This window comes from Paraflavitalea sp. (genome assembly GCF_059502485.1).
In genome coordinates this window covers 1,960,833-2,018,503 of sequence record NZ_JCACET010000010.1, presented here as the reverse complement: position 1 = coordinate 2,018,503, position 57,671 = coordinate 1,960,833, and the positions used below count along the sequence as shown (strand labels likewise).

At 46.4% G+C, this 57,671-nt stretch carries 44 protein-coding genes and 1 tRNA gene (1 of these 45 only partly in view); 26 read left to right on the top strand and 19 right to left on the bottom strand.

Annotated features, from left to right (window positions below; genetic code table 11):
* The 6 genes from rpoC to AC5JBY_RS25180 form a co-directional block, all read left to right on the top strand.
* On the top strand, positions 1-3,880 hold the 3' portion of the coding sequence (rpoC, locus tag AC5JBY_RS25205; RefSeq protein WP_495907441.1) for a DNA-directed RNA polymerase subunit beta'. It extends 413 nt beyond the left edge of the window; only the last 3,880 of its 4,293 coding nucleotides appear in the window; its start codon lies beyond the left edge, outside the window; it ends in the stop codon at positions 3,878-3,880.
* 245 nt (positions 3,881-4,125) lie between these two features.
* On the top strand, positions 4,126-4,725 hold the full coding sequence (locus tag AC5JBY_RS25200; RefSeq protein WP_495907440.1) for an OmpH/Skp family outer membrane protein: 600 nt from the start codon (positions 4,126-4,128) through the stop codon (positions 4,723-4,725).
* A 205-nt stretch (positions 4,726-4,930) separates the two neighbouring features.
* Positions 4,931-6,364, top strand: coding sequence for an APC family permease (locus tag AC5JBY_RS25195; RefSeq protein WP_495907439.1), 1,434 nt, complete (start codon positions 4,931-4,933; stop codon positions 6,362-6,364).
* A gap of 92 nt (positions 6,365-6,456) precedes the next feature.
* On the top strand, positions 6,457-7,452 hold the full coding sequence (locus AC5JBY_RS25190; RefSeq protein WP_495907438.1) for a bifunctional heptose 7-phosphate kinase/heptose 1-phosphate adenyltransferase: 996 nt from the start codon (positions 6,457-6,459) through the stop codon (positions 7,450-7,452).
* A gap of 48 nt (positions 7,453-7,500) precedes the next feature.
* Positions 7,501-8,382 (top strand): fructosamine kinase family protein, encoded by an 882-nt coding sequence (locus AC5JBY_RS25185; protein WP_495907437.1) that lies wholly within the window; start codon positions 7,501-7,503, stop codon positions 8,380-8,382.
* Positions 8,383-8,480: 98 nt separating this feature from the next.
* Positions 8,481-9,383 (top strand): ribonuclease Z, encoded by a 903-nt coding sequence (locus tag AC5JBY_RS25180; RefSeq protein WP_495907436.1) that lies wholly within the window; start codon positions 8,481-8,483, stop codon positions 9,381-9,383.
* 68 nt (positions 9,384-9,451) lie between these two features.
* Here AC5JBY_RS25180 and dapA read toward each other — a convergent pair whose 3' ends face one another.
* The 4 genes from dapA to AC5JBY_RS25160 all read right to left on the bottom strand — a co-directional run bounded on the left by dapA (position 9,452) and on the right by AC5JBY_RS25160 (position 13,593).
* Positions 9,452-10,333 carry a 4-hydroxy-tetrahydrodipicolinate synthase gene (dapA, locus tag AC5JBY_RS25175; protein WP_495907435.1) on the bottom strand — a complete coding sequence of 294 codons (882 nt, stop codon included), beginning with the start codon at positions 10,331-10,333 and terminating at the stop codon, positions 9,452-9,454.
* Positions 10,334-10,618: 285 nt separating this feature from the next.
* Positions 10,619-11,590, bottom strand: coding sequence for an acetyl-CoA carboxylase carboxyltransferase subunit alpha (locus tag AC5JBY_RS25170; protein ID WP_495907434.1), 972 nt, complete (start codon positions 11,588-11,590; stop codon positions 10,619-10,621).
* Positions 11,591-11,761: 171 nt separating this feature from the next.
* The gene (locus AC5JBY_RS25165; RefSeq protein WP_495907433.1) at positions 11,762-13,225 is read right to left on the bottom strand and encodes a M56 family metallopeptidase; all 1,464 of its coding nucleotides are present in this window, start codon (positions 13,223-13,225) and stop codon (positions 11,762-11,764) included.
* Complete coding sequence (locus AC5JBY_RS25160) at positions 13,222-13,593, bottom strand: BlaI/MecI/CopY family transcriptional regulator (protein WP_495907432.1); 372 nt, start codon at positions 13,591-13,593, stop codon at positions 13,222-13,224. Before AC5JBY_RS25160 ends, AC5JBY_RS25165 begins: the two co-directional genes overlap by 4 nt.
* A 151-nt stretch (positions 13,594-13,744) precedes the next feature.
* Between AC5JBY_RS25160 and AC5JBY_RS25155 the strand changes: the two genes are divergently transcribed.
* Positions 13,745-14,557 (top strand): alpha/beta hydrolase, encoded by an 813-nt coding sequence (locus tag AC5JBY_RS25155; protein WP_495907431.1) that lies wholly within the window; start codon positions 13,745-13,747, stop codon positions 14,555-14,557.
* 122 nt (positions 14,558-14,679) lie between these two features.
* On the opposite strand, the gene AC5JBY_RS25150 is transcribed toward AC5JBY_RS25155, so the two are convergent.
* The gene (locus AC5JBY_RS25150) at positions 14,680-16,635 is read right to left on the bottom strand and encodes a M1 family metallopeptidase (RefSeq protein WP_495907430.1); all 1,956 of its coding nucleotides are present in this window, start codon (positions 16,633-16,635) and stop codon (positions 14,680-14,682) included.
* A 186-nt stretch (positions 16,636-16,821) separates the two neighbouring features.
* Here AC5JBY_RS25150 and AC5JBY_RS25145 point away from each other — a divergent pair, with 186 nt between their 5' ends.
* The gene (locus AC5JBY_RS25145; protein WP_495907429.1) at positions 16,822-17,691 is read left to right on the top strand and encodes an MBL fold metallo-hydrolase; all 870 of its coding nucleotides are present in this window, start codon (positions 16,822-16,824) and stop codon (positions 17,689-17,691) included.
* 72 nt (positions 17,692-17,763) lie between these two features.
* Here AC5JBY_RS25145 and AC5JBY_RS25140 read toward each other — a convergent pair whose 3' ends face one another.
* From AC5JBY_RS25140 to AC5JBY_RS25115, 6 genes are all read right to left on the bottom strand, one after another.
* Entirely contained in the window at positions 17,764-19,044 is a 1,281-nt protein-coding gene (locus AC5JBY_RS25140) for a TCR/Tet family MFS transporter (RefSeq protein WP_495907428.1), read from the bottom strand.
* Positions 19,045-19,187: 143 nt separating this feature from the next.
* Positions 19,188-19,703 (bottom strand): GNAT family N-acetyltransferase, encoded by a 516-nt coding sequence (locus AC5JBY_RS25135; RefSeq protein ID WP_495907427.1) that lies wholly within the window; start codon positions 19,701-19,703, stop codon positions 19,188-19,190.
* Positions 19,693-20,490, bottom strand: coding sequence for a hypothetical protein (locus tag AC5JBY_RS25130; protein ID WP_495907426.1), 798 nt, complete (start codon positions 20,488-20,490; stop codon positions 19,693-19,695). The genes AC5JBY_RS25135 and AC5JBY_RS25130 overlap by 11 nt, the downstream gene beginning before the upstream one ends.
* A 58-nt stretch (positions 20,491-20,548) precedes the next feature.
* Complete coding sequence (locus AC5JBY_RS25125) at positions 20,549-22,513, bottom strand: glycoside hydrolase family 97 protein (RefSeq protein WP_495907425.1); 1,965 nt, start codon at positions 22,511-22,513, stop codon at positions 20,549-20,551.
* Positions 22,514-22,696: 183 nt separating this feature from the next.
* Positions 22,697-23,245: a carboxymuconolactone decarboxylase family protein gene (locus AC5JBY_RS25120; RefSeq protein WP_495907424.1), complete on the bottom strand. Its 549-nt coding sequence runs from the start codon at positions 23,243-23,245 to the stop codon at positions 22,697-22,699.
* Between the two features lie 170 nt (positions 23,246-23,415).
* Positions 23,416-25,815: an SWIM zinc finger family protein gene (locus AC5JBY_RS25115; RefSeq protein ID WP_495907423.1), complete on the bottom strand. Its 2,400-nt coding sequence runs from the start codon at positions 25,813-25,815 to the stop codon at positions 23,416-23,418.
* Between the two features lie 351 nt (positions 25,816-26,166).
* Here AC5JBY_RS25115 and AC5JBY_RS25110 point away from each other — a divergent pair, with 351 nt between their 5' ends.
* The 16 genes from AC5JBY_RS25110 (at position 26,167) to AC5JBY_RS25035 (ending at position 44,312) form a co-directional block, all read left to right on the top strand.
* The gene (locus AC5JBY_RS25110) at positions 26,167-28,557 is read left to right on the top strand and encodes a glycoside hydrolase family 95 protein (protein WP_495907422.1); all 2,391 of its coding nucleotides are present in this window, start codon (positions 26,167-26,169) and stop codon (positions 28,555-28,557) included.
* A 47-nt stretch (positions 28,558-28,604) separates the two neighbouring features.
* Positions 28,605-29,030 (top strand): c-type cytochrome, encoded by a 426-nt coding sequence (locus AC5JBY_RS25105; RefSeq protein ID WP_495907421.1) that lies wholly within the window; start codon positions 28,605-28,607, stop codon positions 29,028-29,030.
* A gap of 19 nt (positions 29,031-29,049) precedes the next feature.
* Positions 29,050-29,781, top strand: a complete 732-nt coding sequence (locus AC5JBY_RS25100; protein ID WP_495907420.1) for a ThuA domain-containing protein — start codon at positions 29,050-29,052, stop codon at positions 29,779-29,781.
* A 27-nt stretch (positions 29,782-29,808) separates the two neighbouring features.
* Positions 29,809-32,067 carry a PVC-type heme-binding CxxCH protein gene (locus tag AC5JBY_RS25095; RefSeq protein WP_495907419.1) on the top strand — a complete coding sequence of 753 codons (2,259 nt, stop codon included), beginning with the start codon at positions 29,809-29,811 and terminating at the stop codon, positions 32,065-32,067.
* 41 nt (positions 32,068-32,108) lie between these two features.
* Positions 32,109-32,531 (top strand): secondary thiamine-phosphate synthase enzyme YjbQ, encoded by a 423-nt coding sequence (locus AC5JBY_RS25090; protein ID WP_495907418.1) that lies wholly within the window; start codon positions 32,109-32,111, stop codon positions 32,529-32,531.
* 204 nt (positions 32,532-32,735) lie between these two features.
* Positions 32,736-32,809 (top strand) — tRNA-Asp (locus AC5JBY_RS25085).
* A 36-nt stretch (positions 32,810-32,845) separates the two neighbouring features.
* Positions 32,846-33,118, top strand: a complete 273-nt coding sequence (locus AC5JBY_RS25080) for a GIY-YIG nuclease family protein (protein ID WP_495907417.1) — start codon at positions 32,846-32,848, stop codon at positions 33,116-33,118.
* A 305-nt stretch (positions 33,119-33,423) separates the two neighbouring features.
* Positions 33,424-34,095, top strand: a complete 672-nt coding sequence (locus AC5JBY_RS25075; protein ID WP_495907416.1) for a DsbA family protein — start codon at positions 33,424-33,426, stop codon at positions 34,093-34,095.
* Between the two features lie 229 nt (positions 34,096-34,324).
* Positions 34,325-35,461, top strand: a complete 1,137-nt coding sequence (locus AC5JBY_RS25070) for an efflux RND transporter periplasmic adaptor subunit (RefSeq protein ID WP_495907415.1) — start codon at positions 34,325-34,327, stop codon at positions 35,459-35,461.
* Between the two features lie 11 nt (positions 35,462-35,472).
* The gene (locus AC5JBY_RS25065) at positions 35,473-40,038 is read left to right on the top strand and encodes an efflux RND transporter permease subunit (RefSeq protein ID WP_495907414.1); all 4,566 of its coding nucleotides are present in this window, start codon (positions 35,473-35,475) and stop codon (positions 40,036-40,038) included.
* 83 nt (positions 40,039-40,121) lie between these two features.
* Positions 40,122-40,487 (top strand): DsrE family protein, encoded by a 366-nt coding sequence (locus AC5JBY_RS25060; protein ID WP_495907413.1) that lies wholly within the window; start codon positions 40,122-40,124, stop codon positions 40,485-40,487.
* A 58-nt stretch (positions 40,488-40,545) separates the two neighbouring features.
* The gene (locus AC5JBY_RS25055; RefSeq protein WP_495907412.1) at positions 40,546-41,463 is read left to right on the top strand and encodes a pyridoxamine 5'-phosphate oxidase family protein; all 918 of its coding nucleotides are present in this window, start codon (positions 40,546-40,548) and stop codon (positions 41,461-41,463) included.
* A gap of 5 nt (positions 41,464-41,468) precedes the next feature.
* Complete coding sequence (locus tag AC5JBY_RS25050; protein WP_495907411.1) at positions 41,469-42,491, top strand: FAD-binding oxidoreductase; 1,023 nt, start codon at positions 41,469-41,471, stop codon at positions 42,489-42,491.
* Between the two features lie 3 nt (positions 42,492-42,494).
* A complete protein-coding gene (locus AC5JBY_RS25045; protein ID WP_495907410.1) occupies positions 42,495-42,962 on the top strand; it encodes a nucleoside deaminase in 468 nt (155 codons plus the stop codon).
* 5 nt (positions 42,963-42,967) lie between these two features.
* Positions 42,968-43,852: a helix-turn-helix domain-containing protein gene (locus AC5JBY_RS25040; RefSeq protein WP_495907409.1), complete on the top strand. Its 885-nt coding sequence runs from the start codon at positions 42,968-42,970 to the stop codon at positions 43,850-43,852.
* 100 nt (positions 43,853-43,952) lie between these two features.
* Positions 43,953-44,312, top strand: a complete 360-nt coding sequence (locus tag AC5JBY_RS25035; RefSeq protein WP_495907408.1) for a hypothetical protein — start codon at positions 43,953-43,955, stop codon at positions 44,310-44,312.
* Between the two features lie 66 nt (positions 44,313-44,378).
* On the opposite strand, the gene AC5JBY_RS25030 is transcribed toward AC5JBY_RS25035, so the two are convergent.
* The 4 genes from AC5JBY_RS25030 to trxA all read right to left on the bottom strand — a co-directional run bounded on the left by AC5JBY_RS25030 (position 44,379) and on the right by trxA (position 47,230).
* Positions 44,379-45,236 (bottom strand): Kelch repeat-containing protein, encoded by an 858-nt coding sequence (locus tag AC5JBY_RS25030; protein ID WP_495907407.1) that lies wholly within the window; start codon positions 45,234-45,236, stop codon positions 44,379-44,381.
* A 263-nt stretch (positions 45,237-45,499) separates the two neighbouring features.
* Positions 45,500-46,327, bottom strand: a complete 828-nt coding sequence (locus AC5JBY_RS25025; RefSeq protein WP_495907406.1) for a helix-turn-helix domain-containing protein — start codon at positions 46,325-46,327, stop codon at positions 45,500-45,502.
* Between the two features lie 30 nt (positions 46,328-46,357).
* A complete protein-coding gene (gene msrA / locus AC5JBY_RS25020) occupies positions 46,358-46,855 on the bottom strand; it encodes a peptide-methionine (S)-S-oxide reductase MsrA (RefSeq protein WP_495907405.1) in 498 nt (165 codons plus the stop codon).
* Positions 46,856-46,915: 60 nt separating this feature from the next.
* Entirely contained in the window at positions 46,916-47,230 is a 315-nt protein-coding gene (gene trxA, locus AC5JBY_RS25015) for a thioredoxin (protein WP_495907404.1), read from the bottom strand.
* A gap of 238 nt (positions 47,231-47,468) precedes the next feature.
* On the opposite strand from trxA, the gene AC5JBY_RS25010 reads away from it, so the two are divergent.
* Together AC5JBY_RS25010 and AC5JBY_RS25005 are read left to right on the top strand one after the other, a co-directional pair.
* Complete coding sequence (locus AC5JBY_RS25010; protein ID WP_495907403.1) at positions 47,469-48,308, top strand: SDR family oxidoreductase; 840 nt, start codon at positions 47,469-47,471, stop codon at positions 48,306-48,308.
* 73 nt (positions 48,309-48,381) lie between these two features.
* Positions 48,382-49,299, top strand: coding sequence for a helix-turn-helix domain-containing protein (locus AC5JBY_RS25005; protein ID WP_495907402.1), 918 nt, complete (start codon positions 48,382-48,384; stop codon positions 49,297-49,299).
* 44 nt (positions 49,300-49,343) lie between these two features.
* On the opposite strand, the gene AC5JBY_RS25000 is transcribed toward AC5JBY_RS25005, so the two are convergent.
* The 4 genes from AC5JBY_RS25000 to AC5JBY_RS24985 form a co-directional block, all read right to left on the bottom strand.
* Positions 49,344-51,026, bottom strand: coding sequence for a DUF3863 domain-containing protein (locus tag AC5JBY_RS25000; protein WP_495907401.1), 1,683 nt, complete (start codon positions 51,024-51,026; stop codon positions 49,344-49,346).
* A gap of 78 nt (positions 51,027-51,104) precedes the next feature.
* A complete protein-coding gene (locus tag AC5JBY_RS24995; protein ID WP_495907400.1) occupies positions 51,105-52,787 on the bottom strand; it encodes a RagB/SusD family nutrient uptake outer membrane protein in 1,683 nt (560 codons plus the stop codon).
* Positions 52,788-52,797: 10 nt separating this feature from the next.
* A complete protein-coding gene (locus tag AC5JBY_RS24990; protein ID WP_495907399.1) occupies positions 52,798-56,181 on the bottom strand; it encodes a SusC/RagA family TonB-linked outer membrane protein in 3,384 nt (1,127 codons plus the stop codon).
* Between the two features lie 267 nt (positions 56,182-56,448).
* The gene (locus AC5JBY_RS24985; RefSeq protein WP_495907398.1) at positions 56,449-57,612 is read right to left on the bottom strand and encodes a FecR family protein; all 1,164 of its coding nucleotides are present in this window, start codon (positions 57,610-57,612) and stop codon (positions 56,449-56,451) included.
* Between the last annotated feature and the right edge of the window lie 59 nt (positions 57,613-57,671).

The following is a 57,671-nucleotide window of genomic DNA, read 5'->3' as shown; positions in this document are numbered from 1 at the left end:
AAGGTTTGTAGTTATCCAGGCTGGTATCCGCGAAGACCGGAACCTGAAGATGGGTGACTTGCTGACTGAAGAAGAATATCTTGAAATTCTGGAAGGTCTGCCTAAGGAGAATCAATATCTGCCTGATGAAGATCCTCAGAAGTTCATTGCCAAGATGGGTGCTGAAGCGGTGCATGACATGTTGCAACGTATCGAGTTGGACAGCTTGTCTTTCTCTCTGCGTAATGCTGCTGCTACTGAAACTTCTCAACAACGTAAGGCTGATGCCTTGAAGCGTTTGAGTGTAGTGGAAGCTTTCCGTGAGGCTAATGGTCGTATCACCAACCGTCCTGAGTGGATGGTAATGCAATATATTCCTGTAATTCCGCCTGAATTACGTCCGCTGGTTCCTCTGGATGGTGGCCGTTTCGCGTCTTCTGACCTGAACGACTTGTACCGTCGCGTGATCATCCGTAACAACCGTCTGAAGAGGTTGTTGGAGATCAAGGCTCCTGAGGTGATCCTGCGTAACGAAAAGCGTATGTTGCAGGAAGCGGTTGACTCTCTGTTTGACAACAGCCGTAAGTCTAACGCCGTGAAAGCGGAAGGTGGCCGTGCGCTGAAGTCTCTGAGTGATGTGTTGAAGGGTAAACAAGGTCGTTTCCGTCAAAACCTGTTGGGTAAACGTGTTGACTACTCTGGTCGTTCTGTAATCGTGGTAGGTCCTGAACTGAAACTGCACGAGTGCGGTCTGCCTAAGGACATGGCTGCTGAGTTGTTCAAGCCGTTTATCATCCGTAAGTTGATTGAAAGGGGTATCGTTAAGACTGTTAAATCTGCCCGTAAGCTGGTAGACCGCAAGGAAGCGGTGGTCTGGGATATCCTTGAAAATATATTGAAGGGTCACCCTGTGATGCTTAACCGTGCCCCTACGCTGCACAGGTTGTCTATCCAGGCTTTCCAACCCAAACTGATCGAGGGTAAAGCGATCCAGTTGCACCCGCTCGTGTGTTCTGCGTTCAACGCCGACTTCGACGGTGACCAGATGGCGGTTCACGTGCCTTTGAGCAATGCTGCTGTTCTGGAAGCCCAGCTGTTGATGCTTTCTTCTCATAACATTCTTAACCCGCAGAATGGTGCTCCGATGACCCTGCCTTCTCAGGACATGGTTCTCGGTCTGTACTATATCACCAAGGGTAGGAAGACAATGGGCGATGTTGTAGTGCGTGGAGAGGGTAAAGCCTTCTACAGTGCTGAGGAAGTGATCATCGCTTATAATGAAGCTCGTATCGACCTGCATGCCAACATCAAAGTAAAAGTTGATGTGCGTGAGAATGATGGTACGATCAGGAGAAAGCTGATTGATACTACTGTAGGTCGTGTACTGTTCAACCAGTTTGTTCCTAAAGAAGTAGGTTATATCAACGCGCTGCTGACGAAGAAGAGCTTGCGTGAGATCATTGGTGACATCATCAAGATCACCAACGTTCCTAAAACTGCCAAGTTCCTCGATGATATCAAGCAGCTTGGTTTCCGTACTGCCTTCCAGGGTGGTCTGTCGTTCAACATCAATGACCTGATCATCCCTTCTATCAAAGAAGAAGTACTGGATAATGCTAAGGGTGAGGTTGACGAGGTTTGGGACAACTATAACATGGGTCTTATCACCAACAACGAGCGTTATAACCAGATCGTTGACATCTGGTCTCGTGTTGATACCCGCATCACTGAAACGCTCATCCGTGAGCTGAGCACTGATAAGCAAGGTTTCAACTCGGTTTATATGATGCTTGACTCCGGTGCCCGTGGTTCCAAACAACAGATCAAGCAGCTTTGCGGTATCAGGGGTCTGATGGCGAAGCCAAGGAAGTCTGGTTCTACCGGCTCTGAGATCATCGAAAACCCGATCCTTTCCAACTTCAAGGGTGGTCTGAACGTATTGGACTACTTCATCTCTACGCACGGTGCGCGTAAAGGTCTGGCGGATACGGCCCTTAAGACGGCTGATGCCGGTTACCTGACCCGTCGTCTCGTAGACGTTGCCCAGGACGTGGTTATTACTGAAGAGGATTGTGGTACACTGCGTGGTATTGCCATCAGTGCACTGAAAGATAATGAAGAGGTTGTAGAGCCACTGTATGACCGTATCATTGGTCGTACGTCTCTGCACAATGTATATAATCCTGAGAATGACAAGCTCGTTATCGAAGCGGGTTCTGTTATCACTGAGGATATCGGTAAAGAAATTGAAGAGGCAGGTATAGAAACTGTTGAGATCCGTTCTGTACTGACTTGCGAAAGTAAGCGTGGTGTGTGTGTGAAGTGTTATGGTAAGAACCTTGCTACCGGTAATATTACGCAGAAGGGTGATGCTGTAGGTATCATCGCTGCGCAGTCGATCGGTGAGCCTGGAACACAGCTTACGCTGCGTACCTTCCACGTGGGTGGTGTGGCTGGTTCTGCTTCTGTAGAATCTTCACTGATCGCCAAGTTCGATGGTACTGTTCAGTTCGATGGTCTGCGTTCTGTATCTGCTGAAAATAATGAAGGTGAAAAGATCCAGGTTGTAATTGGCCGTACTGGTGAGTTGCGTATCATGGATATCAAGAATGACCGTCTGTTGATCACCAACAACGTGCCTTACGGTGCTACGCTGCAGGTGAAGGATGGTCAGAATGTGAAGAAGGGTGATGTGATCTGTACGTGGGATCCGTTCAACAACGTAGTTGTTGCTGAGATCGCCGGTCAGATCAAGTTTGATAACGTAATTGAAGGTATCACTTACCGTGAGGAGGCTGATGAGCAAACTGGTCACCGTGAGAAAGTGGTAATTGAAACCAAGGATAAGAATAAGATCCCGACCCTCGTTGTAGAAGGTAAGGATGTGAAATTGTATAACCTTCCTGTAGGTTCTCATATCATTGTTGATCAGGCTGAAGATGTGAAGGCTGGTCAGGTACTCGTAAAGATCCCTCGTACGCTGCGTATGCAACGTGATATCACGGGTGGTCTGCCACGTGTAACTGAGTTGTTCGAAGCACGTAACCCGGGTAACCCCGCTATCGTGTGTGAGATCGACGGTGTTGTTGCTTTCGGCGCGATCAAACGTGGTAACCGCGAGATCGTAGTAGAAGCGAAGGATGGTGTTGTGAAGAAATACCTGGTACCGTTGACGCGTCAGATCCTGGTTCAGGATGGTGACTTCATCAAAGCTGGTGCTTCGTTGTCTGATGGTCAGGTTTCTCCGAGCGATATCCTTTCGATCAAAGGTCCTTTCGCTGTACAAGAGTACGTTGTGAATGAGATCCAGGAGGTTTACCGCTTACAGGGTGTAAAGATCAACGATAAGCATATCGAGGTAATCGTAAGGCAGATGATGAAGAAGGTTGAAATTGTTGACCCAGGTGATACCCGTTTCCTCGAGGAGGACCTGGAAGACCGCTTCGACTTCAATGAAGAGAATGACTGGATCTTCGATAAGAAGGTGGTTAGTGATCCGGGCGAAAGCACCAAGCTGCGTGCCGGTCAGATTGCCAGCCTGCGTGAGATCCGTGAAGAGAACTCTCTGCTGCGTCGTTCCGATAAGAAACCTGTGGAGTTCCGTGATGCGAATCCGGCTACTTCTCACCCGGTTCTGTTGGGTATCACCAAAGCGTCTCTCGGTACTCAAAGCTGGATCTCAGCGGCTTCGTTCCAGGAAACTACGAAGGTGTTGTCTTCCGCAGCGATCCAGGGTAAGAGTGACGATATGCTCGGTCTGAAGGAGAACGTAATTACAGGTCATCCGATCCCGGCTGGTACTGGCTTACGTGACTTCGAAAACATGGTGGTTGGTAGCAAGGAAGAGTATGAGTTGCTGCAAACTACGCGTGAGGCTATGAGTTTTGATGATGACGAATAAGGCAACAAGGCATCGAGGCAGTAAGGCAACGAGTGTAGTATGATCGCCGAATTGTTTTAGACCTTATAAACAGATAAGTTAAAAGCAGGAAGTGAAAGCTTCCTGCTTTTTTTATTGGCTATAATACTATTGTGTGAATGGAATTTATGTATATCTTGTTGGCCTGATCTGAACTAATTCTGAACTGTTAAAAGTTTTAACAATTTTCTTTTAACGCAAGATTTTATCTTGCAAAAAAGGCGTGAATGAGAAATATCTCTACTATTTTAAGCATTATTGCACTGGCTCTTACCGGTGTACTTTTCTATCTTCATTTTACTCATAAAGAACAGCTGAAGCAGGTATCTGTAGCTGCGGGTAAGAATGGTCAACATAATTTCAAGATCGCTTATTTCGACATCGATTCTTTGCAATCGAGTTATACCAAGTATAAGGATGTGTTGCAAGAGATGAAGGGTAAGGAAAGTTCTGCCAATGCCGAATTGCAGGCTTTGAAAGGTCGTTATCAGAGCAGGATTCAGCAATTGCAGCAAAAAGGCCCAACGATGTCACAGGCCGAAGGTGAAGCGGCACAACGGGAAGTGGCCAAGATGGAGCAGGATTACCGCACGCGGGAGGCTCAACTGCAGGACAATCTGCAGAATCAGCAAATGGACATGACGAAGCAAATGCGTAAAGAGATCGAGGATTATCTTGCTGTGTATAATAAGGATAAAGGGTATGCTTATATCTTTTCTTATGAGCCCGGATTTATTATGTATTACAAGGACTCTGCGTATGATGTGACTGCCGATCTGTTGAGGGGCTTGAATGATCAATATAGCAAGAGTAAGAATAAGAAATAGAGTTGATAGGTTAATAGGTTGACAGGTTGAAAAGGGTAGTGATAGTCAAGAAAGTGAGGAGTATTTAAGAACTGATTAGCATTCGTTAAAATAGGTAAACGCAGCTACGCAATAGCTGCGTTTTTTTGTGCCTTCTGTATTTTTGATTTCCTTATCTTCAAGGTTACTTATTTTATAACACACTTTGACCTTTATTTAAACTGCTATGGCTGAATCAACACCTGCTTTTAAACCCTCTCTGGGCCTCGTAGATGCTACCATGGTGGTGGCTGGCTCCATGATCGGTTCCGGTATTTTTATTGTAAGTTCTGATATCACTCGTCACGTAGGTAGCTCCGGCTGGCTGATCATGGTATGGCTTATAACGGGCTTTATGACCATTACTGCGGCAGTTAGTTATGGTGAGTTGAGTGGTATGTATCCAAAGGCGGGCGGCCAGTATGTATACCTGAAAGAGGCCTTCAATCCGCTGGCCGGATTCCTGTATGGCTGGAGCTTTTTTGCGGTGATCCAAACGGCTACTATTGCTGCCGTGGCTGTGGCTTTCAGTCGTTTTACAGCTTACCTTGTGCCGGAGCTTGGGGAAAGTAATATTGTATTTATGTTGGGCTCGCTAAAGGTGTCGGCTGCTCAGCTACTGGGTATTGCGCTGATCATCTTTCTCACTTATACGAATACAAAGGGGGTCAAGGGTGGCAAGATCATTCAAACCACTTTTACTACGGTAAAGCTGATATCCTTATTTGGATTGATCATATTGGGTTTTCTGCTGGCCAAGCATAGTTTTTGGGATGAGAACTGGCAAACGGGATTGAATGCCATGCAACTGGAAAAGCAGGATGGCGCTTTTGTAAAGGGTGGCCAGTGGTCTCCCATAAGCGGTACGGTGCTGATTGGTGCTATTGCGGCTGCAATGGTGGGATCTATCTTTAGTAGTGATTCCTGGAACAACGTGACTTTCATTGCCGGTGAGATCAAGAATCCGAAGAAGAATATTGGGTTGAGTCTTTTCCTGGGTACGTTGATCGTAACTGTGATTTATGTTACTGCCAATCTCATGTACCTGCATGTGTTGCCCTTGCAGGAGATCGCTTTCCCTGAGGGTGAGCGGGTTGCTGTGGCGGTGTCCAATTCTATTTTCGGGAGTAACGGTTCTATCGTGATCGCGGTGATGATCATGATCTCTACTTTTGGTTGTAATAATGGCCTGATCCTCGCGGGCGCCCGCGTATATTATACGATGGCTAATGATGGTTTGTTCTTCAAGAAAACAGGAACGTTGAACAAGCATGCTGTTCCTGAGTATGCTTTGTGGCTGCAATGTATCGTGGCTTCTATCATGTGCCTTAGCGGTAGTTATGGGGATCTGCTGGATATGATCTCTTTTGTGGTGGTATTGTTCTATGCGCTCACTATTGTTGGTATCGCTGTTTTGCGTAAAAAGCGGCCCGATATCGAACGTCCTTATAAAGCATTCGGTTATCCCGTTTTGCCTGCTATTTATGTTCTCATGGCACTCACTTTCTGCGTGTTCCTGATCATGATGAAGCCTGTGTATGCAGGTGCTGGTTTAGGTATCGTACTGGTGGGTATTCCGCTGTACTATATAGCTGTTTCGAGGAAAAAGGCGGCGGCGTAGACCCTTCCCGGGTCTTGCATCATTATTGCATTGTTTTCGGCAAAATATAATACCTTGCAAACTGCTTAGGTATTATAAAAGAATGTTGCAATATGGCTGTCTTTGATTTCGACAAATTATTTGCTCAGTTCGAAGGTATTAAGGTTGGAGTTATCGGTGACGTGATGCTGGACACGTATTGGTGGGGGCATGTAGACCGCATTTCTCCTGAAGCACCTGTGCCTGTGGTGGCATTGGACAAGAGAGAGCACCGTATTGGCGGGGCAGGCAACGTTGCCCTGAACCTCGTATCGCTGGGTGCGCAGGTAACGGCTTTATCGGTAACCGGACGGGATGATGACAGTGTTTTGCTGAAAGGGCTGTTTGATCAGGCCGGTATCAATACCAATTTCTTATTGTCTTCTGCTTCCCGTATCACTACTAATAAGGTGCGTATCATCAGCCGCAATCAACAGATGATGCGCCTCGACTCGGAAACTACCAGGGATCTTTCTGCGGAGGATGAACTGGCTGTGTTGCAGATGGTGGAAAAGTACATCGTTACTGAAAAGCCGCAGGCCATCGTTCTGGAAGATTATAATAAAGGGGTGCTTACTGAAAAGGTGATCAGAGAAGTGATTGCGTTGTGTAAACAACACAAGGTGATTACCACGGTGGACCCTAAGCGCAAGAACTTCTTTGCTTATGCCGGTGTGGACATTTTCAAGCCTAATATGAAGGAGGTAAAGGATGGCCTGAACCTGCTGGTAGAGGAGGTGAACATGGATACGCTGACTGATATTCATCATCAGTTGCAGGAAAGGCTTCAGCATCATATTTCATTTATTACGCTCTCTGAAAAGGGGGTATTCTATCATAATCACGACGCTTCCCGTATTATTCCTTCTCATTTGCGCAATATTGCCGATGTGTCGGGCGCGGGTGATACGGTTATTGCTGTAGCTTCTCTCGTGTATACTGCTACTAAAAGTATTGACCTGATGGCTGAAGTGGCCAATATTGCCGGCGGTCTTGTATGTGAAGAGGTGGGTACTGTGGCGATCGATAAGGCGAAGTTGCTGGAGGAGTGTAAGTTGTTGTTGAGGTGAAGTTGATAAGTTAATAGGTTGATAGGTTGAAAAGGAAAAGCAACCAGTATGGTTCCTGCGGTTGTTCATCAATATGTGTTGGAGGTGCTTCAGGCTGCGGTGGGAACGGCTATTTCTTCCATTCGCTTTAGTGCCGTAGGCGGCGGTTCCATCAATGATACTTATCAGGTGATTACCAACTCCGGTAATCGTTTTTTTGTCAAGCTCAATTCTGCTGTTGATTATCCTTCTCTGTTTGTGTTTGAGCAGCAGGGGCTGGAAGCTTTGGCGGCTACCAGGCTGATCCGTACGCCCGGCGTGATAGCCACCGGGGTAGCAGGCTCCTACCAGGTGTTGGTATTGGAATGGATAGAGCAGGGGCTCAAGTCAACGGACTTCTGGGAATCGTTTGGCAGGCAGTTGGCGGCTCTGCATGGAACTACGCAGGAGGGGTTTGGCTTTGCTTACAATAATTATATGGGCGCCTTGCCGCAGTATAATGAGCCGATGGCCAATTGGTGTGATTTCTTCATTCAGCGTCGTCTGGAGCCGCAGCTCAAGCTGGCTTTGGACGGACAATTGATGACCTCTCAACAGGTACGACTGTTTGAAGGTTTGTATAAGGTCCTTCCTTCTATTTTCCCTGTCCACGCGCCCGGCTTATTGCATGGCGACTTGTGGAGTGGAAACTTTTTATGTAGTGATGATCAGCAACCTGTTTTAATAGACCCGGCAGTGTATTATGGCCACCCTGCGGTGGATATGGCTATGACCACTTTGTTTGGAGGCTTTGATAGGGCTTTTTATGACAGCTATTTTTATTATGCCCCGCCAGTACCTAATTATCGGGAGCAATGGGAGGTTTGTAATCTCTATCCGCTATTAATTCACCTCAATTTATTTGGAAAAGGTTACCTGCCTGACATTTTACGTACAATTGAACGTTATTGATTTGCGTTATTATATGGTAATCAGTTAATTTAGCGATGTTAAGCAGCTTTAGGGGCTGTGTCGACGTCTTACTGGCAGTTTAAACCTCTTTTTACGGGATGCTCGCGGTTACTATACTGGGAAATAATTCGGCGCTACCGGCTTACGACCGGCATCCGACGTCGCAACTGGTGACGTTGGACGACCATTTATTCCTGGTTGACTGCGGAGAGGGCACCCAGGTCCAGTTGTCGAAGTACCGCATCCGCTGGGGCCGTATCAATCACATCTTCATTTCTCACCTGCATGGCGACCATTATTTCGGGTTGCCGGGTTTCATCAATAGCATGGGTTTGTTGCACCGGGAGCACGAGTTGCACCTGTATGCGCCTGCGCCGCTGCAAGAGATCCTTGATCTTCAATTGAAGGCTGCTTCTACTGTTTTGCCATATCAGCTTCATTTTCATCCGTTGGGTGAGGAAGGGGTATTGGTAAAGACCGACCGGTATAAGGTTTCCTGTTTTGCTACCAAGCACCGTATTCCGTGCTGGGGTTTTCGTTTTGACCAGGTGAAGGCTCCGCGCCGCGTAAATCCTGAGAAGGCCATCCACTATGGTGTGCCTGCTGCTTTTTATGACCGGCTGAAGCAGGGTGACGATTATACCAACAAGGTGGGGGAGCTGATCCGCAATGAATGGGTAACTGAAGCTGCACCCAAGCCACAATCTTATGCTTATAGTGCAGACACGCTGTATGATGAAGAGTTGATCGATAAAGTACGGGGCGTGGATATTTTATATCACGAGACTACTTATCTCAAAGACCTCAATGACAGGGCTGCCAGCCGTTTCCACTCTACTACCGAGCAGGCTGCCTGTATTGCTAAAAAGGCCAACGTTGGCCGTTTGCTGATCGGGCATTTCAGCTCCAAGTATGACAAGCTGGATATCTTCAAGGAAGAGGCCTGTGGCGTGTTTCCGAATACTGATCTTGCTTTGGAGGGGGTTACGTATAAGGTATAATAAAAAGGCGCAAAGCCATTCCACTATGGAATGAAACTTTACGCCGCTTACTAACCCAGTTCCTTTAATTATTTCTTCAAATACGTTTTTACTTGTTTGTATAGTCCTTCGCTCAAAGGTGTCATAGGTAGGCGCAGGTTATTCTCGATCAGTCCCAGTTCCGCCAAAAAAGCTTTCACGCCAGCCGGGTTGTTTTCTGCAAACATCAGGTCATAGGCTTCTATCAACTGATCGTTCAGTTTCTTAGCTCCTTTCAGGTCGGCCTTTAAGCTATTACGTACCATGTCGGTAAATTGTTGGGGGAAAGCGTTGGCCGCTACGCTGATGACACCATCCATGCCGGTGGCTGTTTGTGCAAAGGTCAGGGCATCATCTCCGCTTACTACCAGGAAGTTCTCCGGACGGTCGCGCAGTATCAGGCTGCATTGTGCCATGTCGCCGCTGGCTTCTTTGATACCTGCAATGTTCGGTACTTCATTGGCCAGGCGAAGGGTAGTGGCGGCAGTCATGTTTCTGCCCGTGCGGCCCGGTACATTGTACAATAATATTGGTTTAGGTGAAGCTGCTGCCAGCATTTTATAGTGCTGGAAGATGCCTTCCTGTGATGGCTTGTTGTAATAGGGGCTGGCGCTCAGTACGGCTGTTGCCTTATCGAGCGGGAAGTATTGGAGGTCTTTCAACAATTCGTGTGTGTCATTGCCGCCAATGCCTACTACTACAGGTACACGGCCGTTTACCTTCTCATACGTGTACAGTATGATGTCCTTCTTTTCATCCTTGCTGAGGGTAGGGGTTTCGCCGGTGGTTCCCAGCGTTACGATGTATTCTACGCCTCCCTTGATCACGAAGTCGATGAGTTTGCCTAATGCATCGAAATCGACCTGGGTGTTTGTTTTGAAGGGGGTAACGAGTGCTACGCCTGTGCCTTGTAATGTTTGCCTGAGCGACATTCTATTGTTGGTTTTAAATTGATGGTGTCGTGATTGATATAGCTGCAAAAAAAAACCTTCCCGCTACGGGAAGGCTTCGATATATTTCAGACATACAAATCTGTCTTTAACCTTCCCCGTACGTGGAGTGTTTCTTGACTTGCTTTGTATGCTTCTTTATGTTTTGCATGATGGGTCCAAAAATAATCAGCAATTGTATTCCACCCAAATTTTTATGTAAGAAACTGCCTGCTGATTGTTGTCTACTGTCTTTAAATATGACAGTGCAAGCAGAAAGTAGCATGTTTATACTTCATCATAGAAGCCCATTTTGCTGAATTTCTCGATGCGTTTTTGTATGCGTTGTTCGGGTGTCAACTGGTACAGCTCATTGATCGTGTTGATCAGGTAGGGCTTCAGCAGGTTGGCTGCTTCTGCATAATCCCAGTGGGCTCCACCTACAGGTTCCGGAATGATCTCGTCGATGATGCCAAACTGGTGCATATAATCGGGTGTGAGCTTCAACTGCTCGGCAGCTTTTTCTTTCTGGTCCCAGCTACGCCATAGAATGGAGCTGCAGCTCTCGGGGGAGATCACCGTGTACCAGGTGTTTTCGAGCATGAATACCTTGTCGCCTACACCAATACCGAGGGCTCCACCAGAGGCTCCTTCTCCGATCACCACGCAGATCACCGGTACTTTGAGGCGCATCATTTCATAGATGTTGCGGGCAATGGCTTCGCCTTGTCCTCTTTCTTCAGCTTCCAGGCCGGGGTAGGCGCCGGGTGTATCTATTAAAGTAATGACTGGTTTGTTGAACTTCTCGGCCAGCTTCATCAGGCGCAGGGCCTTTCGATAGCCTTCAGGGTTGGCCATTCCAAAGTTGCGGAGTTGGCGTGCTTTGGTGTTGATCCCTTTTTGCTGTCCGATGATCATGACGGTTTTGCCGTCGATGGAAGCAAAGCCTCCTACCATGGCTTTGTCGTCGCGCACATTGCGGTCGCCAAACAGCTCTACAAAGTCAGTGGTAAGTTTATCGATGTATTTGAGTGTATAGGGGCGGTCCGGGTGGCGGCTCAGTTGTACTTTTTGCCAGGGGGTCAGGTTTTGGGTAATGGCCTTGCGGGTCTCGATCACCCTTTCTTCCAGTTTTTTGATGGGGTCGCTCAGGTCAATCTTGCTCTTCTCTTGCTTCTGCTTCAGCCCTTCAATGTCATCGAACAGTTCTTTAATGGGTTTCTCAAATTCAAGAAATTGGCGGTTTTTGTCTTGCGGCATAGTTCACAAAATATAAAGCTCCAAAATTAAGGGTTGAGGCCTTTTCTTTCTAATGTTTTCTTAATGATGGGATAATGCGCGGGCATAAAAAAGCCCATCCGGAGGAAAAAACGGACGGGCTAAAGGCCGGATTACCGGTTGCGAATTATAAGTTGTTGATAATGAGTTGTTTTATTGTTCTTTTACTGCTTCCCGTACTGGCACTCTTTTCAGCACAAACACCAAGAGCTCGTCATCTTTGTACGTTCTGTCGTAATCTTCGGGGGTGTGCAGATCGATTTGCACATAGTGTTTACCATAATTCACTGCATTTTTAGACAGCTTGCTCACATAGTACAGGGCAAAATCTGCTGGCTTGTAGTTGGCCAGTACATCGTTGCTTACCCGCTTTCCATCTATCCAAACGCCATACATCTTCGGGTCCTGCCAGTTCTGGAGCTGCTGGGCAGTGGGCGACTTGCGGGCTGGCCGCTTGCTGAACATCAGGGCTGGGTAGCCTTTTCTTTGTTCTGTACTCATGGTGCTGTACAGGGCTTTCAGCCTTATTTTGTCTTCTTTGGAGAATTTGTAACTCAGGTGTTTTTGGCCACCGGTAGTGCTTCTGTCAAGAATAGCATTGAACTCTTTCAGCTCTTCGGCAGATATGCCTGGGCCGGAAGGGTACTGTTTCTCAAAAAAGATAGTGCCTATCTCCCGTACGGTATCCTTTGGTTCTTTTATGGGTGTTGTGTTCTCTGTTTTTTTCTTTTCCGGTGCTTTTACCTGTGCATAGGTTCTGCTGCTGAACAGGAATAGGGCTGCGATGAATAAAGGCAGCAAGGCCAGTTGCAGGCAGGCGATCCGCCTGTTGTTGGGGGATTTTGTCATCATGGTCAATCTTTTTTTAGTGATAAAATAATTGAATGGTGAGGTAAGTGGGGTAGCAAATTGTTGTTCTATTTTATCCAGCAATAAATGCTGGTAGCCTGGGATATCATCATGTGTTTTGATCACTGCATCATCGGCCTGCAGCTCATGGTTCAGCTGCATCGATCTTTTATAAAAGACCAGTGAAGGATTGAACCAGCAAACTACCAGCAGTATTTCTATGAACAATACATCCCAGGAATGTTTTTGGCGTACGTGTGATAGCTCATGGGTCAATAAAATGTTACGTGTAGCGGGATTGTCATAATCTTCCTGGCTGATAAAAATGTACGACAGGAATGTGTGTGCAGGTATATCCCGATTGGTGAGTATAAGTTTTGCGCCATTGTAATGTAGGATCTTGTTGCCGGCAATTGCCCTGCGAATGCGATACAGGTTGCGCAGAAAGCGAATTAGCAGCATGGTCGTGATCAACAAGTAAATGGTGATGGCTATCTGCTCCAGCGTGAGGCTGGTTGTTTTCGTTACTGCCGCTTGTGCAGGATCAGGTGCATCAAAAGGAATGTTGAGTGGCAGTAATATTTCTTCCGGAACTATGCCGCCCACCTGTACTTCAAAGGTGATGAATGGGATCATCAATGAAAACAGGATGCTAAACAACAGGTATGCTCTGTTGAAGGCATACATTTTTTCACGTTGCAGTAGCAGCCTGTATACCAGCAGCAACAGGGCTGAGCAAACCGTTAGTTTAATGACGTAGGTGATCATTTCTTCTTTTTTTCGATTTCCTGGTCGATGATCTTTCTCAATTCTTCCAACTCTTTAGCCGTGAGTTTGGTGGATTTGGTAAAGAAGGAGGCAAACTGCAGGGCTGAGTCGTTGAAGTAATTCTTGATCATGCCATTAACATGTTTCGAGAAATAGTCAGTCTTTTTGACCTTCGGAAAGTATTGCCGGGAGTTGCCGAATACTTTGTGGTCTACAAATCCTTTTTCCTGCATTCTTTTGAGCAGGGTGACCACAGTAGTAGTAGCGGGCTTGGGCTCCGGGAAACATTCTATCAGGTCTTTGAGGAATGCCTTGTCCGACTGCCACAGGTATTCCATCAATTGTTCTTCTGCTTTGGTAAGTTGCATGCTCTACATATTTAGATGTTGCTCTACAAATGTAGAATAAAGGTTTGTATTGTCAAATATTTTTTTGCCGGAAGGGGTGGCGTTAGCAACACTGAGTGATTATATTTACACTCTACTGCCTATTTTTCAATTCATAACAATTTTTTGCAGCATGTGTAAAAAACTAATCTTTACCTGCCTCCTTTTAATAACTGTATTCAACCTGCTTGCCGGTACTGTAGATACGGTTACTACTTTCAGTCCCTCGATGAAAAAAGATATCAAGGCTGTGGTGGTCAGGCCCTCGACGTATGATAAGGCTAAAACTTATCCGGTAGTTTATTTGCTGCATGGCTATGGTGGCAATTATGGCGACTGGATCAAAAAGGTGAAAGCGCTTCCTGCTTATGCGGATCAATTTAATCTGATCATCGTGTGCCCTGATGGTAATGTGGGTAGCTGGTATTTCGATAGTCCTATAGATAGTGCCTGGAGATACGAGACTTATGTATCTAAAGAACTGGTAAGCTGGGTGGATAGTCATTACAGCACTGTTAAGGATAAAGCAGGCCGGGCCATTACCGGACTGAGCATGGGCGGCCATGGTGCTTTATATCTCGCTTTCCGTCACCAGGATGTTTTTGGTGCTGCCGGCAGCATGAGTGGTGGCGTGGATATACGTCCTTTTCCCCTCAACTGGGATATTGCTAAGCGTATTGGTTCTTATAAAGACAGTCCTGATCAATGGGAGAAGAATAGTGTGATCAATCTTACGCATCTGCTCGTTAATAATGCGTTGGCTATTATTATCGATTGTGGTACGGGTGATTTCTTTTTCCGTGTGAATGTGAACCTGCACGAGAAGTTACTGGAAAGGAATATCAATCATGATTTTATTACGCGGCCGGGTGTGCACAACTGGGATTATTGGGATAATGCCGTTACTTATCAGTTGATGTTTATGAGTAAGTACTTTAAGAAGTAGACGTTAGCTTTTAGGTATTAGCTATTAGCAATACAAAAGGGTGATCTATCATTAAGACAGATCACCCTTTTGTATTTATTGCCTTACTGCTAACGGCTAAAAGCTAATTCCTAACAGCTCTTTTAGAATCCAGCCAGTGGCCAGCTATTGTTTTTGTTGTTTACGTCTGGTAAGGTGTTATCCGGATCGAGGGTTACCTTTTTCAGTTTGGAAGTGGACTTATAAGCGAATTGCCATACAGCGCCGTGTTGCCATATTTCTACCGGCAGTTGTACGCGGTCTTTCTTTCCATTCTCTTCTGTTATTTCTACCACTACCGGCATGGGCAGTTTTTCCATGTTGGCGATGGTAATGATGCTGCCTTGTGCAGGATCATCTTTTACGTATGCTACCTCTTGTACGGATTGGTCTATCTTCCAGTTGTTCAGGAACCAGCCTCTCCAGAACCAGTCGAGTGTTTCTCCTGCATTGTTTTCAATGCAATGGAAAAAGTCGTAGGGTGTTGGGTGCTTGAATGCCCACTGGTGTACATAATAGCGGAAGGCGCTGTCGAAGCGGGCAGGGCCTAATACATTCTCACGCAGCAGCTGTAATCCAAAGCCTGGCTTGCGATATGCTACCGTGCCCAGGTTGGCCAGGCTGGTAACATCGGGAATCGTAGAGATGCCTTCGGCAGTGGCGCCAAAGAATGGCTGCACGAAGTTCTTAGCGAGCATTGCGCGGCCGCCTGCATATTCTCCATTGTTGAATTGTTTTTCGGCCAGTGTATTGATAAAGGTGTTGAAACCTTCATCCATCCAGGGGAATTTTCTTTCATTGCTGCCCACGATCATGGGAAACCAGTTGTGGCCAAACTCATGTGAGGTTACACCCCAAAGGCGGCCTCTGCTGGAGCGGGCACTGCAAAATACAATACCGGGATATTCCATGCCGCCCACAATGCCGGCTACGTTCACTGCCATGGGATACGAGTATGGATACAGGTAATCGGAGTAGAACTCGATAGCGCCTTTTACATATTCAGTGGAGCGGCCCCACGCAGTGTCGTTTGCTGCTTCTGCGGGATAAGCACTCATGGCCAGTGATTTTTTACCACCAGGCAGGTTGATGCGGGCTGCGTCCCATACAAAAGAGGTGGAGCTTGCCCAGGCTACATCACGGGTGTTGAGGCACTTGAACTTCCAGGTAAGTGTTTTGCTATTGGTAGGGCGTGAAGCTGGATTGGTCACTTCAGCAGCAGAGCGCAACAACACTGTTTTATCGCTGTTCTTAGCAGCATTCCAACGTTTCAACTGCTCGGCTGTCAATACTTCCTGTGGGTTCAGCAGTTCGCCGGAACCTACTACGATGTGATTGGCCGGTGCAGTAATGTTGTAAGCGATGTCGCCATACTCCAGGTAAAACTCACCTTGTCCCAGGTAGGGTTGTGTGTTCCATCCAAGTACATTGTCATACACGCAGAGGCGGGGAAACCATTGTGCTATTTCATAGATCCAGCCGTTTTTTGTTTGCAGCCGGCCCATACGGTCTGTACCATATTCCGGTATAGTAAACTGGTAGGTTACTTTTATCTGCGTGCTGCCGCCGTTGCTTTTAAGGGCTTTGGGCAGCGTGATCTTCATGCGGGTATCTGTAATGTTGTAGTTTACGTCGGTCGCTTTACCGTTTTCGATGAGGGTTACTGATTTAATAGTATATCCTCCATCGAAGTTGCGGTTGGCCCAGCGACCGCCGGTGATCGCTGTGGCTGCTACGCTGCGCGATTGCAGGCTGTAAATGTTCTGGTCCAGTTGCAACCACAGGAATGATAATGACTGTGGGCTGTTGTTGGTGTAGGTGATCTGTACACTGCCAGCCACCTGGTGTTGTGCGTCATCGAGTGCAGCTTCGATCTTGTAATCGGCTTTGTTTTGCCAGTACTTAGGGCCAGGGGTACCATCGGCTGATCTGATGTCATCGCCGTAGGCAGGGTAGAAGAAAGGGGAAAATGCTTCATGCTGGTCGTACACGGAATTGGTTTGGGCAGCAGCTTGTAGACTCAATACTACTAAACAGCTACTCAGGAGCCTTTTTGTCATAAAACTCATGATGAAAACGGTGTTTTAATGAAAAGAAGGCCTAAAAATAAGCAAATGGAGGTCTCATGGGTTGCCATTAATCAAATAGCACAATTTTTTTAATGTAACCGGGAAATGATGGAATGTGCTTTTCTTCCACCTGTTTCAGGGGGTCGACTCTGGGGATTTGTTATTAATTTGCAGCACATGTCGTTATATATTACCTCTCTGAATTCCGGCAGCAATGGCAATTGTTACTACATCAGCAACGATGAGGAGGCCATTTTTGTGGATGCAGGTATTTCGTGCCGGGAAACCGAGAAACGGATGGCGCGGCTGGGCTTGCAGATGAAGAAGGTAAAAGCCATTTTTATATCACATGAACATGGTGATCATATTGCCGGCCTCTCTGTGCTGGCTAAAAAATACCAGCTGCCGGTTTATATAACAGCCGGCACACTTGAAGAAGGGAGGTTACAACTGAATGCAGAGCAGGTTATTTCTTTTGAAGCCTACAAGCCTATTCAGATAGGCGGCTTGTCGGTTACAGCTTTTCCCAAATTCCATGATGCGGCTGATCCGCATAGCTTCGTGGTATCTTCTTCTTCTGTAAGAGTAGGCGTATTTACAGATATCGGTAAACCTTGCGATCACCTCATCTCGCATTTTCAGCATTGTCATGCGGCTTTCCTGGAAACCAATTATGACGAAGATATGCTGATGAATGGCAGGTATCCGGCAATGCTAAAGAACCGCATTCGTGGTGGCCATGGGCATTTATCGAATATGCAGGCGCTGGAGTTGTTTAAAAAATACCGGCCTTCGTTTATGAGTCACCTGTTGCTATCGCACCTGTCGAAGGATAATAACAATCCACAGTTGGTGCGCGATCTTTTTGAACAGCATACCAGCAGTACTTCTATTATAGTGGCTTCCCGTTTTGGAGAAACGGAGTTGTATCATATTAAATCTTCCGGCGAAGAACTGGCTGCTATAACCCGGCCAGCTGAACGACAAATCACCATTGTGGCGAAAACACCATCTACGCCTCGGCAGCAACAGTTGTCTCTGTTTTAGTGTTTGCATCTATTGCTACGTCTGGCCGCTCAAAGCGGCCTGACTGAATACGTAGCTATTGATCAGACAGCTTTAATGTACAGGCGCATCGGTTGTAGTACCTGCATGGGCAATAGCATCTGCCAATTGTTGGTTCTCTTTCTTTTCCCTCGTTATTACTTTGTGTATGATGATAATGCTGAGTAGCATACATACAGCGCCGATCAGGAAGTGTATGCCCGGGAAATGGAACGGTGCCTTGTCGGTCGTGAAATAAGTAAACGTGCTGTTCATGATCAATGGTCCGAAGATAGTAGTGAGGCTCATCAAACTGGTTAATGCGCCCTGCAATTCTCCTTGTTGGTTGGCGGGTACGTGAACGGATATCACTGACTGCAGGGAAGGACCGCATATACCACCGAGGCAATAAGGAATCAGGAAGGCAAACATCATCCAGCTTTGTGTAGCGAAAGCAAACAGCACCAGGCCCAAGGTGTATAATGAGAGTCCAACGTAAATGCTTTTTTCATTCCCGATCTTAGGAACGATCACTCTTGTTAAGCCGGCTTGTACAGCGCCTACCAGTACGCCCACTACTGCCAACGATATACCTACCATTTTTTCGCTCCAACCGAACCGGTAAATGGTGAAGAAGTTCCAGTTGCCCTGTACTGATTGGGCGCCCAGATAGATCAGGAAAAAGCCAAGGGCCAGTCCACCGATCTCAGGGTGGTCGGTTAAAAACCGCAGAGAGCCAATCGGGTTGGCACGTTTCCACTCAAATGGGCGGCGCTTCTCTTTGCTCAATGATTCGGGTAAGAAAAAGTATCCATATAAACAGTTGAGCAGACAAAGTACAGCAGCGGCATAGAAGGGGGCTCTGATGCCCCAGATGGCCAGCAAGGCGCCAAGTGCTGGTCCCAGTACAAAACCCAATCCAAAAGCGGCACCAATGAGGCCGAAGTTCTTGGCTCTCGATGTTTCATCGGTACTGATATCGGCAATGTAAGCGGTGGCAGTTGTAAAACTGGCGCCGGTAATACCCGCAATAACGCGGCCTACAAACAACCATCCGTAAGAAGGCGCCAATGCCAGGATAATATAGTCTATTCCGAAACCTAATAAGGAAAACAGTAAAACGGGCCGGCGGCCGTAGCGGTCGCTCAGGTTACCGATTACCGGCGAAAATAAAAACTGGGTGATCGCAAAAACAGATAGTAAAAGAGCGCCATAAGTACTGGCCTCGTTGACAGGTATGCCTTTTAACTGGGCAATCAGATCGGCCATTACGGGGATGATCAACCCCCATCCCATGACATCGATCAGGAGTGTAACGAATATAAATCCAATGGCTGACTTCCTGTTTACTTGCATATAATTCAGTTGTTATTCGGGTAATGCAAACTTAGACCACAAAATTTAATAACAGGGAGGGTAAATACGACCATTTACAGGCAATTTGCGGCCATTCACCGACAGTTGGGTGAATGGCTTACAGCAAAAGGGCAATTTGAGACTTACAGGGGCTTTTTCATTTCGAGGAAGCTGAAATCTGCACGGGCGGCAGATGACTTGTTGGCGAAAGGCTCCAGCTTGCCGGTAGGCACAAAGCCTTTGCGTCGGTACCAGTCTATCAACTCATGGCGCAGGTTGATAACTGTGATCGTGATGGAATCATATCCATGTTCTTTAGCGTAACCCTCACTGAATTGTAACAGTTGTTTGCCTATGCCGGCAGCTTGCATGCCGGGTAGCACTGACAGCATACCGAGGTATAAAGTAGTTTCCTTTTTTTCCAGTAATACGCAACCCACTATTTCTCCTGCTGCAGTGCTGCATTTGAACATTGTAATGGCTGGCTGGTCGATAAGCTCCTGCAAATTAGGTTCGGTAGTTCGCTGACCAGCTACCAGGTGACTTTCTGACGTCCAGCTTTTGCCGGGTTCCCCTTCATAGGCACTATTGACAACTTTCGTTACGGCAGGCACGTCGGCATCGGTAGCCGGTAATATTATAAATTCACTATGGCTCATCGCACAAGGTTTTGATATTCGTAAACAGTTTGTTGAACTCGTTTTCTACGGTAGAGTCGCGGCTGATATAAACAAGGGTATTGTTGGCGCAGTTGCTGAAGTTGAAGGTGATCATATCGATCATGGCGTAAGTAATGCGTTGTGGCGAATTATACTTCTCATAAAACTTAGCCATGTAAGTTTCCGGCGCGCCGTTTTTGGCTTTGTGCTCTTCTGTATAATTTTTCCAGGCTGCGAGGAGCGTGGCGGTGTCAGCCGTTAAGGCGGCAACGATTTGTGGACAATCTTTTGCGAACCGGTTTGTTTTCAGTGTAGCCGGGTCAAGAAATGCCTGTAGGGTAGCCTTTTTCAATTCATATTCATCATCCAGCTCTTTCAGTCGTTTTTCTTTCAACTGCTGCCAGAAAGATGTTTTGATAACTTCTGCCTGCTGCAAATGTTCTTTTTTCTTTTCGTATTCTGTAGTGAGTGCTTGCACGTTTATGTTGGCAATGTCCTTTGGTTCATAAACCGTTTGGTCATTGTCGAGCTGCAGGCTGGACAGTCCAAACCATAGCTCATAGGTGCTTTGCAACTGGCTGGCAGTATATAGCTGAGGATTGTAAGAACCTTTATTTTCACATAACTCGGTGGTCCAGGTAAAAATAGCAGCACTATCTGGCCTGGTTTGCGCAGCCGGAGTTTCCTGCTTTGCTTCGGGTGCCTGATCGCTACAAGCGCAAAGCAGCAAGCCTGCTACAATAGCCGTGAATAAAGAAGTGCTGCGGGTTGGGCATTGCCGGGTCATAACCATTTTACATTTTAGACTGTAAATGTATTATGACCCGTGTAAAATAAAAAGTTGACTATTGACGGGAGATCACCGCTACCCATCCGCCGCCGGAGGCCATTTTCATCTTCAATACGTCACCACTTTTTACTTGTAAGGTGGATATCTTGTAATCGGTAGCATATTTGGCGGCATTGATGCCATCGGTGAGGATCTCTACTTTGTAGTTGCCTGCAGGAAGAAAATCCAGTTTGGCTTCCAATGTTCTTTCATCCCAATCGGTCATAGCGCCAATGTACCACTTGTTGCCATGCTGCCGGGCCACAGCAGCATAGGTGCCGATCTTTCCGGCCAGGGGCACTGTCTTATTCCAGGTAGTAGGGATGCCGGCAATAAAGCGGGTAAAGGCAGTATCCTGCAAATACAATGATGGCGTCTCTGCCAGCATCTGCAGCGGTGCTTCGTACATTACGTACATAGCGGCCTGGTGGGCACGGGTGCCACGACTTACCGGCTCATTGAAAGAAACAGTGAATCCTTTCTTGTTGGAATTGCGCATCGCTCCTGGTGTATAATCAAGTGGACCGGCCATCATCCGGGTGAAGGGGAGTGTAAGGTTATGCTCAGGCGTTATATAGTCAGCCCATTTGTTGTTTTCCAATCCTTTTACGCCTTCATAGTTGATCACGTTTGGATACTTGCGGTTGAGGCCAACAGGCTTGTAAGCTCCGTGATAATCTACCAGCAGTTTCCTGTCTGCACAGGCTTTGGCTACGCGCTCATACCAATTCACCGTGTATTGATCGGCTCTTTGGATAAAGTCAACTTTTATGCCTTTCACGCCCCACTGTACAAATCTATCCAGTACCGAATCCATTTTTTCATCGATGGGGCGCCACAGGCTCCACAGAATAATACCCACACCTTTGGAGGCGCCGTATTGCACCAGTTCGGGCACATTGATCTCTTTGCGGGGTGCGCTAACATCGGTAGTCGTGCGTGACCAACCTTCGTCGAGGATCACATAATCCAGCCCGAAGCGTGCAGCAAAGTCTATGTAATATTTATAGGTGGCATTGTTGATGCCCGATTCAAAGTCCACACCAAAGACGTTGTTGGCATTGTACCAGTCCCAGGCTACCTTTCCCGGCTTTACCCAGCTAAAATCTCCTTGTGCAACAGGGGTGCCCAGTTGAAATACCAGTTCATTCGAAAGCAGTGATACATCGTCGGGAGCGATCATCAGCAAGCGCCAGGGGAGTGTTCTACTGCCTTTGGTATCCGCAATGTAGGAAGCTTTTTCAGCCAGCACTTCCCGACGGTCGGTACGTGGTGCTACATAGCTTTTTAAAACCGCAGGAGGAAACTTGCCTTCCAGTTTGCCGCCTTCGTGAGGAAACAAGAACAGGTTGGGATAGTCGTACAGATCGCTTTCAGTGATCACCAGTTTTGTTCCGCCCGGAGTAGTTTGGTAAAGTGGGAGATACGCATACTTTTTCGCAGGGATGGTATCCAACATCTTTGTGCTGAACAGTCCTTCGTAGTGAGAAATAAATTCTGGGTTGTTCTCTTCCGGCCACCACGCTTTGTTTTGTTTGTCCAGGGCAAAGCTCACTTCTTCTGCATCTACCTTCAGTGAGGGCACCTTTTTATCCAGTTCAAACCGGTAGGCAACGCCATTGTTATAAGCTCGGAAACAGAGGGTAACACCGCCGGCAAATACCAGCTTCAGTTCTTTGTATACGTCGGGAATGATGGAATTTTTAACAGGTACAATGGAGAAGATAGAATCACGGTGATCTGATTTCAATTGTTTCAGCAACTTGCTCTTAGGGCCGGGGAATTTTTCACCGTTGGTAGTAATGGAAATACCGGAAGGGAAAAGCACCGTTTCGCTCTTGAAGGTTACGCTCCATTCGATGGTAGCGCCCGTACTGATCTTGATCACAATATTGCCATCGGGAGAGCGAAGCTCATGATCGGCCGCGCGGGCAGCAACACTAAAAAGGCAGACTACTAACACATACAAGAACTTCTTCATAAACACCAGGTTGATATTTCCCATTCCAGTTAAAATTATAAACTGCCAATTTACAGGCTTCAGCACAAAGGGCTTTAAGAGATATTAACCAGGAATGGGCGTATTTGCACCTGTTTAGGAAAAAGCAAACAAGCCCCTACGGAAAGGGACTTGTTGTATATGTATAGCCATGAAAAAAACTGATTAGGCTTCTGCTGGTTGCAAGGCTGGAGCAGCGGGAAAATCAACTGGTATTTTGGTAACCGCATACAGGTAATTGGTGATCATCTTATCACCGATCAGGATGATGGTATCTACCAGGTTTTCATCGGTATAACCGGCTGCATAAAAGGCGTCTACTGATTCAGTAGAGGGCTTGCCACGGTTTACTACAAAGCTTTTGGCGAGGGCAGCCAAAGCGTTAATCTTGCTATCGAATGAAACTGCACCGCTACGTATTTCAAGGATCTGGTCATCTGTAAAACCATTCAACTTAGCGATGGCGCTGTGGGCAGCTAAACAGTAATCACATTCATTGGCCTGGCTCACTGCCAGATTTACTACTTCTTTTTCTTTGGCTTTGAGGGATGATTTACCGCTTGACAAGGCAAGGTAATTAGCAAGACCATTTTGTGAGAGCGCCATGGTAGCAAACAGGTTAGGCACTTTACCGATTCCTTTTTTCAGATTATCAAACAATACCTGGTTAGCGGGTGATACTTCTTCTCTGGTGGGAACTGTGAACGTTTTCATTGTATTTGTTTTTTTATTGATTGCTTTGTCGTTATTGACGATGTAAAATTGCAACCAATAACGCCCACTAAAAATGGGCATACTTCCCGAAGCCTTGTGGATTCTTCCCGGGGGCTGTTTTATAAATGTTAATGAGGTGTTAGGCCTCGTGGCGTTAAATAATAGCGAGGTTATATTTTACCGATCTCCTTCAACAGTTTAGTCCGTGTTGGATACATATCTCTGAACTCTTCTCTTAGTTTTTGCACGGCTATGGAGCCTCTTTCCCATTGCTTCATAGTCCGGAACAGATCGGCAATCCGGTCTATTGCTTCGGCATTCTTATTGTCTGCTGCGTATTCTTTGATGCCATCGCTGTATAATTTCAGCAAAGCATCCGGAAAAATCTTATACAGTTTCCCGGCATATCGTTCAGTCAATTCAAAATTGTCTGCGCGTTCCACCACACTAAGCAGGTGGTCCAGCAGGTCTTCCTCTGCATATACAGCACATAGCTCCCACGAGGCTACATTGTAACGGGAGAATTTTTTTCCATTATTCTCCAGTTTATTGATAAAGAAGATTGCTGCTGCTCCCGGCCATTCAGTTGGTTCATAAGTTTTCTTAATGGTTCTGTAGTATTCCAGGTCTTTTGTTTCGTTATACAACATATGCGCGTGCTTGCGTATGCCTTCTATATCATTATACTTTTTCGCCAGCTCCAAAGCAATATGGAGGAAACGGCGATACAGCGTTTTATCGAGGGAAGCATGGATCCTTATACCTTCACTGGCCAGGCGTTGTGCAACCGGATGATCATTGGATGCATCGGCCTGCTGTATCAGGTATTCGCGCAGGCCCGCTATGCGCTCATGTGTTGCCATCAGTGTTTCTACTTCCTGCTTACGGCCCATCGATAACAGCAAGGAAGCTTTCAGTTTCAATAAGCGTGTTAATTTAGGTGTTTCGCTGTGGTGGAGCTTGGGCAACATACTGTTCACAATAGCCAGCACTCGCTCTTCATCGCTTTTGGGCAATGCGATCAGCAGCTCTATCCAATGAATAGGAAACAATTGCATGAGGTGTTCACTGCTCTCCCAGTATTGCAATGCGTTCCGGAATAATGTGTGCGACAGTTCCTGAGGCAGGGGAGATTGGTAAACCGTCAATGCCAGCTCAAAGCCCTTATTTGCATACTCTACTACATAAGATCCTTTGTATTTTTTCCATACAGCATCAGAGTGGCCAACAGCAGCCATAGCAGTAGCGATAGCAGCCGCTTCCTGGTATTGTTGTTTGGTCAGCGCAGCTTTTCCTTTGTCGTATAAGCCGTCGGTCAATGACTGCGCCAGCTCCTGGTAAAATGAAGGAGCGTTGCCGGGACTTTTCTTCAACCCGGCAGGGATCAGTTGATGGAGCGGCTTATTAAGTGTTTTGATCTCGTTGGATAGCTCGCTTACTGCAAGCTTACCGCCTGTTCTATCGCTCATATTTTGTAGCCCGGTAAGAAATTCGGCAGGATCATCTCCTTGTTGATGCGTGCCTGCAAAGTTCAATAGCACGTCACGGTATAATAACAATATATTGCCATCATGCCCCTCGCCAAGGCGGGGCGCGTATTGATTGAGAAAAGGTAAACGGGGAATAGTTTGCAACAATTTTTCCAATGCATTACCATCGTCATATTCTTCGAGGTACGCCTCTGCCAGTTCAGCCGGGTCTTCCGTTCCTTCAATATACAAAGGCATCTTTTTCTCCAGCTTGTCGATGTAGGCGGCGGCAATTCTCTGCCATTCATCCGGAACATAGGTGTTTTTAACGACGCGGTACATGGACATATCTTTACTTTCCCGCCAGAACTTCCGTGCCAGTTCACGAAGCCCCAACACATCTTTGGTTTGTTGAAGAGTGCCAAGTATGGAGAATTGAATGTACCGATAGTCTTGCTCGTTGCCTTCTTCTCTTGCTTTTGCCATACCTTTTTCGGCAAGCTCTTTGGCTTTCTTATGGTCTTTACTCCATGCTGCATCTACAATCTTCTTTTCAAAGGCTTTTGCTGCAGCCGATCCTATGGGTCTGTTTACGGCTGCCTCGGATCGACCAGCATCTTTATTCTCCACATCATTATCATCCTCATCCTCTGCTTCATCTTCGTCATTTTCATCCTTCGTTTCATCGTAAAATTCATCTTCCCCTGCCAGCTCTATTAGTTTATCCTGTAGTACGGCGTCGCCGTACGCTTCCTCTACCATGAAATTCTGAAGTTCTGCGACGGACAATTTTTTTAGCAGGTTACTCAGATCCCCCTTCGTCATTAATAGACCTTCCTTATGCTGGATGGCCAACAGCACAGCTACAATATGGCTACAATATTCTTTATTAATATGTTTGGTACAGGTGCATGACACTGTCTGGACATGCTCGTCTTCTATTTCGATGGTTACCGGATAGCTCTCCTTATCCCAAACCTCTGCAGTCCAATTACCAAAACCCGAATCGCGAAGCGCGCTAACCGACCGGGATTTAAAAAGGTGCATGCCGGTGTGCAGAAGCTGATCTGGCATGAAATCGGTGAAGAAAAGAAGCTCCATAATAGCAGTTTAAATCTATAGTCGGTAAATCTATAAAAAGAATTTCTGATTCCTTAGAATTACCATTTTATACAAAAGCTCATCCAGCTTCCTGCTCCAAAAACCGGCGAAACAGGCAATTATTTGATTAATTTATAGGATTAATGTCGCGTTAAGCGCTAATTAGGAAAAAATTAAGGTGCGAAGTGTTTAATTGCTTCTTTTAAGCAATTGCAAACCCATATGAATTTTTTCCCTTCCTTTAATCAGGCCCGGTTTTTTCCGTTCGCCCTGTCGCAAAGATTTCCCTGTTTCTTATTGGTTGTTTTTTCTTTCCTGTCTACTCTGGCTGTCCGGGGGCAGGATAAGCATATGAAGTTATGGTACAAGGTACCCGCCGGAACGGTATGGGAAGCAGCCCTGCCCATCGGCAATGGCCGCATTGCCGGCATGGTCTATGGCAATCCGGAAGCGGAGGTGATCAAGTTGAATGAATCCACTTTCTGGCGGGGAGGCCCCAACCGGAACGACAACCCCCGGGCGCTGGCTGCCCTGCCCGAGGTCAGGAAACTGATCTTTGAAGGCAAATACAAAGAAGCCTCCGACCTGGCGGCTAAGACTATCCAATCCGATAGCATCAATGGCATGGATTTTCAACCGGTCGGCGATCTCACGATCGCTTTTCCCAGCCATACCAGTTATGCTGATTATTACCGGGAGCTGGATGTGCAGCGGGCAGTGACTACCACCACCTATACCGTGAATGGTGTAAAGTATACGCGTACCGCTTTTGCCTCCATCCCCGACCAGGTGATGGTGCTGCACCTGACAGCCGACCGTCCCGGCAGCCTGCATTTTACCGCCTCGCTGGCCAGCAAACAAAAATCTACTGTTACCATCGAAGGCAATAAGATCATCGTGTCTGGTATTTCCGGAAAAAAAGATGGCGTGGCCGGTAAAGTAGAATTTGCAGCCATCAGTCAGATCGTTACCAAAGGCGGCAAACAGGTAAGTGAAGGTCAGAACATAAAAATAGAGGGTGCAGATGAAGCCACTGTGTACCTGTCCATGGCTACCAATTACATCAATTACCATAATATCAGTGCCGATGAAGGTCAACGCGCGAGGCAATACCTCACCAAAGCCTTGCAAAAGAAATACAGTGCATTGCTGCAAAACCACATCAGCACGTTTCAACGCTATTTCAACAGGGTATCGCTCGACCTCGGCGTGACCGATGCCGTACAGAAACCCACTGATGAACGCCTGAAAGAATTTGCGAGTGGCGACGATCCCCAGATGGTAGCCCTGTATTTCCAATTCGGGCGTTACTTGTTGATCTCCTCTTCTCAACCTGGCGGACAGCCTGCCAACCTGCAGGGCATATGGAACGATAAGATGAGCCCGCCCTGGGGCAGCAAGTACACCATCAACATCAATACCGAAATGAACTACTGGCCGGCAGAAATTACCAACCTCACTGAGATGCATGAGCCACTGGTAGAAATGGTGAAAGACATTTCACAGACCGGCCGCGAAACAGCCAAGGTAATGTATGGCGCGCGTGGATGGGTGGCCCACCACAATACCGATCTCTGGCGCATCACCGGCCCGGTGGATGGCATTTACTCTGCCATGTGGCCGATGGGAGGGGTGTGGCTCAGCAGGCACCTTTGGGTAAAGTACCAATATAGCGGTGACAAGAAGTTCCTCGCTTCGGTATATCCGGTATTGCAAAGCGCTGCTCAGTTTTACCTCGACTTCCTGATACCGGAACCCACCCACAACTGGCTCGTCGTATCGCCTTCCATGTCGCCGGAAAATGCGCCGGGTATTGCCCGCGGAAAATCTATTGCGGCTGGTGTTACGATGGACAACCAGTTGCTGTTTGAATTATTCTCCAACGTCATCCGGGCATCAGACATACTGGGCATCGATGCTGCATTTGCTGCGCAGGTAAAAGCTGCCCGCGATCGCTTGCCACCTATGCAGATCGGCCAGCATGGCCAGCTGCAGGAATGGCTGCAGGATATCGATAACCCCAAAGACAAACATCGCCATATCTCCCATTTGTTTGGTCTCTATCCCGGTGGTCAGCTATCACCTTTCCGTACACCTGAACTTACCATGGCTGCTAAAACTACCCTCGTACAGCGTGGAGATGTTTCTACCGGCTGGTCTATGGGTTGGAAAGTAAACTGCTGGGCCAGGTTGCTCGATGGTAATCACGCCTTCAAGATGATCCGCGATCAGCTTACACCTGCAGGTGTGAACAAGGGAGAGAACAGCGGTGGCGGTACCTATACCAATTTGTTCGATGCACACCCACCTTTCCAGATCGATGGAAACTTCGGTTGTGCCGCCGGTATAGCAGAAATGCTGCTGCAATCCTATGATGGTAATATCCATGTGCTGCCGGCTTTGCCCGATGCCTGGAAGAAAGGCACCGTGAAAGGCTTGCGTGCATTGGGCGGGTTTGAGATCGTGGAACTGACGTGGGAGCAGGGACGGGTGAAGAAGCTTGTCATCAAATCATTGCTGGGTGGCAATTGCAGGCTACGGCTTCCCAATGCGGTAAGTCCTGCCGGAAAAGCAACCTTGCGCCCCGCTGCCGGAAAGAATACCAATTCCTATTACGCCATCGATGAAACACCGACGCCGTTGATACATGCGGCCAGCACGGAAAAGTTAAGCGCGCCGGAAGGCCTGTTATACGATATGAACACGCGTGCAGGAGAAGTATACACCCTTGTGGCGCAATAGGAGCTCAACTATAAATTCACTACAGATTGTCTATTAATAATTCGATTATGGTTAAAAAAATCACCCTTGCCGCTTGTGCTGTTGTGGCGTTGCAGTTGTTAGCAGTTAATGACAGTTACAGTCAGACCACTAAAAAGCCTGCACCGGCAAAACCGGCAACCTCCGTAAAGCCTCCACCACCGCCGGCCCCTTTGGCTACGCCGCAGGAAATAGAAGAAGGAAAAGTACTTATTACCAAGCTCGACTGCATGGTTTGCCACAAAGTGAATGAAAAGTCTATAGGCCCCGCGTATATAGATGTGTCGAAGAAATACCCGCATACAGATTCTACCGTGTCGCTGTTGTCGGGCAAGGTGATCAATGGCGGATCGGGCAACTGGGGGCAGGTCCCCATGACGCCGCATGCCACGCTCTCCAAAGCGGATGCACAAAAGCTCGTCAAATACATTCTTTCATTATCGGCTACTAAATGATCACCCGTAAACAAATGATATGAAACGATTGCCTGTATTACTGTTGTTGATATTCACTATACTTACCGTGCCGGCATGGAGCAACCCTGGTAAGAAAAATAAGAAAGTACTGCTGTTTTATAAGACAGCCGGTTTTTACCACGGCTCCATCAAGCCGGGTATACCAGCCATTATGCAACTGGGTGCAGAGAATAAATTTATAGTAGATACTACCCGCGATGCCAGCCAGATCACTCCTGAAGTGTTACGGGAGTATAAAGCCGTTATTTTCCTGAACACGACTGGCGATATCCTGAATGCTGATCAGCAAACCGCATTGGAACAGTTTATTCGTTCGGGTGGAGGATTTGTTGGTATCCATGCTGCCACCGATTGTGAGTATGGCTGGAAGTGGTATGGCAACCTCGTTGGCGCTTACTTTGGCGGACACCCTGCTGTGCAGGAAGCCACTTTAACCGTAAAAGACAGGCGGCACCCTTCCACCACATCCATGGCCACCACGTTCAGCCACAAAGATGAATGGTACAATTTTAAATGGATAGCCGATGACATCAAAGTCCTCGTAAGCATAGATGAAAAAAGCTATAAGGGCGGCACCAATGGCGATAATCATCCCATTTCATGGTACCATGCCTATGATGGCGGAAGATCTTTCTATACTGCTATGGGGCATACCAATGAAAACTTTTCAGACCCCGTATTCATGAAGCACCTGCTGGGCGGCATAAAATATGCCATCGGCAAAAGATAAAATTGATTACCCGTAATAGACTACAACATGAATAAAAAGATTGCCTGTACAATTGGAACCTTGATGCTGTTGGGATTTGCCTGGAACTGTACTACTTCAAGACAAACTATTAAGCGCGATGCCGAAGGCAAAGTGATTGTCAATCCAACGCCTTCACCACTTTTCCTGTCGCCCAAAGAAAGTATGAAGACCATGCTGCTGCCCAAAGGCTACCAGCTGCAGCTGGTAGCCAGCGAGCCCATGATCAAAGAACCCGTAGCGATCGTGTGGGATGGCAATGGCAGGATGTATGTGGCAGAAATGCGTACTTACATGCAGGATATCAACGGCACCGGACAGCGAAGACCCATTTGTCGTATCTCACGCCTTGAAGACGAGAACTGGGATGGCGTGATGGATAAACAAACTGTATATATCGATAGCCTGGTGCTGCCCCGCATGATGCTATGTGTAGGCGACAAGCTGCTGGTGAATGAAACATGGAGCTATAATATCTGGAGCTACGGTGATAAGAACGGAGATGGCGTGGCCGATGAAAAAACACTCGTCTACAAAAACGATAAAGAAGATACCCGTAACCTCGAACACCAGAAGAGTGGGCTGCTGTGGAATCTCGATAATAAGATCTATGTAAGCTGCGACCCCGTTCGCTATCGTTACCAGGCAGGCAAGCTGCTGGCAGATACGATGGTGAATTCACCTGGCGGACAATGGGGCATCGGCAATGATGATTACGGCAGGCTTTATTTCTCCAATGCAGGTGGTGAAGTGCCCGCTATGCATTTTCACATCAATCCGGTATATGGCCTGCTGAATATGCCCAACCAATACGACAATGAGTTCCAGGCCGTGTGGCCCATCATTGCAACACCCGATGTGCAAGGTGGCATGAACAGGCTGAGGCCCGATACTACCTTGAATCATTTTACCGCCAGCTGCGGACAATCTATTTACCGGGGCGATGCGTTGCCGGCCGATGTGCGAGGTGACCTATTCATCTGTGAGCCTGTAGGAAGATTGGTGCGTCGTGCAAAAGTGGCCAATGACAATGGTCGTATCTCTTTGAAGAATGCTTACGACAAATCAGAATTTATCGCTTCGGCCGATATGAACTTCAGACCTGTGAACAGCATTACTGGGCCCGATGGTAACTTGTACATTGTAGATATGTATCGCGGCATTATACAGGAAGCTACCTGGACGGCTGAAGGTAGTTTTCTGCGTCCCCGCATCCTGAAGAAAGGATTGGACAAGAACATTGGTCGCGGACGTATTTATCGCGTGGTACACGATGGCAACAAAAGCGGAGAACGCCCCCGACTGTTGGATGCTACCGCTGCCCAACTGGTAAGTTATCTCGATCATCCCAACGGCTGGTGGCGCGAGAATGCACAAAAAGAATTGATCGTGCGTGGGGATAAGACAGTGGTACCGCTGTTGAAAAACGTAGCACTTGGTAAAGAAAGTACTATCGGAAATAAAACAGGTGCGCTGGCTCGTATCCACGCATTGTGGACGCTGGAAGGATTGCAGGCACTCGATAAACCTGCATTGTATGCCGCGTTGGCCGATGCTGACCCACAAGTGCGGAAGACTGCTGTATGGATCAGCGAAAACTTCGTGCGCAATAATGATGAAGAAGTGATCGTCCGGCTGGCATCTCTTAAAAATGATGCTTCGGCAGAAGTACAGGTACAACTGGCGGCTTCCATGTCTGTATCCACATCACCTGCTGCTGTGCAGTTAGCGAATGAGGTGGTAGCTGGCTCTTCCAATGCTGCTTTGCTCAAAGGCGTGGCCAATAGCATCGAAGTGAATAAGAATACTAAACTGTTTGGTTCAAGATTGGCCAATATGTCTGCCGGCGACAGGAATACCATCCTTGCCGGCCAGGAAATTTACAAGCAACTTTGTGCTACCTGTCACGGCGCTGATGGCAAGGGATTAGCAGTAGTAGGCAACACCACTGCAGCACCACCGCTGGCCGGTTCCGACCGTATGGGCGGCGACAGCCTCACGCTCATCCGGATATTGCTGCATGGACTGTCCGGACCCATTGATGGGAAAGCATATCCCGACGTGATGGCGCCATTCGGAGCTACCAACGATGATCAGTGGGTAGCTTCTGTGCTGAGCTTTATCCGTTACAACTTTGCTAAGAATAATAACAACCGCAGAAGATGGACGCCCATCGTATCTGCAGATGCCGTGAAACAGGAAAGAGCGAAAGCGCGCACCAGCACAGCAATGTGGACCCTTGAAGAATTAGCCAAAGCGCCGAAGTAAAACAAGTATAGCCATGCACCCAGATATCGTACTTTTAGTGCATGAAGTTGTTCCAACAAACACTGCAGCTCAGGGCTAGGGCAAGAGGCTTTCACCTGATTACCGATGAAGTGGAAAGAGCTATGCCGCAAATAAGTCAGTTGAAGGCAGGAATCTGCCAGATATTTATTCAGCACACTTCTGCGTCACTCACCATCAATGAGAATGCAGACCTTACCGTGCGCAAAGATTTCGAGACCTGGTTCAACAAAGCAGTTCCGGAAAACGATCCGGATTATGTTCACAACGATGAAGGACCGGATGATATGCCGGCACACCTCAAAGCCGCTTTGCTGGGAAACTCAGTGCTCATCCCGATCCACAATGGAGAGTTGGCGTTGGGCATCTGGCAGGGAATTTACCTGTGTGAGCACCGCAACTTTGGCGGGAGCAGGCGGCTGATGATCACCGCCTGGGGCGAATGAGTGTTTGGCTGGGAGCAGAAGGATTTATGGCGCGAGCATTTTTTTCAGAAATCTTATTTTTTTGTTGGTTCGAATCAAAAAACTGCTATCTTTGCCATCCCAAAAACGACAAAACGGTAAGTAGAAAGGGTTGGAAACGAGGAGTTTGTAGGTTTTAGGGATGAATTATAAAAGTTCTTAAGCGATCAGTTCGCTCAACATATTGGATCGGTAGTTCAGTCGGTTAGAATGCCGCCCTGTCACGGCGGAGGTCGCGGGTTCGAGTCCCGTCCGGTCCGCAAAGGCTCTGAAGAAATTCGGAGCCTTTTGCATTTATGCCTTTCTATGTTTATATAATTCAAAGTCAAATTGACAATAGTTTCTACAAAGGATTTTCCGAAGATCCTGTCAAAAGACTTTTGCAACATAATGCAGGAGAAACCATCAGTACCCGCCGCCTTGCTCCCTGGATATTAGTTTACGTTGAAGAAATGGCTTCAAAAAACGAAGCATTAATCAGGGAAAAAAATCTCAAAAAGGCTACACGCGAAAGAATTTTTGCATTGTTGCCTCTTTCCAAAAACATTGTAGCACAATTCGCTCAATAAATCCCTTAGTATTTCAGTCGGTTAGAATGCCGCCCTGTCATCCCCACAGCAGTGTGGGGACGGGTTCGAGTCCCGTCCGGTCCGCATCTAAGGTTCATCAGCAATGATGGACCTTTTTTGTTTTTATACCTCTTTACTTTCATGGGCCTGATTTTCAGTTTTTGGCCTACTACACTTTTGCGGAAAGCAAAAAATCATCCATTAGAAAATAAGAATCATCCATTCTCCACAAACATTTACCACGGGAACTTTGCGGTGTAAATAAAGCTAAACATGCTTTTTTAGAACTCATAAAAGTAGAATTTATGAAAATGTTTTATTTCACTGATGCCATGTGTTCGTGGTGTTATGGCTTTAGTCCTGCCATGAAAAAATTGAAAGAGAATTACCCGGATATTGACCTGCAGATTATAGCTGGTGGATTTGCTCCGGGCAGTAAGCAAGCTGTTACGGACGAGTATAGAAATTTCCTGGAATACCATTGGAGAAATGTACATCTACGGAGTGGACAGCCGTTTGATCATTCAATGAAGTTCGTCTCTGAAACATTCCAGTATGATACAGAACCATCAAGCCGTGCACTAACGGTAATGCAGCAATTATTGCCAGGTCAGGATTTCGAATTCTTGAGCCTTATGCAAAGATCATTCTATGTTGAAGGCAAAGATATTACGAGTGGTGTTGTGCTGGCTGAATTGGCGGAAAAAATGGGAGTTGAACAGAATGCTTTTTCAGAAGCTTTCAATAGGGAGGAAATGAAGCGAAAAACATTGATGGGATTTCAATTTAGCCGGCAATTAGGTGTTGAAGGCTTTCCGACACTGCTTACTTTGGAAAATGGAATTGTCAAAGTGATTACGCGTGGGTACCAGTCTTATGATAGTCTAAGAGTAATGGTCGATGCCTGGTTAAACAACACACGTACTGCTGAGGTAAGTAATAAACAATCTTGTACAGGCGATTCTTGCGAATGCTGAAATGACGGAGAGGATATACTACTGAACACAAACAGCTGCTGAAAAACATCCATTAGAAAGTAAAAAACATCCATTCTTTACGAGCAAATACCAGCGCACCTTTGCAGTGTGATACTAACCCTATAAAAAGTGGCAAGTAAAGCCAGAATTAAACGCTTAAAAGAGGGACCCCGGGTTAGCCTCCCCGGATTGATTTAATCCTCGTCATTTATCATCAAAATATAATTACATGAAAAGTATTATGCTGGCGCTTGCCGTCATTGCGTTATATAGTTGCACTTCAATTCCACAAACACCGGCGTCTGCACCCCCATCATTGCCGGTAACAACCATCATGGCTGGTACACAAACTACCTACCGGGACTATCCTGCATCCATTCAGGGAGTGGTAGACATTGACATACGTCCGCAGGTTAGCGGATACCTGCAAAGCATTTTGGTGAACGAAGGCGCGTATGTTTCGGCGGGGCAGACACTATTTAAAATTAATGCACAGCCTTATGAAGAAGCATTGAACAACGCAAAAGCAAGCCTGCACGCTGCCGAAGCCGCGGTAATGAACGCTCAGCTTGAAGTTGATAAATTAACCCCGCTTGTTCAGAACAATGTTGTTGCTGAAGTCCAGTTGAAAACGGCTACAACTGCCTATAAGATCGCCCAGGCAAATGTTGAGCAGGCTACAGCAAACGTTGCCTCAGCCCAAATCAACTTAGGTTATACCAATGTTAAAGCAACAGTAAGTGGCTATATCGGTCGTATTCCCAGGAAACAGGGAAGTTTAGTTTCTCCGAACGATCAAACGGCCTTAACGCAGTTATCTGATATCCATGAAGTGTATGTTTACTTTTCCCTTGCAGAGAACGACTTCAATAATTTCAACAGCAATTATCCGGGTAAAACACCAGCCGATAAAATCAAAAATCTTCCCGCAGTTGAATTGGTGTTGGCCAATAACTCCATTTATTCCGCAAAGGGTAAGGTCGATATGATCGATGGTCAGTTTGATAAAACTACCGGCGCCATTACATTACGGGCAAGTTTTCCCAATGCCAATGAGCTGTTACGTTCGGGCAATACCGGCAAGCTTCGCCTGGGCTTGAAGCATGATACTGCTATTTTAATACCGCAATCGGCAACACTGGAAATGCAGGAGAAAGTGTTTGTTTTTACAATTGATAAAGACAATAAAGTTGCCAAAATGCCTGTCACCGTTATTGGTAAAAGCGGTAATAATTACCTGGTCAAAGATGGCGTACGATCTGGTGACCAGATTGTATTGAGCGGTTTAGACCGTTTAGAAGAGGGACAGGTCATCCATCCGGAAAAAGCTCCTGGTCAAACAGCCCAATTAACCAACATCAAATAAGCGCTACGGCCATGTTCAAAACATTTATACAGCGGCCTGTACTGGCCACGGTTATCTCTATTATATTGGTAATACTGGGTTTCATTAGTCTGCTAAAACTGCCTATACAACAGTTCCCTGATATTGCGCCCCCATCCGTAATGGTCAATGCATTATATCCGGGCGCCAATGCAGAAACAGTTTTGCGTTCCGTTGCACCCTCTCTGGAAGAATCGATCAACGGTGTAGAGAACATGACCTACATGAGTTCTACTGCCAGCAACGATGGTACCTTATCGATCGCTGTTTACTTTACGCTCGGAACAGATCCCGACCAGGCCGCGATTAATGTGCAGAACCGGGTATCGCAGGCATTGAGTCATTTACCTGCCGAGGTGGTCCAGCAAGGCATTACCACATCGAAACAGCATGTTACTTTTATGATGGGTATCGGTTTATACACCGAAGATGAGTCCAGGTATGATCAGACTTTTGTTGGGAACTATGCGGAGATCAACATCATTCCTGAGCTTAAACGTATTCCGGGCGTAGGGTTGGCCAGCCTTTACGGTGGACAAAAGGATTATTCGATGCGGGTATGGTTAAACCCGGCACAGATGACGGCACACCAGATCACACCAAACGAGGTCATGCGTGCTATCCAGGATAAAAGTCTCGAAGCTGCACCAGGTAAATTTGGTCAGCATAGCAAAGAGGTATTCGAATATGTCATCAAATACAAAGGAAAATTAACCAGGCCAGAAGAATATGAAAACATCCCGGTCAGATCGAATGCAGATGGATCCATGCTCCGCTTAAAAGACGTGGCCAGAGTAGAATTAGGTGCCTTTTCTTACAATAGCTTAACGCGTCTGAGTGGTAAAAAAGGGGTGGTTATTGGTATCCTTCAGCTGTCAGGCGCCAACTCCAATGAGACGCAGATAGCAGTTAGAAAGGCGATGGAGAAAGCCTCGAAAGCTTTTCCGAAAGGGATAAAACATGAAATTTTCTTTAGCACAAAAATAGCTTTAGATCAATCTATTGCCCAGGTAAAGGATACTCTGATCGAAGCCTTCATTTTAGTGTTTATTGTAGTATTCCTGTTCCTACAGGATTTCCGATCGACCCTGATCCCTGCAATTGCTGTTCCGGTAGCTATTTTAGGCACGTTCTTTTTCATGCATCTGTTTGGTTTCTCGATCAACCTGTTAACGCTATTCGCCCTGATCCTGGCTATCGGAATTGTGGTGGATGATGCGATCGTGGTCGTCGAGGCTGTTCATGCCAAGATGGAGCATAAACATTTATCACCTAAAGCGGCTACCCACGAAGCAATGCATGAGATATCCGGAGCGATCATCTCCATTACGTTGGTAATGGCCGCCGTATTCCTGCCGGTTGGTTCTATGGAAGGCTCTACTGGTCTCTTCTATCGTCAATTTGCCTTTACTATGGCAATAGCGATCGTAATATCGGCTGTTAACGCTTTAACCTTAAGTCCGGCATTAGCAGCTTTATTTTTAAAAGACAATCATACGACCCCTGCTCATGGAGAAGGAGAGCCGGTTAAAAGAAGCTTTAAAGAAAAATTCTTTATTGGCTTCAATAGTAGTTTCAATGCTATAACAACCCGTTATGTCGGTGGCCTGAAATTCCTGATCGCTCATAAGTGGCTGAGCATGGGTGGCCTGGCCCTGGTTGCATTGGTCACAGTATTCATGGTAAGATCCACGCCTTCTGCATTTATACCAACAGAAGATCAGGGATTTATTGCCATTGCGGTCAATACGCCATCGGGAACAACATTGGACGGAACTCAAAAGGTAATGAGCCAGGCCGAAACCACCTTGAAAAAGATGGACGCAGTGCGCTTTGTAACTGCTATTTCCGGTTTCGATGTATTGACCAATTCTATGAGCCCATCCAAAGCCATCATTTACATTTTATTAAAACCTAACAAAGAGCGTGGCAAGTTGAAAAACTTAGACGCGATTATGGACGAGGCACGAAACAAACTGAGTGGCATTACCGGTGGCAGTTTCTTCGTTTTCAGTTTCCCGACAGTGCCAGGTTTCAGCAATGTGGAAGCATTGGATATGGTACTGCAGGATAAAACCGGTGGTAAGTTGGATAAATTCAGCGATATAGCTCAGCAATTTATCAAAGAGTTGATGAAGCGTCCGGAAATAGCAGTTGCCTTCACCAGTTTTAAAGCAGATTATCCGCAATTGCAGCTGGACATCGATGATGACAAAGCCGATCAGCTGGGCGTACATGTGAAAGATATCCTGGAAACCATGCAGGCTTATTTTGGTAGTGCGCAGGCATCAGATTTTAACCGCTTTGGTAAATATTACCGGGTAATGGTTCAGGCTGATATTACCGATAGAGCGGATCCGTCATCGATCGACCGGGTGTTCGTCAAGAACAAGAGTGGTGAGATGGTGCCGATCAATACGCTGGTGAAACTGAGCCGTGTGTATGGTTCAGAGACTGTTTCAAGGTACAACATGTTCAACTCGATTTCGATCAATGCGATCCCTAAGCCAGGTTTCAGTTCTGGTGCTGCGATCAAAGCGGTTGAAGAAGTCGCCGAAAAACAATTGCCAGTGGGATACAGTTACGAATTCTCTGGCCAAACACGTGAAGAGATCGCTTCCGGAGGGCAATCGACCATCATCTTTTTGTTGTGTCTGGTATTTGTCTATTTCTTGTTAGCTGCGCAATACGAAAGTTATATCCTGCCGCTGGCGGTCATCTTGTCGCTGCCTGCCGGAATATTCGGTGTGTTTGTTGCCATTGGTTTAACGGGCATTGCAAATAGCATATATGTACAAGTAGCACTCATCATGTTGATCGGTTTGCTGGCCAAGAATGCCATTTTGATCGTGGAGTTTGCGGTTCAGCGAAGAAAAGCCGGACAGTCGCTGGTGGCGGCAGCATTAGAAGCGGCGAAACTAAGGATCCGTCCAATCATCATGACCTCGCTGGCCTTTGTAGTAGGATTATTCCCGATGAGTATTGCAACCGGTCCTTCTGCACAAGGCAACCATGCTATCAGTATTGGTGCTGCCGGCGGTATGGTGTCTGGCGTGCTATTAGGCTTGTTCTTCATTCCGGTCCTGTTTGTGATATTCCAGCACCTGCAGGAAAAAGTGAGTGGCATCAAGGTTGAAAAAATTTCAGGTAAGGTTAAAAATGTTTCAGGCGGGCTTATTTTGTTATTGATGATGAGTGCCTGCAACGTTTCCAGGAATATTGAAACCCCGAAACCTGCATTGCCTATAGCTTTCAGGAATGCAGAGGTTGCCATCGATACCAACAGCGTTGCCGATATACAATGGAAAACCTTTTTTACTGATCCTTTCTTACAAAAACTGATTGACAGCGCTATTCAAAACAACTATGATATGCAGATAGCGTTGAAGAACATCGAATCGTCTCAGTTGCTGTTTAAGCAAATTAAATTAAACTACATGCCACAGGCCAATCTCGCTATAACGGCCAATACGAATCGCCCGTCAGAAAATAGCTTGAACGGTTTGACATTGGGACAGTTTTTAGGAACTAATCATATCGAGGATTATAGCATGAATCTTACCCTGTCATGGGAGGCTGATATTTGGGGCAAGATCCACAACCAGGGTAAGGCTGCACTGGCACAGTACCTGCAAACTGCAGAAGCCAGGAAAGCTATCCAAACCAATATCGTATCGGCAGTGTCGCAAGGCTATTATAACCTGCTGATGCTCGATGAGCAACTGGGCATTGCCCAACGCAACGTCGTGTTGAACGATAGCACCCTGCGTATTATTCGCCTGCAGTTTAGGGCTGGACAAGTTAGTTCACTGGCCGTTCAGCAGGCAGAAGCACAGCAACTGGCGGCCGCACAGCTGGTACCTGGGTTTGAGCAGAACATCGTCATACAGGAAAATGCCCTGCGCATACTTACCAGCGCTTTGCCTGGCAGCATTGAGCGCAGCACTCGTTTAAATCAGCTTTCTGTAATAGAAAACATACCTGCGGGTTTGCCATCAGAAATGCTCAGTCGCAGGCCCGATGTGCGTAGTGCAGAATTGGCACTTGATATTGCTAATGGCAACGTCGGTTTCAACAAAGCCAACATGTATCCTGTGCTCAATATTACAGCTGCCGGCGGGGTCACCTCGTTTAAAGCCAGCAACTGGTTCAATATACCTGCATCATTGTTCGGTGCAGTAGCTGGCAGCTTTTTGCAACCCGTTTTCAACCGCAAAAAACTAAAGACGCAATACGAGGTATCCAAAATTGAGCGCGAGAAAGTGGTGCTACAGTTCCGGCAGTCGGTACTGAACGCTGTAGGCGAAGTATCTGATGCACTGGTAAAAATTGAAAAGTTGAAAGCAGCGCAAGCAATTGTAGCCAACCGCGTGAACACCCTGCAACAAGCAATTGGCAATGCCACGCTGTTATTTAAAAATGGTATGGCCAATTATCTTGAGGTAATAATTGCCCAAAGCAATGTGCTGCAAAGCGAGCTGGAGCTGGCCGCTATTAAACGCCAGCAGCTAAGTGCCATAGCTGTGCTCTACCGCTCATTGGGCGGTGGCTGGAAATAAAAATCATCCATCAGATAGTCAAAATCATCCATTCTTAAAAAGCAAATACCACGGGAACTTTGTGGTGTAATAAATTAAAAGATATGAGCAAGACAGCAATTATTATCCTCTCCGACCCTAAGGCTGGTTCGGAAGAAGCCCTGGGACGTGTATTCAATGCTTTAGCGGCAGCGTACGATTTCAAACACGCTGGTGAGGAGGTAAAAATCATTTTTCAGGGAGCCGGTACCAGGTGGCCGGAACAACTTGAAAAATCAGCGCATCCGGTAAACGGACTTTTCCTGGAAGTAAAAGATAAAATACAGGGTGTTTCCACGGGGTGTGCAGCTGTATTTGGCGCAGATGTATCGGGCTATGACCTGTTGAACGATAACAAAGTGCCAGGAACTCCTGGGTTGCCAAGTTTCGTAAGCCTTAAAAAGGACGGTTACGACATCCTTGTTTTCTAATCCATTTTTGATTATTGTCCTCCGGTACAACCGGAGGACAGTTGTTAAATCCTGAAGTATGGACGAAGTATTTCACAGTGGAGAATTGGAAATTCAACAGAGAGTAGGCGAAGTGGAAGCGGCTGAAGCGAATAAGAAGCTGGTAACACCTTATATAGTAAAGGGCGCCATAAACTTTGTAGAAAAGCAGCCAATGGTTGTTGTCGGCAGCAGAAATCAGGCAGGAGAATTGTGGGCCTCGTTGCTGATTGGCAACTTCGGCTTTGTAAAAGTACAGGACCCTACTACCATCATTTTCGATACCGGGAAGCTGACCAGCGATCCGTCAGATGTTTTTTATTCAAACATCACACATGATCAACAGATTGGGAGCCTGTTCATTGAACTGGATTCACGCAAAAGATTACGGGTAAATGGAACTTCCAGGCTGGTTGATTCAAAAATTGAACTCCATGTTGAGCATGCCTATCCCAACTGCCCTAAATATATACAACGCCGGGTCATCTCTATGCCCGAATACTTTGAAAAAACCAACCCGGAGCCGGTAGAAGGAACTGAACTGAATGAAGACATGGTCAATTGGATCAGGCGTGCCGACACTTTTTTTGTGGCCAGCGCAGGTGTGGATGGACGATTGGATGCATCCCACCGGGGAGGTAATCCGGGCTTTATTGAAATTATAGAGAACGGCACCTTAAAAATACCAGACTATCCAGGTGCGAGTTATTTCAATACTTTAGGGAATGTTACACAAAATCCCAAAGTAGGGCTGCTGTTTGTTGATTTTGAAAACAGACAAACATTACAACTTACCGGTACAGCAAGTCTTCTTTTTGACCAAACCACCGAAGCAGATCTTTTGAAAACCAAAGGCACAGGCCGTTTCTGGCTTTTTCACAATGCACGCTGGGTCCACACCATTGAACATCACCGGGTAGGTTGGAGCTTCCTGGAATATTCACCATTCAATCCCTGATGACCATGTTTACAGATTATATCGTCGACCGGATCATGGTCGAGAGTACGACAATAAAATCATTTTACCTGAATCCGCTGAATGGTATGCGGGTGCCATCCTTCATTCCTGGTCAGTATGTTACTGTTAAATTGCGTATCGCCGGAGAGGAACAGGAGCTTATCAGAAGTTACACCCTCTCGGATAGCCCGGATAAAGACTATCTGAGAATTACAGTAAAACGAGAGCCAACAGGCAAAGCTTCCAGTTATTTTTATAACTCAGTAACAGTTGGGGATATAATTCCAATAAGTAAACCGGTTGGAAACTTCATGCTTGATACGAACAGTCCAACACCAGTTGTGCTACTGTCTGCCGGTGTGGGAATTACGCCTATGCTAAGTATGACAGAATACCTGCAGAAGAACCAGCCAGACAGGGAAATACATTTTATACACTCCAGCCGCAACAAGCATGTTCAACCAATGTTGTTGAGGTTACAGGAGATCGAGGCTTTGTCTAAGCGCTTTAACTTGTCTGTGCTACATTCTGCGCCGTTGGAGGATGAGATGTTGAACCGTGATTATCATCTAAGCGGCCGGATAACAAGAGAGCACATTCCAACGGTACATCCTGGTGCAAGCTACTATATTTGCGGACCTCGCGACTATATTAAAGATATACGCGAGTTGCTGAGTCAGTTGGGAATCCCGGCTGGTCAGGTATTTTTTGAGTATTTTAGTGAAAGCGTTAAAGAGCAGCTGACTGAGGAAACCAGCAAGCATGAGGAGAAAAGCTTTAAAGTCAAATTGCTTAGATCAGGTAAAGAAGTTATTTGGGATCAGCGTAAAGGTTCTTTGTTAGAGTTAATTGAATCGGCAGGATTAAACCCGGCAAACAGTTGCAGGATGGGGACATGTGCTACCTGTGAATCGAAGCTTGTTAAAGGAAGTTATGAATATGATCCCGAGCCATTTATGGAGCCATCAGATGACAATATTTTAATTTGTTGTGCCATTCCGACATCGGATATGGAGATAGAAGTATAAAATATGCAGAAACAACAGGAAAATTACATGCGCCAATGTATAAGTCTGGCCAGAATAGCCTTGGCTGCCGGCGACCCACCCGTTGGCGCTATCATCGTTTTTGAAGGAAAGATTATTGGTAAAGGCGTCGAATCAGGCAGATCAACTTGTGATATCACCAACCATGCAGAAATACTGGCGGTTAGAGACGCTATCAGAAATGGTTATGCAGACAAGTTGCATCTGTCAGGTATGTATACCACACACGAGCCTTGCATCATGTGCTCTTATATGATCCGCCATCACAGGATTCCTGAAATAGTTTATGGAACATCCGTACCATTTATTGGCGGAGCGACCTCCCAATTCAACGTTCTGTCTACACAGGATGTACCCAAATGGGGAGATAGGCCGAAAATTATCAGCGGAATTTGTTCAACTGAGTGTAATGCACTCAATGATCAGTTCGCTAAAACATTCATCAGATCGTAAGCATCATGTTGTCACAATCTGTATATACGCTTGTCAATCAACAAAACGGCAATTTGTCGTTCAAACTATTTGAGTTTGACAATAACAGTTATTTCGATCATATCCAACGGAATAACTATTTCACCCTTATCATGGTCATGTCAGGTGAAGGAGTGGCCAAGGTCGATTTTTGCGACTATTCATTTAAAGAAAATACCCTGTTCGCTTTTTATCCATATCAACCATTTATGTTGATCTCGAAGACCCCTTTGAGGGGCATTGCCATCCAGTTTCACCATGACTTTTTTTGCATCTACAGGCATCACAAGGAAATAGCCAATAATGGTATCCTGTTTAATAATATCTATGAACAGCCATTTGTTTGCCTGAACGAAAGCTGTAAAACCACCATCTTAAATATCATCGAACAAATAGCCCATGAGTTAAGAACACAGGAGTTTAGAAAAGATGAGGTGCTTGTTTCGTACGTGAAAATATTATTGGTAATGGCCACCAGGATAAAGCTCGAACAGCAATCTCTGCAAGAGGCTGATAATGTTAATACTAAACAGCTCTTTGTTATACAGAATCTAAAAAATGCGATCGAAGATAATTTCAGGATAAAGCATTCGGCAAGTGATTATGCCAATCTCTTGCACCTTACCCCAATTTCCCTTGCACGGATTACAAAAAACCATTTCAATAAAACACTTTCTGACTTAATCACAGAACGGATCATTATTGAAGCCAAACGGGAATTATATCTTACGGATAAAACGATCAAAGAGATAGCCTATGAACTTGGCTACGAGGATGAATACTATTTTAGCAGGGTTTTCAAAAGCAAAACAGATATATCGCCGCAGTTTTATAGAGATACAGTTGGATTTAACAGAGGAGCTATAGAATGATACAAAATGGCACCAATCTGATACAAATCGATGAATCAATTAAAAGAAGTCTTGATACTTTTAAGAAGATTTAATCATTTAACCTTCTAAAAATTATCTTATGACAAAAAGGACCTTCCTTTTGATTGCTGCCATCATGCTTAGCTGTGCCTTTAACATGAAAGCAACTTCTGCATCGAAACATGTCAATCCCGCAACTAACCTGAAGGCGTCAACTCGTGTCTGGAATATGGTGTATTACGGTGGCAATGGCCCCATATCTGGTTTAACCTGGTCTAACGATTACCTGTATGTTACTTCCGGAGATTGGGTAGTCTATTCTGCACACGGATACGCATTCCTTAATCCATGGACCCCGGTTTATTGTAACGCTGCGGTCAATGCGAACACCTATATACAGGTAGGACCCACCGGCGGCGGTTCCGGCACCGTTTCTTTCTACGATTTCCAGAACTGGTAATAAAAAAGAATGGCGTCTTACTCAAGGCGCCATTCTTTTTATAATATTCAAGTGAGGCTATATTCCTCAATTCCCCACGTTACTAAAAGTCCAGAACTCATTCAGCCCACCTTTTACCAGGTACCCACTGCTGCCAACCCCAAACATAGACAATTGGCCATCGGCCCAGAAAGAACCGTATATACCTTCGATCACACTTGGCCAGCTGTCCACTGCCGTCCACTTATCGAGGCTCCAGTTGTATTTATAAAGATCATAACGGTATTCGTCCAGTACTTTTCCAAATCCAAGGTGTAAGGTCGATCCGATCATAAAACCTTTGGCACTTCTTCTCTTGTCGCCGGGAAATGGTGCTTTGGCTATATTGGGAGTTAAAGAGACTGGATCGATCTGCGTCCAGTCGTTGTAGAATCTTTTGGTACGTTCTCCGTTAACATATATCCAGGTAAAACCGAGACCGATATACACTTTATTATTAACCACATAGGCACTGCCTTGCGCCCTTACGCCGATCGGGCTGTTGCCTTTGTTCCGCCATTGGTTGGTGAGAATATTATATTCCCAATATTGATTGATAAGTGCCAGGTCGCCAATCCTCGAAATACCCGATACCACATACAGCTTGCTGCCAAATACAAAGCAAATAGGGTCGTCAACAGGCGTACCGGGAAAATTGGCCAGCTGAGTAGTCACACCAGTGAAAGGATCATATGACTCGAAACCCTGTGGATTCTCATACGAAATTCCACGGTATACCTTAGAGCCAAATGTGAGACGTATTCCATCAATAAATATCGGTTCAAAGGTCATGGACGACACGCGGTCCCACGATTTGCTGGCGGTATTGAACTTAAACACCTTACGAAAACGAAAGCCGGTAGCGAGGTAGTGCTCCCCATTCAGGTTAAAAACGTTGTTTTGCATTTCAGCTTCATTCCGCGGGTCCGTTGTAAGCAGAGGAACGCCGAGATCGCGCCAACGGTACGGGGATGAGATCGGCAGTAACAGTTGGTGATGCAGATAAGTCTTGAGAGGACGATACGTTGTTCAATGATTTTTCGCAACCGCCGAAGACAACGGCGAGCAGGCAGATCAATACAATATGTTTCATGTGAAGGCTGTTTGAAAGGTGAAGTTAAACACCTGAAAAGCCCTTTACAATCGCGAAATCGGGTGAGAAAATGACCCTACGCAGCCATCTCTCTGTACTCACTGGCTGCCTGCCCGGCGTGGGTTTTAAAAAAACGGCTAAATGCCTGGATATCCGGGAATCCAAGCTCGTATCCAATCTCAGAGATGTCTTTTTTAGTATAATGAAGCAGACGCTTCGCTTCCAGCAGAATCCTGTCCTGTATGATCATTAGCGGAGATTTCTCACCTATTTTATGCAAGGTATTGGTAAGTGTTTTGGGAGACTTGTACAACAACTCTGCATACTCTGCCACACTGTGCTTCTCCCGGAAATGCTGTTCAACCAGGAAGGTGAATTGCCTGAGAAATTCATGTTGATCATCATTGAGGCCAGCCATGGCTCCTTGCTTTTTGTAAATGCGCGTACACACAATCAGTATCCTTTTCAGCATCATCTGCAACATCTCCAGCTGAAGCTCATCCTTCATGGTAAACTCCAGACTGGCCAGCTTCCATGCCGTTTCCAATATCTCCAGTTCCATACCCGCAATGGTGATCAAGGGAATTTTGGCGGCCGCATAATACAAAACCCCTTTACATCCTACCTCGCTATCATGATTCAGCACACAATAAAACTCCCTGTTGAAACGAAGTAGTTTCATACCATTAACTACTTCGTATTCCACACGGTGGTACGGAGAGAGCGTGATCAATTGATTCGTATCAAAAACATAAGGAACACCATCTATCGTCAGTTTATTGCCATCAGTAGTGAACCACATCAACTGCAGTGTTCCCGGCATGGTAGTCCGGTAACTCCTGTAATTGTTGGTATCAACGTTTTCCAATTCAAAGTATTCGTCCTGGTTCCCTTTATAGATCATACGTTAGTGGTTAATCCGCCCTCCTGGTAATTATGCAGTCAAAAACGTTCCAAACCGCTCGAAATGACAGGTGTAGCCATTCGGACGTCTTACCAGGTAGTCCTGATGTTCTGGCTCTGCTGGCCAGAAGGTAGAATAGGGTTCCAGGGTAGTCACCACCTTGCCAGGCCAGCGGCCGGAAGCATCTACAATCTTAATGATCTCTTCTGCTGTTTCCCTTTCTTCTTCATTTTGAATAAAGATCGCCGACCGGTAGCTGGAGCCAATATCATTACCCTGGCGGTCGACAGTTGACGGGTCGTGGATCCTGAAAAAATAATCCAGCAGCGCTGCAAAAGAGGTCTTGGCAGGGTCATAGGTAATTTCCAATCCTTCAGCATGTCCGGGATGGTTACGGTAAGTAGGGTGGTCATTCTGTCCACCGATATATCCTACCTCGGTATCCAATACCCCCGGCTGTACACGGAAAAGATCTTCCATTCCCCAAAAACACCCACCGGCTATATACGCTTTTTTAAAATTGCTCATAAGTTCGTTTTAAGATTAACAATAACATGCCCTCTGCTGTTCAAACAATGCCGCCAGCCCTTAATTCAGCTGATCGATCCTTTTTATAAGTTCGCCTTTGGGTTGTAAACCAACTGTCCTGTCTACCACTTGTTGATTTTTGATAAATACAACAGTGGGTATACTGCTGATGCCATAACGCATGGCCAGGTCAGGATTGGAATCGACATTTACTTTCACGATCTCTACTTTGCCCTGATAGTCTTCAGCCAGCTTTTCAACAGTGGGGGTCAGGGTTCTACAAGGTCCACACCAATCGGCATAAAAGTCAACGACAACAGATTTTTGCTGTGTCAATAATAGATCAAATTCGGAGGAGTTGTTAATTACTTTCATAAAATGTCGTTTTAAAGTTTATAATTATTTTACTCCACAAATTTACTATACAGGGGAGGCGGTATTGTTATCGCTTTTACCCGCTGTGTTGGCAATTCTTCCCTTCTAAGCCCAAAAACGGGGCAGCCAGCGCAAATAGTTGTTCTGGCTACAACAACCATTGATCCGGCTACTTCCACCCTCACTGTTCTGTGCAATTTTACATCGTTAAAGATCATTCACTTAAAAACTAATAAAAATGAGCACAGTAAAAGTATGGTTCGTCACAGGCGCATCAAAAGGCCTTGGTTTAACGCTTGTCAAAGAATTGTTAAGGAAAGGCTATAAGGTAGCCGCCACATCGAGAAACGTAGACGAACTCAAAAAAGCGGTAAATGTTACATCAGAAAGCTTGCTGCTCCTGCAGGTCGATGTAGTAAACGAAGCAAGCGTTGCAGAAGCGATCGCAGCAACCGTAAAAACATTTGGAGCTATCGACGTGGTAGTCAACAATGCAGGCTACGGTCAACTGGGCACCCTGGAAGAACTGAGCGATCAGGAAGCAAGAGCCAATTTCGACGCCAATGTATTCGGCACCCTCAACACCATAAGAAGCGTGATGCCCTTGTTTCGTAAAAACGAGAGAGGCCACATCATCAACATCTCATCCATAGCAGGCTTCCTGGGCGGGTTTCCCGGCTGGGGTATTTACAATGCCACAAAATTTGCAGTAGCAGGCCTCACTGAAGCCTTGTCGGCAGAAGCCAAATCGCTGGGCATCAACACTACCATTGTCTATCCGGGCTATTTCAAGACCAACTTCCTGCTACAAGGGTCACTCCGGATGGCAGCGCACCCCATTGCCGCCTACCAGGCAGCGCGCGATCTGGAAGTAGTACACGAAAAACAAATAATTGGCAATCAGCCGGGTGATCCCGAAAAAGCAGCCACAGCATTCATTAAATTAGCAGAAATGGAGCAGCCACCCCTGCACCTGTTCCTCGGTACAGATTCATTCAACATGGCAAAAAGTAAAATTGAGATACTCCAAAATGAGCTCGCAGCAAATGAAACGATCAGCAGATCAACTGATTATTAAGGAAGTGGGTATATTCAATTTGGTAAAATGTAAGCAGGGCTGATTGTTCAGCCCTGCCTTTAAAATACAAACAATGAAAGAGAACCAGGTACGTCGTATCAAAACCATCAGTGAGTTTCACGCGATCAGCGGATTGCCCAAAGCAGAACATCCTCTAATCAGCCTGGTAGATTACGGTCTTGTCAATTATCAAACGGACGAGAAGGAGATCAGCTGGGTACAGGATTTCTATTCCATTGGCCTGAAACGCAATATTCAGGGCAAGTTCAAATATGGCCAACAGCAATACGACTTTGATGAAGGCCTGCTATCCTTTGTATCCCCGGGACAGTTAGTGAAATTGACCGTCGATAAACCAGCCGTACCGCCATCAGGCGTGCTATTGTTTTTCCATCCCGATTTTCTCTGGAATACACCACTGGCCAAAAATATAAAGCGGTACGATTTCTTTGGATATGCAGTCAACGAAGCACTGTTCATGTCCGAAAAAGAGGAAAAGGTCATTGCAGATATACTGCAGAACATTCAACGGGAGTACCAGTCCAACATCGATAAGTTCAGTCAGAGTATTATCATTGGCCAGATCGAAGTATTACTCAACTATTGCGACCGTTTCTACGAACGTCAGTTCCTGACGAGGAAAATCACCAACCATCACCTGCTTGAAAAGCTGGAGGAGGTATTGGAAAAATACATCAATAGCGATGACCTGCTCAATAAAGGCCTGCCCACTGTTCAATACATTGCAGGCGAATTGAACATCTCGCCCAATTACCTGGGTAGCCTGCTCAAAACATTGACACAGCAAACAACCAAACAGATCATACAGGAGAAACTCATTCAGAAAGCAAAAGAGAAATTATCCATAACCCAACTATCCGTGAGTGAAATTGCCTACGAATTGGGTTTTGAACATCCTCAATCATTCAACAAGTTCTTCAAAAAGCAAACCGGTCAATCCCCTGTAGAATTTCGCTCCTCCTTTAATTGAATTAACAAAGAAGGCGGATCAACAACCTGATCCGCCTTTCAATATTATTTCTTAGAAGCCTTCATCGATAAAGCCAACGTATTCTTCTCAGGCTTTAGCCTGAATACAGCTCCATTATCGGGCGTGGAAAATGTCCCCGATAAAGCAGTAAAGTCATAGTCGAATTTTTCAAAACTGCACACCAGCTTTCGATTCGATACGCTGGTAAACGGAGTTTTTGCGCCGGGCGCCACTTCAAGATCGAAATACCAATCAACAGAAGTTTTACCCACCAGCTTAATGGAAAAAGCTTGCTCCTTCAACTCCATCCGCAGTTCACCTCCATCGTTTAGTGGCCAGGTTACAAGTACGGTTGCTGCACCAACATTGGTAAACACAGGATCGCCACCCTTCAGCAACACTTCCTTGCCGTCTGCAACACCCTTGATGCGCATACCTGCCAGTTGATTGGGCTTGCTCCAGAGATAGCCATCTACAACAGGAAGCGTGAAAAAGCTGCATTCGTTGGAAGTGGCAGTTTTAGTAGTATAATAATCTTCCAGCCTTTCATCAAACAAATGAATATCCCGGATGCGCATGCTGCCATCCTCCCACAGAATATTCACCCGGTAAAAGCGGCTGTTGTACCACAAAGTTTTCTGGTTGCTGCCCTCGATATCTTTCGTCACAGCAAAAGAAGTAGCGGGAGTTACGGGATAAGTTTTCTTAAACCATTTGCCCGATTGCTCCATGGTCTCCAGTTTTACCTTCCCTGCTTTTCTCAAGCTGTCGAGCAAAGGAAGCTGAATCTCAAAACCCTTCTCCATCGCGGCCCAGGTAAATGAATTTTCCTGCCCGGCCTGCGTATAGTTGAAGCCAAGCGCAGGATCATTGGCAAAAGAACCCAGGAACCAGTTCACCCAGCTTGCACTGCCACCAGCCCTGGGATACACGGGCTCGAGTGTGATCACCCCCTGCCTCCGTGAATTGATGCCCTGGTCATATTGACGGATAGGATCACTACCCAGCATACGGAATACAGGCACGGGAATTTGTTTATCTGCATGCTGCGCCGGCATATACGAATTGATCTTACTGGGGTAATAAGCTTGGTTCCAGTATCCACCCCACAGCGTATAGCCATCTGTACCATATTGATCCTTACAGTTGGCAGAAGCGATGATATGATACTTCTCCCATAAATAATTCAGCGTGTGCGCATCGATAAACCACGAAGCCACCGAGCGCGGATAGTAACCAAAAATGCGTTTGAAGTCTTCCATGTAAACATCGGCGATCTTCTCACGCTCAGCCGGTGTATAGCCGGTAGCAAAGCCCACGTCTGCATGCCAGTCCCAGGCGTAGCGACCCCGCCAGGCAAGACCAGCTTTCTCGATCAGCGGTTGTGGGAATTCCCACCACGCACCAATTTCAAAAGAGGCGGCAGGCAGACTTTTTAAAAGCGTTTGATACCGGCTATCCATCAGCGCGTCATATTGCAAAAGGAAAGAACCGGGAATACTATACTTCTTCATGATCTCCACTTGCTTCACCACGGTCTGGTACAAAACATCCTGCGTGATCTTCGGATCTCGTGGTTCCAGCAACCGGATAAAATTGACAACATTCACGATCCGGGGCGATGAAACAGAAGACCGTTTAGCGGTACTTTTCTTTTGACCGGTAGCATAAAAGCAAAAACAGGAAATAGCGAGGGTACAGATCAATATTCTTTTTATCATCATCATAATTAGTATAACGAAATGAACAAATGCACAACAAAACAGACAGGCAATTTAATACATTGCCTGTCTGTATAAAGAAGATTACCAGTTGGGATTTTGATCCAGCTTCTTACCATTGGCAGCATAGAAAGCAACTTCTTTGGTCGGTAAGGGCTGCAAATAATCTTTCGCCGGATCGAATTTGCGACCCTTCTCTGCGATCAGGAAACCGTTGGCATCTATCCTCGATTGAAACGAGGCATCACTGTAAGGTGCTTTGGTAGCCCATTCGGTGCCCACGATCTTGATACCCTTTACATCCTGCGGTAATTCCGTCTCAGCCGTTTTCCACCGGCGGATATCATCATACCTGAAGCCCTCCAGCGCCAACTCCACAGTTCGCTCACGACGCAGTTCTGTGCGCATATCGAGGTTGTTGGTGGTGATGAAACCATTGGTAAGACGAGGCATATTCACCCTGGTCCGCAGTTTGTTTACGGAAAGGTCAAGGTCATTATCAGTGATAACTCCGTTCTTCTCAAACAATGCTTCAGCATAGATCAGCAACACTTCAGCATACCGGATAAGATGGCGGTCAAAGTCAAACATACTGCCATCACCCATACGGCCCGAGTTATTGGCAATCGGATCTTCCGACATGTACTTATAAAGAATATAACCCGTATTGAAATTACGCTGTGGCTTGTCGGGCCAGTTGGCCACCTTATTAACGGGGTTGAAGACACGGTTCGTTAAAGTGCCGGGAATGATCATCGTCATCGTCATGCGTGGGTCTCTGTCCTGGAATTCACTGATAAAAGTTTGATACCCTTGAAATACAGTGCCGGGAGATGTAATAGGAAGTCCGTTCTTATCGAGATACATATCCACCATTTTGCGCGTCGGATTGTAACCATCCTGGTCATACATATAAGGCGCATCATGCCCAAGGATATTGCGTGCATACCGCCGATCCAGGATAGATTCCTTTGAATCGTCACCGGGCTCCAGGAAAAGATAACGGTAGCTATCCGCACCGCGACCTTGAAAAAGGTCATAAACATTGCTGGTAATGAGCTCGCGCGAGTCGGCTATAGCCCGGTCGAGGTAGCCACCTGAAGCAGCATCACCCCTGAACTTTCCCCACGTACCTTCAAACAGCGCCACCCGTGAAGCCAGCGCAAGCGCAGCGCCTTTGGTGATCCGGCCCACATCGCCGGCGGCAAGTGCAGACTGAGCAGGCAGATCGTTCTTCGCTTCTGCCAGGTCTTTGAGGATAAAGTCGGCCGTCTCTTTGCGACTGGCCCTGGGCGTAAACAATTCAGGATCGCCGGTGGTAAGCACTTTAGAGAAAAGAGGAACACCACCATAGATCCTTAGCAACTTCCAGTAATACCAGGCACTGAAAAATTTCGCCTCAGCTACATACCTTTTTATTTCCGCGTCTGTCGTGCCTGCGCCTTTTCCAATGATATTATTGGCACTCCGTATATAGCCATAACTGGTATTCCATTGACCGGAGTTTTCAGCAGGCTGGTAACTGCCGTTACTGATGGTATTGGGAACATTGAAAGAAATATCAGATTCATTGTCCTCTGCACCAAACCTGTCCAAACCGTTATACAAATTATTAGCCGCCAGCTTGAAATCATTGCCGGTTTTCCAGAAAGTCGCGTCCGTTACACTATCCTGTGATACGAGGTTGAGGTCTTTGTTGCAGCCATTCCAGCCAACGGCGGCCAGCAACAGCCAGCACCACGTTAGCCTATAAAAAATATTTTTCATGTCGCGTAGATTAGAATTTTACAGTTAAACCCAATGAATACACCTTGTTGAACGGATACGTACCTTCATTCCGGTACCCGTCCTCCGGGTCAAAATTGCCACCAAGCGTTCCCTTCGAGATAGTGAACAAGTCCTGCCCGCTGAAATAAACCCGTGCAGATTTTATCTTCACCGCATTCGTCACCGAAGCAGGCAATGTATAACCAATGGTGATAAGCTTGAAGCGCAAGTACGAAACATCTTGCAGACGCATGGCAGAAGCGCGGTAGTTGAAGCTCCTTACATCATCATACCCTACGTTGCCGGGCAGATAGCGGGGCAAAGGAGCATTGGGTCTGCTGGGCGACCATGTCTTGCCATAAAAGTATTGCAGCGATGGCCAAAAGAAAGTGTTAGGCTGGCTGATAGAACCTTCATAGATCACTTCACGCTTGCCTACACCCTGCAAAAACAATTGCAGGTCAAAATCCTTGTAACCCACGTTGAAGTTGGCAGAATAAGTATACCGTGGGGTCAGGTTACCAAGATAAATCATGTCACCTGCCAGCCCCTTGGTCTTGTCGCCAAAGGCAGTCAGCTTGCCGTCACCATCCACATCCTTGTACATTACATCACCAAAGTTGATCCGCGAAGGAACACCCTGCAATTTCTTGTAATCGTCAAGCTGCTTCTGTGTGGTGATAATACCTTCGTATACATAGCCAAAATAAGAATAGATGGGGAAGCCCTGTCTGAACTGGTTGAGCCCCTCTCCATAAGCATCAGTATTCTTTAATTCAACAAGCTTGTTTTTACTGTCACTGAGTTGTAGCGAAACACTGTATTTGAAATCACCCAGTTGATCCTTCCAGGTCACGATCGCTTCAAACCCTTTGGTATCCAACTTGCCCTGGTTGATGGCAGGAGGCGTGGCGCCAAATACGGCAGGCACAGCCACATTCACCAGCATGTCGTTGTTGATCTTGTTATAGTAATCGAAAGAAAAACTAAGCCTTGAAGTAAGCGCAGAGATGTCAAGCCCTATGTTCCGTGTTTCAACAGTTTCCCAGGTTCTGTCCGAAGAGGCCGGGTTGGCATTCGCGCCGGTCAATCCGGCATTAGGTGCGCCCAGCGGATAATTACCGCCAATGGTCACCAGTGGGATATAATCATACAAACCCAGCTGACCCAATTCCTGGTTGCCCATCTTGCCATAAGATACCCTTACCTTCAGCAAGTCAAAAACATTCATGTTCTTGATGAAATTTTCTTCCGAAAGATTATAAGCTACAGCACCGGAGGGGAATACCGCGCTCCAGCGTTTCGTTGGTGCAAACTTGGAGCTACCATCTGCCCGTGCAGTAAAGTCAATGACGAGGCGATCCTTGAACGTATAACTCAGCCTGCCGAAGTAAGAAGCCAGCGCCTGGTTATTCAGGTAGCCGGTGAAATTGGCATAAGCCGCCTTGGTCCTGTCGGCAAGGTTGAGCGTGAAGATATCGTTGCTGGTGAAATTATAACCATTAGTCGATTGACCTTCACGTTTAGTTTGTTCCAGCGAAGCGCCACCTGTGAAATTGATACTATGATCGTCGTTAAACTTTTTGGTATAATCCAGGTACACCTGGTACAGCTTATTCAGCGTTTTATCATTGGCATAGTTGGCAGAGTTGGGATTATTACGGATGTCCTGGATACCGCCGGCCCAGTTATAACGAGTGATGGTCCGGTTGGTGGTACTGCGGTTCTGGTAATCGAGCCGCACGGCCGCCTGTCCCGTTAACTTTAAGCCAGGTATAATGGTATAGTCCATTTTGATGTTCGCACCAAACCTCGACAGGTTGCTCAAACCCGTGCCACCTTCTTCCAGATACTGTGCAGGACCTTCGTAACCCTGATAACCATAAAATTGTCCCATTGGATTAAAAACGGGCTGATAAGGAAACTGTCGCGTCACGTTGGTGAGCGCACTGCCCAGCAGGGTAGGAGTCACCACTGCCCGGTTGTCGAAGTACGACCTTGTTTCAACTGATAAACGATTGCTAAGCTTGAAGTCATAATTCAGGCGCAGGTTATAACCATCAGATTTATTAGTGCCATAACGAACCACGCCATTATCACGCACATACCCAACAGACAACAAATAATTATTATGGTCCCCACCACCGGAAACACTGATATTATGAATATGCTGCGTAGCATCTTTGTATACTTCTTTGTTCCAGTCTGTGTAGCCATAAAAACCAGGATAGTTGGTCACCCCATAGTTCCAGCCGGTGGGATCTGGCGCTGCATTGTTCCGTATCTTTTCAAAAACCTCGGGAGCAAAACCATTGATGCCGGCATTGCGCAGCCCTTCATCCATGAACTCGGCAAACTCAAGTGTGTTTTGCATTTTCCTTAAATAAGTCGGCTTCTTATAACCCACGTTGGCTGTGTAAGTCACGGTAGGAGGGCCTTTACGGCCGCGCTTGGTGGTCACGAGGATGACCCCGTTGGCAGCCCTTGCTCCGTAAATAGCAGCCGCTGCATCCTTCAGCACAGTTACTTCGGCAATGTCATTGGTATTCACGGTATTGATATCACCGGGTATGCCATCGAGCAGCACCAGGGGAGCATTGCCATTCACCGATGAATAACCCCTCACCTGGAAACCATAAGTAGTGCTGCCCGGCTGTCCGCTGGCCTTGGTAATGGTTAGCCCGGGAATAGCCCCTTGCAGCGCATCATAGCTGTTGTTCAAAGGACGGCTTTCAAATACTTCTGATTTCACCGTAGCAATCGATCCGGTTATGGCCCCTTTGGTCCGGGTACCATAACCAACCACCACTACAGCATCGAGGTTGGATTCAATCCTGGTGAGGTTGACGTCGAACGATTGCTTATCGCCAACAGTCACCTTCTTCGTTTTATATCCCAGGTGAGAAAACACCAACACGCCGCCTTGCGACGGAAGCTCGAGCGAGAAAAAACCTTTGTCATTGGTATTAGCGCCTGTGAAAGTTCCTTCGAGCGTGATCGTGGCGCCTATCAACGGTTCCCCGTTCATTTCATCCCGCACAGTGCCGGTAACCACCGGCAACACTTCTTGCGCTTTCGTACTGTCGGCTTGTACAGTTGGCCGCACAAAGATCAACACCGTTTTATTGGAAATGGAATAACCGATAGGCTGCCCTTCAAAACAGATATCGAGCACCTTGGTGATATCTGCATGCTTCAACCGCATGTTGATAGGCTTTAAACCCTTAATCGTTTCATTGTTATAAAGAAAATCGAAGTCAGTTTGTTTTCTCAGTTGAGCAACAACCTCTGTAAACCTGGCATTCTTCGTTTCGATAGAAACCTTTTGCGCAGCGGCTTTTTCAGCCTTGATCTGTACAAAAGTGACAAGCAGTAAAATAGCAGTTAACTTCATTTTCAAGCATAGATTGGTATGGGCAAAAAGCTGCCTTCCGAACAGTAGTTCAGTAAATTTTTTATACATTTGATTGTTAGGTTTATTTAATGATCAAGCGTTAAGTTACCTGACTCAGCCACAAGCTGATAGACCAGGGGCGGTTGCGACGTCTCTGGTTTTTTATTAGCTGTTGCAGTTAATTTTAGTGTCGTTTTTCGATATGGCTCCTTTTTTAAAAGTTTGGAAATAGGGTTGTCTTATTAGTAGGCTTTGTGGGTCATAATATCATTTCAGTTTTTTGGACACGATAATTTTCGAGCCGGCTAATTCAAAACGAACGTTCCCGATCTTTTCCATGTTTTTCAGCAATTGACTCAGATTAGTCGACCGTGAAAAAGTACCGCCAAACCGCTCTTTGGTGAGATCCCCCTTGAATTCAACATCCACATCATACCACCGGCTGATATTTTTCATCACCGTTATCGATTCCTGGTTATCAAATAAGAAATAACCATTCTTCCAGGAGATGGCATCTTCAGCACTCACCGCATGGATGGCGATATGCTCATTGGCGTAGGATAAGTTGGCTTGTTGCCCGGGTTTCAGCAGGCCGGAAGTTCCGTTAACAGTATTGGTGATCTTCACACTGCCCGAAAGCAGGGTGGTGCTCATGCCGGCCTCATCATCATAACACCGGAGATTGAAATGCGTGCCAAGCACCATGATCTCCTGCTTGCGCGAGGTTACCTTGAAAGGCTGTTGCTTGCGGTGCGCCACTTCAAAATATACCTCTCCGGTCACGGTCACCTTTCTTTCGTCTTTGTCGAAGAACAATGGATAAGTAATGGAAGAAGCAGCATTCAGCCATGCTTTTGTTCCATCCGGAAGCGTCACCTGGAAATGCCCTGCCCGCGGCGTCGATAAGGTGTGGTAAAGAACCTTATCTGATGACAAGCTACCCGATTGAACAGAGCCACTATAACTCAGCTCCCCATCAGTATTGTTATATATGTTCATGCCCGCATCATTCCCGATCATCCCGTTCTTGGCACCCTTCAAAACCACCCGCCTGTTGTCCGAAAGCGTCAGTATGGCCCTGTGCGATCCAGGTTGAAAATCCTGTGGAACGGCCGTCAGTTCAACAGGTTCCTGGGTTGTTCCTTTGGTGGTTGTCCTGTTGAAGTAGAGGTACAGACCGGCCGTAACAACCAGGAGCACCGAAGCGGCGGCAGCCAGTGGTTTCCAGCGTAGTTGAGGTGTTCCTTTTCGCTGCCCGGGTTTAATGGACAACCATACTTCGTCCTTCAACTTTTCAAGTTCCTCAGGCCCCATGGCTGCCTGCTCTGGTTCCCATTGCAGGTACCAGCTTTCCAGCAATACCAACTCTTCTTTTGTGATAGTCCCGTCTTTGAATTTTTCTAATAAATCCCGGATTTCCTTTGTTTGCATGGAAGATTGCCCTTTAGAAAGTAATAACAGGCAACATATAGGGGAGGGGGGTAACCGGC

Coding starts and splice junctions, on each gene's coding strand:
- AC5JBY_RS25200 (WP_495907440.1), top strand. CDS start 4,126: ATGAGAAATATCTCTACTATTTTAAGCATTATTGCACTGGCTCTTACC.
- AC5JBY_RS25195 (WP_495907439.1), top strand. CDS start 4,931: ATGGCTGAATCAACACCTGCTTTTAAACCCTCTCTGGGCCTCGTAGAT.
- AC5JBY_RS25190 (WP_495907438.1), top strand. CDS start 6,457: ATGGCTGTCTTTGATTTCGACAAATTATTTGCTCAGTTCGAAGGTATT.
- AC5JBY_RS25185 (WP_495907437.1), top strand. CDS start 7,501: ATGGTTCCTGCGGTTGTTCATCAATATGTGTTGGAGGTGCTTCAGGCT.
- AC5JBY_RS25180 (WP_495907436.1), top strand. CDS start 8,481: ATGCTCGCGGTTACTATACTGGGAAATAATTCGGCGCTACCGGCTTAC.
- dapA (WP_495907435.1), bottom strand. CDS start 10,333: ATGTCGCTCAGGCAAACATTACAAGGCACAGGCGTAGCACTCGTTACC.
- AC5JBY_RS25170 (WP_495907434.1), bottom strand. CDS start 11,590: ATGCCGCAAGACAAAAACCGCCAATTTCTTGAATTTGAGAAACCCATT.
- AC5JBY_RS25165 (WP_495907433.1), bottom strand. CDS start 13,225: ATGATCACCTACGTCATTAAACTAACGGTTTGCTCAGCCCTGTTGCTG.
- AC5JBY_RS25160 (WP_495907432.1), bottom strand. CDS start 13,593: ATGCAACTTACCAAAGCAGAAGAACAATTGATGGAATACCTGTGGCAG.
- AC5JBY_RS25155 (WP_495907431.1), top strand. CDS start 13,745: ATGTGTAAAAAACTAATCTTTACCTGCCTCCTTTTAATAACTGTATTC.
- AC5JBY_RS25150 (WP_495907430.1), bottom strand. CDS start 16,635: ATGACAAAAAGGCTCCTGAGTAGCTGTTTAGTAGTATTGAGTCTACAA.
- AC5JBY_RS25145 (WP_495907429.1), top strand. CDS start 16,822: ATGTCGTTATATATTACCTCTCTGAATTCCGGCAGCAATGGCAATTGT.
- AC5JBY_RS25140 (WP_495907428.1), bottom strand. CDS start 19,044: ATGCAAGTAAACAGGAAGTCAGCCATTGGATTTATATTCGTTACACTC.
- AC5JBY_RS25135 (WP_495907427.1), bottom strand. CDS start 19,703: ATGAGCCATAGTGAATTTATAATATTACCGGCTACCGATGCCGACGTG.
- AC5JBY_RS25130 (WP_495907426.1), bottom strand. CDS start 20,490: ATGACCCGGCAATGCCCAACCCGCAGCACTTCTTTATTCACGGCTATT.
- AC5JBY_RS25125 (WP_495907425.1), bottom strand. CDS start 22,513: ATGAAGAAGTTCTTGTATGTGTTAGTAGTCTGCCTTTTTAGTGTTGCT.
- AC5JBY_RS25120 (WP_495907424.1), bottom strand. CDS start 23,245: ATGAAAACGTTCACAGTTCCCACCAGAGAAGAAGTATCACCCGCTAAC.
- AC5JBY_RS25115 (WP_495907423.1), bottom strand. CDS start 25,815: ATGGAGCTTCTTTTCTTCACCGATTTCATGCCAGATCAGCTTCTGCAC.
- AC5JBY_RS25110 (WP_495907422.1), top strand. CDS start 26,167: ATGAAGTTATGGTACAAGGTACCCGCCGGAACGGTATGGGAAGCAGCC.
- AC5JBY_RS25105 (WP_495907421.1), top strand. CDS start 28,605: ATGGTTAAAAAAATCACCCTTGCCGCTTGTGCTGTTGTGGCGTTGCAG.
- AC5JBY_RS25100 (WP_495907420.1), top strand. CDS start 29,050: ATGAAACGATTGCCTGTATTACTGTTGTTGATATTCACTATACTTACC.
- AC5JBY_RS25095 (WP_495907419.1), top strand. CDS start 29,809: ATGAATAAAAAGATTGCCTGTACAATTGGAACCTTGATGCTGTTGGGA.
- AC5JBY_RS25090 (WP_495907418.1), top strand. CDS start 32,109: ATGAAGTTGTTCCAACAAACACTGCAGCTCAGGGCTAGGGCAAGAGGC.
- AC5JBY_RS25080 (WP_495907417.1), top strand. CDS start 32,846: ATGCCTTTCTATGTTTATATAATTCAAAGTCAAATTGACAATAGTTTC.
- AC5JBY_RS25075 (WP_495907416.1), top strand. CDS start 33,424: ATGAAAATGTTTTATTTCACTGATGCCATGTGTTCGTGGTGTTATGGC.
- AC5JBY_RS25070 (WP_495907415.1), top strand. CDS start 34,325: ATGAAAAGTATTATGCTGGCGCTTGCCGTCATTGCGTTATATAGTTGC.
- AC5JBY_RS25065 (WP_495907414.1), top strand. CDS start 35,473: ATGTTCAAAACATTTATACAGCGGCCTGTACTGGCCACGGTTATCTCT.
- AC5JBY_RS25060 (WP_495907413.1), top strand. CDS start 40,122: ATGAGCAAGACAGCAATTATTATCCTCTCCGACCCTAAGGCTGGTTCG.
- AC5JBY_RS25055 (WP_495907412.1), top strand. CDS start 40,546: ATGGACGAAGTATTTCACAGTGGAGAATTGGAAATTCAACAGAGAGTA.
- AC5JBY_RS25050 (WP_495907411.1), top strand. CDS start 41,469: ATGTTTACAGATTATATCGTCGACCGGATCATGGTCGAGAGTACGACA.
- AC5JBY_RS25045 (WP_495907410.1), top strand. CDS start 42,495: ATGCAGAAACAACAGGAAAATTACATGCGCCAATGTATAAGTCTGGCC.
- AC5JBY_RS25040 (WP_495907409.1), top strand. CDS start 42,968: ATGTTGTCACAATCTGTATATACGCTTGTCAATCAACAAAACGGCAAT.
- AC5JBY_RS25035 (WP_495907408.1), top strand. CDS start 43,953: ATGACAAAAAGGACCTTCCTTTTGATTGCTGCCATCATGCTTAGCTGT.
- AC5JBY_RS25030 (WP_495907407.1), bottom strand. CDS start 45,236: ATGCAAAACAACGTTTTTAACCTGAATGGGGAGCACTACCTCGCTACC.
- AC5JBY_RS25025 (WP_495907406.1), bottom strand. CDS start 46,327: ATGATCTATAAAGGGAACCAGGACGAATACTTTGAATTGGAAAACGTT.
- msrA (WP_495907405.1), bottom strand. CDS start 46,855: ATGAGCAATTTTAAAAAAGCGTATATAGCCGGTGGGTGTTTTTGGGGA.
- trxA (WP_495907404.1), bottom strand. CDS start 47,230: ATGAAAGTAATTAACAACTCCTCCGAATTTGATCTATTATTGACACAG.
- AC5JBY_RS25010 (WP_495907403.1), top strand. CDS start 47,469: ATGAGCACAGTAAAAGTATGGTTCGTCACAGGCGCATCAAAAGGCCTT.
- AC5JBY_RS25005 (WP_495907402.1), top strand. CDS start 48,382: ATGAAAGAGAACCAGGTACGTCGTATCAAAACCATCAGTGAGTTTCAC.
- AC5JBY_RS25000 (WP_495907401.1), bottom strand. CDS start 51,026: ATGATGATGATAAAAAGAATATTGATCTGTACCCTCGCTATTTCCTGT.
- AC5JBY_RS24995 (WP_495907400.1), bottom strand. CDS start 52,787: ATGAAAAATATTTTTTATAGGCTAACGTGGTGCTGGCTGTTGCTGGCC.
- AC5JBY_RS24990 (WP_495907399.1), bottom strand. CDS start 56,181: ATGAAGTTAACTGCTATTTTACTGCTTGTCACTTTTGTACAGATCAAG.
- AC5JBY_RS24985 (WP_495907398.1), bottom strand. CDS start 57,612: ATGCAAACAAAGGAAATCCGGGATTTATTAGAAAAATTCAAAGACGGG.